The following is a 47,708-nucleotide window of genomic DNA, read 5'->3' as shown; positions in this document are numbered from 1 at the left end:
CGACCTGATGTGGTGGCGCCGGCTGTTTCGCGCCATCGACAAATGGGCACCGCCCGGTCAGCGCCTGCTGCTGGTGACCAGCGAAGGACGGGTGATCGGTGCGCAGCACAATGAAATGCAGGTGATCCGCAACTTTATCGGCCAGTCTGATAATGCCGATCATCCGCAGAAGAAAAAGTATGGCCGCGTCGAGATGGTCGGTCCCTTCGCGGTGCGCGACGGCGAAGACAATTACCAGCTGTATCTGATCCGTCCCGCCACCAGTTCCCAGCTCGATTTCGTCAACCTGCTGTTTGACCGTCCTCTGCTGCTGCTCATCGTCACGATGTTAATCAGCTCACCGCTGCTGCTGTGGCTGGCGTGGAGCCTGGCGCGTCCGGCACGCAAACTAAAACATGCCGCGGATGAAGTGGCTAGCGGAAATTTGCGTCAGCATCCGGAACTGGAATCGGGCCCGCAGGAATTTCTCGCTGCCGGCTCCAGTTTCAACCAGATGGTGAGCGCGCTCGAACGCATGATGACGGCACAGCAGCGTCTGCTGTCGGATATCAGCCATGAATTACGCACGCCGCTGACGCGTCTGCAGCTGGCGACGGCGCTACTGCGCCGGCGTCATGGCGAAGGCAAAGAGCTGGAGCGCATTGAGACCGAAGCGCAGCGTCTGGACGGCATGATCAACGACTTGCTGGTACTGTCGCGCACCCAGCACAAGAACGCGCTGGTGAGCGAAGCGATGAAGGCCAACCAGCTGTGGAATGGCGTGCTGGAAGATGCCAAATTCGAAGCGGAGCAGATGGGTAAAACCATGGACGTGCCCTATCCGCCCGGTCCATGGCCGCTGTACGGCAACCCGCATGCGCTGGAAAGCGCGCTGGAGAACATTGTGCGTAACGCGCTGCGCTATTCACACACGCACATCAGCGTTAGCTTTGCGGTGGATATTCAGGGCATTACCGTGCACGTGGACGACGACGGTCCCGGCGTCAGCCCGGAAGATCGCGAGCAGATTTTCCGTCCGTTCTACCGCACCGATGAAGCGCGTGACCGTGAATCCGGCGGCACCGGGCTCGGGCTGGCGATTGTCGAAACCGCCGTGCAACAGCACCGCGGCTGGGTGAAAGCCGATGACAGCCCGTTAGGCGGTCTGCGCCTGACGCTGTGGCTGCCGCTGTACTCCGCCCGGCAATAATTTGCTATGCTGCGGCCCTCGTTTCCGGGGGCCTTATGCTAAACATCGTCTTATTTGAACCTGAAATCCCGCCAAATACCGGCAACATCATCCGCCTGTGCGCCAATACCGGCTTTCAGCTGCACCTGATTGAGCCGTTAGGCTTCGCCTGGGATGATAAACGCCTGCGCCGCGCCGGACTGGATTACCATGAATATACCGCGCTGAAAAAGCACGCCAGCTACGCTGCTTTTCTGGCGGCGGAAGCGCCACAGCGCTTATTCGCGCTGACCACCAAAGGCACACCGGCGCACAGCGCCGTCAGCTATCAGCCGGGCGACTATCTGCTGTTTGGCCCGGAGAGCCGTGGCTTACCGCCAGAAATTCTTAATGCGTTGCCGGCAGAACAAAAGATCCGCATTCCGATGCGCGCGGAGAGCCGCAGCATGAACCTGTCGAATGCGGTTTCAGTGGTGGTGTATGAGGCGTGGCGCCAGCTGGATTATGCGGGCGCGTTGATCAAAGGCTAGATGCCGTCGCCGTACTCAAACCCGGCGCCGGTGAAGTGCTGATCCATATCCATCGACGGTTTGTCGCTGGCTGGTTTACCGACAATGCGCGCCGGCACGCCGGCCGCCGTGGTATGGGGTGGTACCGGCTGCAAGACCACCGAACCGGCACCGATTTTAGCACCGCGCCCGACTTCAATATTGCCAAGGATTTTGGCCCCCGCGCCAATCATCACCCCTTCACGGATCTTCGGATGGCGATCGCCGCTGGTTTTACCGGTACCACCCAGCGTGACCGACTGCAGAATGGAGACGTCATTTTCCACCACAGCCGTTTCACCAATCACGATGCCGGTGGCGTGATCCAGCATGATGCCACGCCCGATGCGCGCCGCCGGATGAATATCCACGGCGAATGAGACCGAGATTTCGTTTTGCAGATACACCGCCAGCGCGCGCCGTCCCTCTTTCCACAGCCAGTGGCCAATACGGTACGCCTGCAGCGCGTGGAAACCTTTCAGATAGAGTAACGGCGTGGAATATTTGTCGACCGCCGGATCGCGCTGACGCACCGCCTGAATATCGTACGCGGCCGAGACAATCATCTCAGGATCCTGACGATAGGCTTCTTCAACAATTTCGCGGATGGCGATAGCGGGCATGATCGGGTTAGCGAGCTTGTTAGCCAGCATGTAGCTGAGCGCGCTGCCGAGATTTTCGTGCTTGAGCAAGGTCGCATGGTAAAAACTGGCCAGCATCGGTTCACAATCGGCCAGCGCTCTGGCTTCGGCTTTGATATGGTTCCAGACCAGTTCTAACTCTTCAGACGACATTGCTGTTTGCTCCCGATAAAAAAGCGCCCGATTAGGCGCTACAGGTGATAATGCTTAAGCGTCCTGCTTTAGCTTTGGCTGTTCTCGTCCTTCCTTGTACGACCAAGCAGGCTCAATGCTGCCTCTCGCGCCGATTTTTCGCAATATAATACCTGATAAATTTGCTCGGTTATTGGCATTTCCACGCCCACACGCGCAGCTAATGCTTTGACTTCTTTGGTATTTCTGTAGCCTTCTACAACTTGTCCGATAATGCGTTGCGCCTCATCCACGCTTTCGCCCTGCCCCAGCATCATGCCGAAACGGCGGTTGCGCGACTGATTATCGGTACAGGTCAGCACCAGATCGCCAAGACCCGCCATACCCATAAAGGTCGTCGGATCGGCACCCAGCGCAGCACCAAGACGGCTCATCTCCGCCAGACCGCGGGTGATGAGTGCCGTACGCGCGTTGGCGCCAAAGCCAATGCCGTCGGAGATTCCAGCACCAATCGCAATGACGTTTTTCACTGCGCCGCCCAGCTGCACGCCGATAAAGTCCGGATTGTTGTAAACGCGGAAGCTTTTGCCGCAGTGCAGCTTTTGCTGCAGATCGTCGGCAAACTGCGCGTCAGTGGCCGCCAGCGCAATCGCCGTCGGCAAACCGGCCGCCAGCTCTTTGGCAAAGGTCGGGCCGGAAATCACCGCCAGCGGAATGCTGTCGCCGAGGATTTCGCGCGCCACATCCTGCAGCAGCCGTCCGGTCTCTTTTTCCAGTCCTTTGGTCGCCCAGACAATGCGTGAGTCGGCACGCAGCAGCGGTTTGAGCTGCATCAGCACGTCGCCGAACACATGGCTTGGCACCACCACCAGCAGATCGCGGCTGGCGCTGACGACGCGGGCCAGATCGGCTTCAGGAACGAGATTATCGGGGAAAGGAACATCGGGCAGGAAAGCGCTATTGCATCGGTCAGCCTGCAGCTGCGCCACGCTTTGCGGATTGTGGCCCCACAGCAGCACCGGGTGGCCATTACGGGCCAGCGTAATGGCCAGTGCGGTGCCGTACGAGCCGGCACCGATGACGCTAATCGAAGCGTTGAGTGTAGTCATCAGGCATCCTGACGTGGCGCTTCGCCTTCACCCTGCTGCTGCAGATAATTCATGAACAGCGCATCAAAGTTGACCGGCGCCAGATTGAGCTGAGGGAAGGTACCGCGTGACACCAGGCTGGTGACACATTCACGCGCATACGGGAACAGAATGTTCGGGCAGTATGCGCCGAGGCAATGTGCCATCTGCGTGCCTTCGATACCGCTGATGGTGAAGATACCGGCCTGCTGAACTTCGCACAGGAACGCGGTGTCTTCGCCCACGGTGGCGGTGACAGTAACGCGCAGCACGACTTCATACACTTCATCCGCCAGCTGAGAAGAGGCGGTGTCCAGATCCAGCTTCACTTCCGGTTCCCACTCTTTCTGGAAAACCTGAGGTGCGTTTGGCGCTTCAAATGAGACGTCTTTGGTGTAAACGCGTTGAATCTGGAACTGCATTTCGTTGCTGCTATGCTCTGACATGTTACTGAATCCTTTAAGTGAAAATTGTCGGTCGAAAATATTATGCGCGGAGCAAGGGATCGAGTCCCTGACGCCCGTCCAGCGCGTAGAGATCGTCACAGCCGCCAATGTGCTGCGCGTCAATAAAGATCTGTGGCACCGTGGTGCGGCCGCTGCGTTTGATCATCTCTTCACGCTTTACCGCGTCCCCATCAATGGGAATCTCCTGGTATGACACGCCTTTTTGATCCAGCAACGCCTTCGCCCGGTGGCAATAAGGACAGGTCACTTTGGTGTAAATCTCAACATTAGCCATGCGGTGATACCTCAGGAAGTTATTTACCGCGAACCAGCGGCAGGTTTTCGCCACTCCAGCCGCTCACACCATCTTTCAGCACGGTCACTTTGTCAAAACCCGCTGCGCTAAGGGTGGCTGCCGGTTCTGCGGCGCTCTGGCCGGTGGCACATACCACAATTATGGGCTGCGACTTGTGCTTTTCCAGCTCGCCGAAGCTGCCTTTTTTGATATCGACTGCGGCGATGTTAATAGCCCCTGAAATGTGTCCTTTGCGATAGTCGTCGCGTGAACGAACGTCTACCACCACCGCGTCCTCTTTGTTGATCAGGTGGGTTGCTTCACCACGGCTGATGGTTTTTACCTTAGAGAACATTCCTTTAACGGTGGTTACAATCACCAGAATAAGTAAAGCGACCCATGCCAGACTAAGGATGGGGTGATTGCTTGCAAACTGCATAATTTCTTGCATGAGGGGTAACGACTCCAGACCGGGGCTAATAAGCTAAAACAAGGGTTCTGAGTATACCTGCGCCACTTCGCATGTACAGTCGCGAAGCGGGCAGAGTTACGATTTGTGCGTCATTTTCCAAAAAAAGTGTTCTAATCGCAAAATTGAGACAATCTTTATCCCGGTAAGCTGTGGCCGACATCTTTCGTAAAGCAAAACCCGGCCGGGATAACTGGTAAGCGGCTGTTCATCGTGGAATAATTATCGACTATGAAGGGAAAAGCGACCGTTACACACACAAGGACCCGTTACAACGACCCGGCATCTCCGTTGTCATTTCGCTGGTCCGATATCTCCCTTAGCCTGCTTTGTGCGGGTGCGTTGCTGTTGCCCGTCGCCGCGCATAGCGCCGATGACAGCAAAACGCAGCTAAAGTCCATTCAGCAGGACATCGCCGAAAAAGAGAAAAGCGTTAAAGCGCAGAAGCTGCAGCGCAGTAAGCTGCTCGATCAGCTGCAGAGTCAGGAAAAAGTGATTGCCCAGGCCAGTCGCCAGCTGCGTGAAACCCGCAACAGCCTGAGCGCGCTGAACGGCGAAATCGCCCAAACCACCGCCGCGATTGCCCGGCTGGAAAAGCAGCAGGCGCAGCAGGAAAAACTGCTGGCGCAGCAGCTGGATGCCGCGTTTCGTCAGGGCCAGCACAACGGCGTACAGCTGCTGCTCGGCGGTGAAGAAGCACAGCGCAGCGAACGCATTCTGGCCTATTTTGGCTACCTCAATGCCGCCCGGCAGAAAAACATCGACGAGCTTAAGCAGACTCAGCAGGAACTGGCGCAGCAGCGTCAGGCGCTGCAGGGCAAGCAGGAGCAGCAAAAGTCGCTGTTAGCGCAGCAGCAGACGCAACAGAACAAGCTGGAAACCGCCAGCGCCGCGCGTAAGAAAACGTTGTCCGCACTGGAGAGCGCGCTGGAGAAAGACCAGGCCGATCTGGTCGAGATGCGCCAGAACGAAAGCCGCCTGCAGGACAAAATTGCCAAAGCCGAACGTGAGGCGCGCGAACGGGCGCAACGCGAAGCGCGCGAGGCGGAAAAAGTGCGCCAGCGTCAGGCCCAGGCAAAAGCCAAAGGCTCCAGCTATTCCCCTACGCAAAGCGAGCGCGAGCTGATGGCGCGCACCGGCGGCCTTGGCCGGCCGGGCGGACAGGCCACCTGGCCAGTGCGCGGTCGCATTGAACATCGCTTTGGTGAAGCAATGCAGGGCGAACTGCGCTGGAAAGGTCTGGTGATTGATGCCCCGGAAGGCACTGAAGTCAAAGCCATTGCTGATGGTCGCGTGCTGATGGCCGACTGGCTGCAAGGCTACGGCCTGGTTGTGGTCGTCGAACACGGTAAAGGCGATATGAGCCTTTATGGCTACAATCAGAGCGCGTTGGTGAGCGTCGGTGCGCAGGTGAAGGCAGGACAGCCTATCGCCCTCGTGGGCACCAGCGGCGGCCGCGGCACGCCCTCGCTCTACTTTGAAATTCGTCGTCAGGGACAGGCCGTCAATCCACTGCCGTGGTTAGGAAGATAAGTGTTGTTTCAGTCCCAAAAGCTTAGCGCCGCCCTGTGCGGGCTGTTTTTCACCTTTGCCGCCCATGCGGGAAAACTGGCTATCGTCATTGACGACTTCGGCTACCGCCCGGCTGAAGAGAATAAAGTGCTGCAGATGCCCGCCGCGATTTCTGTGGCGGTGCTGCCCAATGCGCCTCATGCGCGGGATATGGCAACCAAAGCGCATCAGGGCGGTCACGAGGTGCTGATTCACCTGCCGATGGCGCCGCTGAGCAAGCAGCCGCTGGAAAAGGATACGCTGACGCCGGAGATGAGCAGCGAAGAGATCGCGCGCATCGTGCGTGACGCCAGCAACAAAGTGCCGTATGCGGTTGGCCTGAACAACCATATGGGCAGCAAAATGACCTCCAGCCTGCCCGGCATGCAGAAAGTGATGCAGGTGCTCAATCACTACAACTACTACTTCCTCGATAGCATGACCATTGGCAACAGCCAGTCGGTCCCGGCCGCACAGGACACGCAGGTTAAGGTGCTGAAGCGGCGCGTATTCCTCGACGACAGCCAGAATGAAGCGGCGATTCGCACCCAGTTCACTCGCGCAGTGAAGCTGGCACAGCGTGATGGCTACGCTATCGCCATTGGCCATCCGCATCCCACCACGGTACGGGTGTTGCAGCAGATGTTGCCGACGCTACCGGGCGATATCACCCTCGTCCGCCCCAGCCAGTTGCTCAACGAACCGCTGCGCCAGGGCGCTACGCCGCCGGCCAGCACGCCGGTGCAACCGCGTACCCCGGTATTCCGCGCGCCTGGCGTGTGTAAGCCGGGCCAGCCGCTGCCTGCCGTACCGCAGAGTCGTGCGGTGGAGGTGGTGACAGAGAGCATTACCGGCAGTTCACTCGTGCAGTCGCTTAAACAGCTATTCTGATTATCAGGCGCAGCGGGCTGCGCCTTATTTAACGCCACACCTTTTCCGCGCAAGGATATCGGAACAGATGACGTCAACCAGAAAGAAAATTCTGCTGCTGGATACCGGGCGCGAATGGGGCGGCGGCACCAACAGCATGCTGGAATTACTCAAGCGCATCGATCGCCAGCGTTTCGCTATCACCTGCTGTTTTTATCAGAATTATGCGCGTGGCAATCAGGAGACCATTGCCTCGGTATTAGACGCGATCGGCATTCCGGTGCTATTTATTGCGCAGCGCCGCCAGCCGCTCTGGGCAAAAATCACCAAAGAGTTGCTGCGCACCCTGCTGTTTTTTAACCGCGCGGTGAAAAAAAGCGCCATCGACCACATCGATCGCCAGTGGCGCATGCAGCCTAACGCCCGCCAAATCGCGACGATTTTACGCGACGGTGGCTATGATGCGCTGTACATGAATAATCAGCCCAGCACCAACGTTGAAGGCTATCTCGCCGCTGAACAGACTCACGTGGCGTTAATTCAGCACTGCCGCATTGACCCGTTACTCAATAATGCGCTGGTCAACATGATTAATCGGCATTGTGATGCGGTGATTGCCGTGTCACAGGGCGTACACCGCACCTTAAGCGAAAGCGGTGTTGATGCGCAGCGCTGCTTTACCGTATCCAACGCTATCGATATTCATCAGCCGCTGCCGGTGCGTGAGGCGGTGCGTCAGCGCTTTGATTATCCCGCGGATACCTTTATTTTCGGCTCCATCGGTTCCCTGATTGCGCGTAAATCCAACCATCATATTTTGCAGGCGCTAGGTGCATTCAGCCGCGCGCATCCTGCCGCTAAATGGAAAATGGTGATCGTCGGTGCCGGCCCGGAGCAGCAGCACTTACAGCAGCTGGCACAAAAAGAGGGGATTGCCGCGCAGGTTATTTTTACCGGCTTTCAAAATAACGCGCTGGATTATCTGGCGGCATTCGATACGTTTATTCTCGCCTCAGCCAGTGAAGGGCTGCCGCGCGTGGTGCTGGAAGCGATGCTGGTGAATACGGCGGTGATAGGTTCGAATGTCGTCGGTACGTCGGAATTAATTCAACACAGCGAGACCGGTTTACTGTTTGACTATGGCAATACGCAACAGCTTAGCCAGCATCTTAGCGCGCTGTGGCAGGATACTGCACTGCGCCAGCGTTTAATCGCCGCCGCCGCCGCCCGGGTGCGCGAGCGCTATAGCATTGAACATTACGTGTCGGGCGTGGAAAACATTCTGGAAAACGTCATGGAGAGAAAAAAGCATGTTTGATTTTTTAAATAAACACCGTCGCTATATTCTCTCGCGCCACAACATTCCCGCCACGCAGGCGGATGCGCAGGGCACAATTGCCGTCAGTTCTGTGGTCATTCCCTGTACCGGCGCTGATTACATTGAAGAAGCGGTGCTCAGCGCTTATTTTGCCAGCCGCTGCGCCGACACCATCAGCGAAATTGTCATCGTCAGCGATCAGCCTTCCAGCGCTTTTCCGCCGCTGCCGGCACGCGTGCGCGTGGTGACGCTGGAAGTGCCGTTTCGAGAAGAAAACTACCGTTATAAACAGATCTACCGCAGCCGCCTGATAAAACTTCAGGCCCCCTTGCAGGCGACCGGTGAAGGTATATTGATGATCGATTCCGATCTCAATTTATTAAAAACGCCGGATATTGCGATGCGTGAGCATCATCTGTATAGCAGCTTCCGTCAGGGCAAGATGATCGCCAAACTGGCCGGCGCGCCAGAAGAACATATTCCGGCCTATTACCACCACACCGTTCGCCCTTATTTGCAGGATCACGTGAATGGCGCCTATCTGGCGGCCTCCCGTCGCACATGGCAGCGTATTTGTCCGCTGTGGCTGACGTTATTTAATGATACCTGGGAATTGATGAACGACGACCAGCCGCCAACCGATCAGCTACCGCTCGCTGCCCTGCTCGACCTGCTGGATATCCGCACGGTCAATCTGGGCGAGTGGGCTAACTGGCCGGTGTCGAAACGCATTGGCGGTCAGTCGGCCGTGATTCCACCGCAGGTGATTGGCGCGCATGGCGGCTTCCCCTTAAGTGAATGGCAAAAATATTTGCAGGATCCGCACCAGCCGCTGAGCTTCAAAGGCCAGGACTACACGCGTAAGGTGCGTTACCTGACCGATGCGGAAAAACAGCAATCCTGAGCATCACCGGCCCGCAGGCCGGTATGTCGTTTAATCCCAGCTCAGTACCACTTTGCCTGAACGCCCGGAGCGCATCTCGTCGAAGCCCTGCTGGAAGTCGTCGATGTGATAGCGATGCGTGATGATCGGCGTCAGATCGAGGCCGGACTGAATCAGCGCGGCCATTTTGTACCAGGTTTCAAACATCTCACGGCCGTAAATCCCCTTGATAAACAGCCCCTTGAAGATAACCTGATTCCAGTCAATCGACATCTCACCCGGCGGAATGCCCAGCAGCGCAATGCGTCCGCCGTGATTCATGGTCTCCAGCAGGGTACGAAACGCCGGCGGCGCGCCGGACATCTCCAGTCCGACATCAAAGCCTTCGGTCATCCCCAGTTCCGTCATCACCTCGCGCAGATTCTGCTGCGCCACGTTGACCGCACGCGTCACGCCCATTTCACGCGCCAGCCCGAGGCGATATTCATTGATATCAGTGATCACCACGTTTCGTGCGCCGACGTGCTTACACACCGCTGCCGCCATAATGCCAATCGGTCCGGCACCGGAAATCAGCACATCTTCTCCCACCAGATCAAACGAGAGCGCGGTATGCACCGCGTTACCGAATGGATCGAAAATCGCCGCCAGCTCGTCGGAAATATTGTCGGGAATTTTGAACGCGTTAAACGCCGGGATCACCAGATATTCAGCGAAGCAGCCCTGACGATTAACCCCGACACCCACGGTATTACGGCATAAATGGGTACGGCCGGCGCGACAGTTGCGGCAGTGGCCACAGGTGATGTGACCTTCGCCCGATACGCGATCGCCAATGGCGAACCCCTTCACTTCCTGACCGATACCGACCACTTCGCCCACGTATTCGTGGCCGGTGATCATCGGCACCGGAATGGTTTTGCGCGACCAGTCGTCCCAGTTATAGATGTGCACATCGGTGCCACAAATGGCGGTTTTGCGGATTTTAATCAGCAGATCGTTATGACCGGGCTCCGGCACCGGTGCGTCGTGCACCATCCAGATCCCCTCTTCCGCTTTCAGTTTAGCCAGTGCTTTCATCCGTTGGCTCCTGCAGTGATAACCCCTAACTGTTGTCCGATGCGCGTGAAGGCCGCCACCGCGTGCTCCAGTTGCGCCTGAGTGTGGCCGGCAGAAATCTGCGTGCGAATGCGCGCCTGGCCCTGCGGCACCACCGGATAGAAGAAGCCGGTAACGTAGATGCCTTCCTGCTGGAGCAGACTGGCAAACTGCTGCGCCACTTTGGCATCGCCCAGCATTACCGGAATGATGGCGTGATCGGCACCGGCCAGCGTAAAGCCCGCGGCGGTCATTTTTTCCCGGAAGAAGCGGGCGTTTTCCCACAGCCGCTGCCGCAGCCCATCGCCTTCGTTCAGCAGATCCAGCACGCGCAGCGATGCGGCCACAATCGCCGGTGCCAGCGAGTTAGAGAACAGATAAGGGCGCGAGCGCTGACGCAGCCATTCAACCACCTCGCGTTTTGCCGCCACGTAACCGCCGGACGCGCCACCCAGCGCTTTACCCAGCGTGCCGGTCAGAATATCCACGCGATCCATCACGCCGCAGTATTCATGCGTGCCGCGTCCGCTTGCGCCGACAAAGCCCACCGCGTGCGAGTCATCCACCATCACCAGCGCATTAAACTCATCGGCCAGGTCGCAAATGCCCTGCAGGTTAGCGATCACGCCATCCATGGAGAACACGCCGTCGGTGGCAATCAGCAGATGGCGCGCCCCCTTGTCGCGGGCCTCCTGCAGGCGCGCGCGCAGCTCAGCCATATCATTGTTGGCGTAACGATAGCGCTGGGCTTTGCACAGGCGGATGCCGTCGATGATCGACGCATGGTTGAGCGCATCCGAGATAATCGCGTCTTCCGCGCCCAGCAGGGTCTCAAACAGCCCGCCGTTGGCGTCGAAGCATGAGGAGAACAGGATGGCCTCTTCCATGCCGAGGAACTCCGCCAGCCGGCGCTCCAGCAGCTGATGGCTGTCCTGCGTGCCGCAGATAAAACGCACCGACGCCATGCCAAAACCATGCGTATCCATACCGTCTTTGGCGGCCTGAATCAGCGCCGGATGGTTCGCAAGGCCGAGATAGTTATTGGCGCAGAAGTTAATCACCGGCGGGCTATTGGCGACGTTGATTTCCGCCTGCTGCGCCGAGGTCAGGGTGCGCTCCTGTTTGAACAATCCGTCCTGCCGCGTTGTCTCAAGCTGTTGCCGGATTTGTGAATAGAACTGATCGGACATGATTCTGCTCCTCAGATAGCAAAATTTTGGCACATATTACTGATCGAAAAGCGAATGGACGACAATTCAGCCAGGGAAATCTCCGTTTTGCAGCATAGTTCACGCGGCGCGCAGGATTTGTGCAGCGCGATCGGCGTCATCTGGCTGTCCGCATCGGGCTGAAATGTTATGATGTTAGGTATTCGTGCGTGAAACCTCCTGTTTCACCCCAACTGTTTAAAGGCAAAGCATATGATTATCGTAACCGGCGGCGCGGGCATGATTGGCAGCAACATTGTGAAAGCGCTCAACGATCGCGGTCATACCGATATCCTGGTGGTGGATAATCTGAAAGATGGCACCAAATTCGTGAATCTCGCGGATCTGGACATCGCGGATTACATGGATAAAGAGGAGTTCCTCACCTACATCATGTCGGGTGAAGATCTGGGTCCGATTGAAGCGGTGTTCCATGAAGGTGCCTGTTCAGCCACCACCGAGTGGGACGGTAAGTACATGATGGATAACAACTATCAGTACTCGAAAGATCTGCTGCACTTCTGCCTCGAACGTGAAATTCCGTTCCTGTATGCCTCCTCGGCCGCCACCTACGGCGGGCGTAACGAGAACTTCATTGAAGAGCGCCAGTACGAGCAGCCGCTCAACGTGTACGGCTACTCAAAAATGCTGTTCGACCACTATGTCCGCCAGATTCTGCCGGAAGCAGATTCGCCGGTGTGCGGCTTCCGCTATTTCAACGTGTACGGGCCGCGTGAAGGCCATAAAGGCAGCATGGCGAGCGTCGCGTTCCACCTCAATACGCAAATCAGCAACGGTGAAAATCCTAAGCTGTTCGAGGGCAGCGACAGCTTCCGTCGTGACTTCATCCACGTTGATGATGTGGTGGCGGTCAATCTGTGGTGCTGGGAAAACGGCGTTTCCGGCATCTATAACTGTGGTACCGGCCGCGCCGAATCTTTCCAGGAAGTGGCGGATGCGGTGCTGAAGTTCCACCAGCAAGGCCAGATCGAATACATCCCGTTCCCGGACAAACTGAAAGGGCGCTACCAGGCCTTTACGCAGGCGGATCTCAGCAAACTGCGCGCCGCGGGCTATGACAAACCGTTTAAAACCGTTGCGCAGGGCGTGGGCGAATACATGGCCTGGCTGAACCGTCACGCATAAGGAAACCGGCACCGGCGATGAAAATTCTGGTTATTGGCCCCTCCTGGGTCGGCGATATGATGATGTCGCAAAGTCTCTATCGCACGCTGAAACAGGCGCACCCTGAGGCGGTAATTGATGTGATGGCGCCGGCCTGGTGCCGGCCGCTGCTGTCACGCATGCCGGAAGTGAATCAGGCGCTGGCGATGCCGCTTGGCCACGGTGCGCTGGCGCTGGGTGAGCGCCGTCGCCTGGGCAAAGCGCTGCGGGCCAGCGGTTACGATCGCGCCTATGTGCTGCCAAACTCTTTTAAATCGGCGCTGGTGCCGTTTTTTGCCGGCATCAAACGCCGCATCGGCTGGCGCGGCGAAATGCGCTATGGCGTGCTGAATGACGTGCGGGTGCTGGACAAAGCCGCGTTTCCCTTAATGGTGGAGCGCTATGTGGCGCTGGGCTATGACCAGCCGGTTGCGGCGGCAGCACAGTTGCCTCAGCCGCTGTTGTGGCCGCAGCTGCGCGTCGACGACGATGAAAAACGCATGACCGCGGCGCAGTTTGCGCTGTCGGCCGATCGCCCGGCCATCGGCTTCTGCCCCGGCGCTGAGTTTGGTCCCGCGAAGCGCTGGCCACACTATCACTACGCCGCGCTGGCGGCACAGCTGATTGCTGAAGGCTATCAGGTGCTGCTGTTCGGCTCGGCTAAAGATCGGGAAACCGGCGAGGCGATCCTGCAGGCGCTGCCGGACACGGCACGCGCGCACTGCCGCAATCTGGCGGGCGAAACGCAGCTGGAGCAGGCGGTGATTCTGATCGCCCACTGTGCTGCGGTCGTCAGCAATGATTCCGGACTGATGCACATTGCCGCCGCGCTCAACCGGCCGCTGGTGGCGCTGTATGGCCCGAGCAGCCCGGATTTCACGCCGCCGCTATCCCATCAGGCGCGCATCATTCGCCTGATTACCGGCTACCACAAAGTGCGCAAAGGCGATGCCGCAGAGGGCTATCACCAGAGCCTGATTGATATTCAACCGGCACGCGTGCATCAGGAACTCAATGAGTTACTGCATCCGGTGCAGGAGTAACCATGCACGTTTTGATTGTTAAAACCTCGTCGATGGGTGATGTGCTGCACACGTTGCCGGCACTGACCGACGCGATGCAGGCGATTCCCGGCATTCGCTTCGACTGGGTGGTGGAAGAGAATTTTGCGCAAATTCCTGGCTGGCATCCGGCCGTTGACAAAGTCCTGCCGGTGGCGATTCGTCGCTGGCGCAAACACTGGTTTGGCAGCCAGCAGCGCGAGGAGCGCGTGCAATTCAAACGCGAGCTGCAGTCACGTCAGTACGACGTGGTGATTGATGCCCAGGGGCTGATTAAAAGCGCCGCGCTGGTGACGCGCCTCGCCAAAGGCATTAAACATGGCCAGGACAGCCGCAGCGCACGCGAACCGTTCGCCAGCTGGTGGTATGACAAGCGTCATGAGATTGGCAAGCAGCAGCACGCCGTGGAACGCACGCGCGAACTGTTCGCGAAAAGTCTGGGCTATGAAAAACCGGCCACGCAGGGCGACTATGCCATTGCCGGTCATTTTCTCGCGGCGCAACCGCAGGATAGCCAACCGTACCTGGTGTTTCTGCACGCCACAACGCGCGACAACAAACACTGGCCGGAAGATCACTGGCGCCAGCTCATCGCGCGGGTTCAGCCCACTGGCCTGCGCGTCAGGCTGCCGTGGGGCGCCGAACACGAGCACCAGCGCGCGCAGCGGCTGGCAGCAGGGTTTGATCACGCAGAGGTGTTGCCGAAGCTAACGCTGGAGCAGGTGGCGCAGCAGCTGGCGGGCACCCGTGCGGTGGTCTCGGTGGATACCGGTTTGAGCCATCTGACCGCCGCGCTGGATCGCCCCAACATCACCCTGTTCGGCCCGACTGACCCGGGTCTGATTGGTGGCTACGGCAGGAATCAGCATGCGTTACGGCCCGCTCAGGGCAGCAGCATGGCAGACATTCAGCCTGACGACGTGATGGCCATGCTGGCTGAGATCGCGCTATAACGCGATTGGGCGGCTTAGCGCTGCTGTTGCTTCAGCAGGGCAAACTCCGTGAGCGTCATCCCCTGCGTCCGGGTCGCCAGCCAGCTGAACAGGCCTTCCAGATCGTCATACAGGCGTTCAATATCAGCCTCCGTTTTAAACGTGGGGCTGCCATCTGGCATAAACTCGGATGAATGCAGCATGAACTCCACATAGTCGTTGCCCTGTGCGAGCGTCTGTTCTGCCACCTGTTTCATCTGGGCCAGATTCCCCCCCACCGGACGCAGCCAGTTCACTGAAGGTCCACGCTGCCTGCCGCGGATGCCATTCCACACTTGTTTGAGCTGATTGGTGAACGCGCCATAGCGATACTGAATGCTCATCGGCAGTTCCAGCAGCGGGCTGTCGCCCGGCCTGGAAATATCCTGTTCATCGAGGAAATAAGCGCGATCGGGGAAATGGCTGTAATCCGTTCCGCCCTGTCCCTGCGGTGCACCCTGCGCATTACGCCAGCTCACGCGCGGCGTAACCGAGCAGTCAACCAGATAGCCCTGGTCGATCAGGGCGCGGGCGTACACTTCATTAAATGCCCAGCGGCCGGCGCGGTGGCTGGTCATTTTACGCTGAAAAGCGTTCTCCAGCAGATCGGTCATAAAGGCGACTTTATCGCGCAGGACGTTTTCCGGATATTCGATCAGATAAGGTTGGTAACGCCACTCATCGTCGGTCAGCGCATATTCAGGTGGACTGTACCAGGCATGTAAATGCATACCGATTTCGCCCTGACCGCGCGCCAGCAGATCGCGCCCGAACTCGACATAAGCCGGGTCACTGGCCATCTCATAGTTGGTCAGCCAGGTCGGTTTAAAACCGTATTTCTCACACAGCGCCTGGAAGCGCGGTAAAAACCGGACGTTATGGGTAGTGACCTTGCCGCTGCGATTGCGCCACAGGTTATCCCCTTCGGTATCAAGGGTAATTAAAAAGGCAGGTTTTTCCATAACTTATCCGGTGAATTACAGTGTTATAATCGCTATGGTACGCAACGCTCCTGACGGGCGCAAACTTTTCCCATGCGGGTTCAGGGGGAAGTCGATAGCGGTATAAGATTAGTTAAACTAGAATAATTTAAACTCTTCACTGGCCTGAATTTTAGCAATTAACCGAGCGCACGTTCGTGTAAAATTACCTGGCCATAAAAATAATTAATTGAATTTTCTTATATTAAGTCCTGATAGCACCGGGAATGATAGCAGCTAAGTCTTTACAGCAGACTGGCATGTAGGGGTAAAAAATTTTGTCGAAACGCATTTTAATGGTGATTGATGGCCTGCCGGGCGGCGGCGCCGAAAAAGTCGTACTGACTCTGGCGGGGGGCTTCCTCAGTCAGGGACACCAGGTTTCGATCTTCTCATTGCGGAAGGTATGTGATTACCCTATTCCGGCTGGCGTGGATTACCAGGTGATTCTTGATCGCTGTAACCACCCGTGGCGCAAGCTGACAGAAACATGGCGCCGCGCGCGCCTGCTGGATCGTGCGGTGCGCGACAGTGAAGCGCGGCACGGCAAATTTGATCTGATCCTCTCTCATCTGCATAAAACTGACCGCATTGTCAGGCAAACGCCTGCGCTCGATGGAGACAGGACCTGGTTCTGTCTGCACGGCGTGTTTTCTGCTTCGTATCTGGCACGTAAAACCGGCTTCTCGCTATGGCTGAAGCGGCTGAAAATCCGTCACGTTTATCAGGATCGCCAAATCGTCGGGGTTTCGCAGTACGTCATCGACGATATGGTGCAAAACATTGGCGTACAGCCCCGCCAGGCCAAAGTGATCGCCAATCCTTTCGATTTTGACAGCCTCGCCCGACTGGCGGCTGAACCCTGCCCGTTAGCCGGCACCGATTTCCTGGTGCATGTGGGACGCTTCCATGAAACCAAACGCCATGACCGCCTGCTCGAAGCCTATGCCCTGAGTGGCATCACCGCGCCGCTGGTTTTGCTGGGACAGGGAAGCGAAAAAATAACGCAAAAATTGCGTGAGCAGGCGCAGAATTCTGCCATTGCGGAGCGCGTACGCTTCGAGGGTTTTCAGCGCAATCCTTATCCCTGGATACGGCACGCGCGCCTGCTGGTGGTCAGCTCCGACAGTGAAGGTTTTGGTAATGTGCTGGTCGAAGCCCTGAGCTGCGGCACCCCGGTGGTCAGTACGCGCTGTCCGGGCGGTCCTGTTTCAATCCTCACCGGCGAACTGTCACGCGGTCTGGCAGAGATGAATGCAACATCGCTGGCAGAAAAAATGCGAGAAATTTATACAACTCCCCCCAGGTTGCAACATCTGGACTTAAGCATTTATAGTTTGAGCGTTGTTTGCCAGCAATACCTGCAGCTTATTCAGGTGGCGGAGACGTCATTTTCAACCACGCAGCACGTTTCAGGTTAACAGGTCCCCCATGACGGTGTGACCGAATCATGGGGATGACTACTTGACGTACGTACTACTGTTTATTCTTTTTTCGCCGGTCAAATGGGTGATGAAGTTTGTCCATGGCCGCACCGGTAAAAACCTGGTGATACAAACCGCTAAAATCGGCGACTATATTAATATCACGCCGTTATTATCCCACCTGGGAAAAAGCGATGCCCTGCTGAGCTATAGTGTCGCCCCGCTGGCTGAACGTGACGCCACGCTGGAGCACATCTGGTATATCGAAGATCATCGCTCCGGTTTGATGAAAAAAATAAAACTGGTGTGGCAGCTGCTCAATCGCTACGACAATATTTATTTGCTGCATCCCACCAATCTCAATTTATTTATTGCCGCCTGCTGCAATGCCAGCAACAAACAGTTTCTTTCCAGCTATCGGCGCAAAGGCTATCAGGGCCTGTTTTATTTAACGGCCAGCGGCGTGGTTTATCACGAGAAAAATACCTTAACGCTGGAAAATTACCTGAAACTGGCCGATCGCTCTTTTACCAAAGAGAGTTATCCCAAACATGCCACCCTGCCACTATGGCAACCGGAAACGCTGCCCGCGGAAATTACGCAGGCGCCGGGCATCCGTATTGGTATTAGCGTAACGGCAGGAAATCAGGCCAAAACCATTCCGCCGTTAATCTGGTGTCGGCTTTTCGACCACCTGAGCGATCTCCCCTGCACTTTTTTTGCATTCGGCGCACCGAATGAACAATCACGCGTTCAGGAGTTGTTTAAAGTTGCCGGTCAGCGAAACAATCTGGTGAGTCTGGTAGGTAAAATTCCGCTCGAGGCGCTGCCTGCCGCCATTAACGAGATGGATTTCTATATCGCCTCGGATTCCGGCAATGTGTATATTGCCGACGCGCAACAGGTACCGGTGATTTTAATTTATGGTCCCTGCTGCGTAGAGGAGCAAAGGCCGCTGGGTGACGTGCTCTTAATTGGCCCGAACCACATCGCGCCCTCTTCGTTTGTGTTCGCTGCGCAATACAAATTTGCCCATCCGGTTGAACAGCTGTTCGAGCTGGATGAACGCAAGCTAAATGATATCCATGATTTTATCCGCACCCGGCAGCAGCAGCGCCTGGCGCGACGGAACAACGAAGAACATGACAGCGCAGCCCGATAGCTCATCCCCGCTACTCAGTCTCATTATCCCGATGTTTAACGCTGGTGCTGACTTTACCGGCTGTATCAATGCATTGCTGGCGCAAACCCTGACGTCGCTGGAGATCATCATTGTTGACGATGGCTCCACCGACGGCTCCGGCGAGCGCGCCGACGCGCTGGCGCAGCAGTACCCACATATCCAGGTGGTTCATCAGCCGAACGGTGGCGTGTCGCGTGCGCGCAATGCCGGGCTGGCTGTGGCGCGGGGTAAATATGTCAGCTTTCCCGACGCCGACGACACCATGGACCCGGCGATGTACCAGACGCTGGTCGACATGGCGGAGCGCGATCGGCTGGACGCTGCGCAGTGCAACGCCGAGTGGTTTTTCAAGGCCAGCCAGACAACTAAGCCGATGATTCCGCGGGATCGCCTCACCAGCACCGGCGTATTAAGCGGGCCGGAGTGGCTCAACAAGGCGCTGAAAACCCGGCGTTACCTGCACGTCGTGTGGCTCGGTATCTACCGCCGTGAGCTGATCGAACAGCTTAATCTGCAGTTTGAACCCGGTCTGCATCATCAGGACATCCCGTGGACCACTGAGTTCATGCTCAACGTTAAGCGCGTGCGCTACACCGATCGGGTGCTGTATCGCTACTACATGCACGATGCGTCGATCAGCAACCGCAAGCGCACCGGCCAGCACAACGTCGACTATCAGCGTCACTACCTGAAAATCGCGCGCATGCTGGAAGAGATCAATACGCGCTATCGTCACAAGGTGAAGATTTATCCGAGCTTCCACGCGCAGATTACCCGCGAAGCGCTCAGCGTGTGCCACGCTATCCGGCGCGAACCAGACGCCGCAGCGCGCCAGGCGATGATCGCCGATCTGTTTAGCAGCCAGACGCACAAACGCATGCTGCGCAATGCGCGCGGCGCGCGTCAGTGGTATCAGCTGCTGCTGTGGCTGAGCCGCATTTATCGCTGGCGCAATAAATAAGCGCCCGCCGCGGCTTTAACCCCTCCAGGGTTTGCCCTACAATCAGCTCACTGAATTTTGAGATGATTTGAGTATGGCAAGCCCGATTCCAGCCCACTTTGCACCGCAAAATATTTTGCTGATAAAGCTGCGTCATCATGGCGATATGCTGCTGACCACGCCTGCCATCAATGCGCTGCGCCAGCGCTATCCGCAGGCCAACATTGATGTGCTGCTGTATAAAGAGACGCGCCCGATGCTGGAAGCGCATCCGGCGATCCGTCAGCTGCATATCATCGATCGCAACTGGAAAAAGGAAGGCGGCTGGCAGAAGTTTCGCCATGAGGTCGCGCTGGTGCGGGCGGTGCGCGCCTGCCATTACGATGTGGTGATTAATCTGGCCGACCAGTGGCGCAGTGCCATTATTACCGGCCTGTCCGGTGCGCCGGTGCGCATTGGCTTTGCGTACCGCAAGCGCGACAACGCGTTCTGGCGCTGGTGCCATAACCAGCTGGTTTCCACCGACCGTCACCATCAGCTGCACACCGTGGAACAAAACATGACGGCGCTGCAGCCGCTCGGCATTCCCACCGCCGGGGCGACAGCCTCCATGCATTTCAGCACGGCCGACCAGCAAAAAGTGCAGGACGTCCTCGCTCAGCAGCCGATTACCGGACCGTTTGTGGTGCTGCAGCCCACCTCGCGCTGGGTTTTTAAGTGCTGGGAAGATGAAAAGGTGGCGCAACTGATTGATGCGCTGGCCGCTGATGGTCGCAGCGTGGTACTGACCGCCGCGCCCGATCAGAAAGAGCTGGCGATGATCGCCCATATCCAGTCGCTGTGCCGCACGCCGAACGTGGTGTCGCTGGCGGGCCAGCTCTCGCTGCCGCAGCTGGCGGCGCTGATCGACGCGGCACAGCTATTTATTGGCGTCGATTCCGCACCGATGCACATGGCCGCGGCGCTGCAGACGCCGTGCCTGGCGCTGTTCGGCCCGACCAAGCTGCAGCACTGGCGCCCGTGGGGCGACAATAACCGCGTTATCTGGGCGGGCGACTATGCGCCGCTGCCGTCACCGGATTCGATCAATACCAATACCGAGCAGCGCTATCTGTCTGCCATCCCGGTTGAGGATGTGCTTGCCGCCGCCAGGAGCCTTTTGCATGACTAAGTTACGGCTGGCGATTGTCCGGCAGAAATATCGGCCGGACGGCGGTGCCGAGCGCTTTATCTCACGCGCGCTGGAAGCCCTGGACGGCGAGCAGCTCGATCTCAACATCATTACCCGCAGCTGGCAGGGCACGCCGAACCCGGCCTGGCATCTGCACATCTGCAATCCGGCAAAGTTTGGCCGCATCTCGCGTGAACGCGGCTTTGCCCGCGCGGCGCGCGCCTGCTGGGAGCGGGAAAAGTTCGATATCGTACAGAGCCACGAGCGCATCGCCGGCTGCGATATTTTCCGCGCCGGCGACGGTGTGCATCGCGTATGGCTGGAGCAGCGCGCGCGCATTGTTTCGCCGTGGCAGCGGCTGAGCGCCAGCCTGAGCCCGTACCATCGCTATGTGCTGCAGGCGGAAGCGGAGATGTTCAATGCGCCCTCGCTGAAAGCGGTGATCTGTAATTCGCACATGGTGAAGCAGGATATTTTGCGCCACTTCGCGCTGGATGCCAGCAAAATCCACGTGATTCACAACGCCATTGATAGCCAGCGTTTTCAGCCTGCCAGCGATACGCTGCGTCACGCCGCGCGTCAGCGACTCAACCTGCCGCAGGACGCCACGGTGATGATCTACGTTGGCTCCGGCTTCGAACGCAAAGGGCTAAAGGCCGCTATCGAAGCGGTCGCTAATAGCGATCGCTACCTGGTGGTGGTCGGCCAGGACAAACAGCTGGCGCGCTATCAGCAGCTGGCGAACCAGCTTAACTGTCTCGGCCGCCTGCGCTTTGCGGGCGTGCAGCAGGACGTTCAGCCGTTTTATCACGCTGCCGATGCGCTGCTGTTGCCAACGCTGTACGATCCGTTCCCCAATGTGGTGCTGGAGGCGATGGCCTGCGGGCTGGCAATCATTACCAGCACCGGCTGCGGCGGCGCAGAATTTATCACCAACGGTGAGGAAGGTTTTGTCTGCGATGCGTTGGATATCAAAGCGTTAAACGAAGCGGTAATGGCAACGCCTGCACTTTCGCACAATCCGGCGCTGGGCGAAGCCGCACGTTGCAAAATTGAACCTTATGGTCCGCAAAGACTGGCGCAGGCGCTGACTTCGCTTTATCAGCACGTTCTGCAAACCCGTTGACGAAGTGGTATGAGCAGGCGGTCAGTTTCTGTTAACATGCCGCCTTTCCTGTGTTTTTTGACGCGAACTGGTCGTAACCTTAACTATGACGACTCTCTATACAGCCCTGCTTTATCTGATTCAGCCACTGATCTGGCTGCGCCTGTGGCTGCGCGGTCGAAAAGCACCGGCCTATCGTAAACGCTGGGCGGAACGCTACGGCTACTGCAGCGGTAAAGTAGCGCCGCACGGCATCGTGCTGCACTCGGTTTCGGTCGGTGAAACGCTTGCCGCCGTGCCGCTGGTGCGCGCGTTGCGTCATCGCTATCCGACGCTGCCCATTACCGTGACCACCATGACGCCCACCGGCTCCGAGCGCGCCCAGTCGGCGTTCGGCAAAGACGTGCATCACGTCTATCTGCCGTACGATTTGCCCGGTTCAATCAACCGTTTCCTCGATACCGTCGACCCGCGGCTGGTGATTATCATGGAAACCGAACTGTGGCCGAACATCATTCGCATTCTGCATCAGCGCCAGATTCCGCTGGTGATTGCCAATGCGCGCCTGTCTGAACGCTCCGCCAGAGGTTATAAAAAGCTCGGCGGTTTCATGCGTGACCTGCTGCAGCGCATTACGCTGATCGCCGCGCAGAACGTTGAGGACGGCGATCGTTTCCTCAGCCTTGGCCTGAAGCGCTCGCACCTGGCCGTGACCGGCAGTCTGAAGTTTGATATCTCCGTTACGCCTGAGCTGGCAGCACGCGCGGTGACGCTGCGCCGCCAGTGGGCGTCGCGCCGCCCGGTGTGGATCGCCACCAGCACGCACGAAGGCGAAGAGGCCATCGTGCTTGACGCCCATCGCCGCCTGCTGCAACAGTTCCCGGACCTGCTGCTGATTCTGGTGCCGCGCCATCCGGAACGTTTTAAAGATGCCTGCAACCTGACGCAAAAACGCGGCTTCAGCTTTACCCTGCGCAGCAGCGGCGAGATCCCCTCCAGCGCCACGCAGGTGGTGATTGGCGATACCATGGGCGAACTGATGCTGCTGTACGGCATCGCCGATCTGGCCTTTGTTGGCGGCAGCCTGGTGGAGCGCGGCGGCCACAATCCGCTCGAGCCCGCTGCGCATGCCATTCCGGTGCTGATGGGCCCGCACATCTGGAACTTCAAAGATATCTGCGCCCGTCTGCAACAGGCGGAAGGGCTGATTACCGTTACTGATGTGGTGTCGCTGGAAAAAGAAGTGGCGAACCTGCTGCAGGATGACGATTATCGCCGCTACTACGGCCGCCACGCGGTAGACGTGCTGCACCAGAATCAGGGCGCACTGCAGCGTCTGCTACAGTTACTCGAACCGCATCTGCCTCCACGAGCTCATTAACGCATGTCGCAACGCCAACGTCTCTCCGTGGTGATGATCGCCAAAAACGAAGCTGAACTCCTTCCGGAGGCGCTGGCTTCCGTCAGCTGGGCAGATGAAATCATTCTGCTGGATTCGGGCAGCAGCGATGCGACCATCGAGGTGGCACGCGCGCACGGTGCGCAGGTCTATCAGGCAGACGGCTGGGCCGGCTTTGGTAAGCAGCGTCAGCGCGCACAGGCCTTTGCCAGCGGCGATATGATTCTGATGCTGGATGCCGATGAACGGGTTACGCCAGAACTGCGCCGCGCCATTGAGCAGGTGCTGACACAGCCACCCAGCGATAAGGTTTATAGCCTCGGCCGCAGTAATCTGTTTCTCGGCCGCTTTATGCGCCACAGCGGCTGGTATCCCGACCGCGTGCTGCGCCTCTATCCGCGCCATCTGCGCTATAACGACAATCTGGTGCACGAATCGCTGGAGACGCAGGGCACGCCGGTGGTGGCGCTGCCGGGTGATTTGCAGCACCTGACCTGCCGCGACCTGATCGCCTTCCAGCGCAAGCAGATGAACTATGCCGAAGCCTGGGCGCAGGAGCGCTTTCAGCGCGGTAAGCGCTGCAGTATTCTCTCTGTTTTCAGCCACACCGCAGGCGCGTTTATTAAGACACTGCTGCTGCGCGCCGGTTTTCTCGATGGTAAACAGGGCTGGATTCTGGCGGTGGTCAACGCACAATACACCTTTAATAAATACTCGGCGCTCTGGGCGCTGCATCACACCTCAACACAGGGCCGCGTATGAGCACTAAAGCGATTTATCCCGGCACGTTTGACCCGATGACGCTGGGCCATCTGGATATCGTCACGCGCGCAGCGCAGATGTTTGATCGCATCGTGCTGGCAATTGCCGCCAGCCCGAGTAAGAAGCCGCTGTTTAGCCTTGATGAACGTGTCGATCTGGCGCGCCAGGTTACGGCCCATCTGCCAAATGTTGAGGTGGTTGGCTTTAGCGATTTGATGGCGAATTTTGCCCAGGCGCAGAACGCGAACGTGCTGGTGCGCGGTCTGCGTGCGGTATCGGACTTTGAGTATGAGCTGCAGCTGGCGCACATGAACCGTCATCTGCTGCCCACGCTGGAGAGCGTGTTTCTGATGCCGTCCGAAGGCTTCTCGTTTGTCTCGTCGTCGCTGGTCAAGGAAGTGGCGCGCCATCAGGGTGACGTGCAGGCATTTCTGCCTGCCGTGGTGCATCAGGCGCTGCTGGCGAAGCTGGCGCAGCCGTAATCAGTGCTGGCAGCGTGGACACCAGAAGGTGCTGCGCTGACCGTGTTTACCGCTGAGGATCGGCGTACCGCAGGCGCGACAGGGCTCGCCAGTGCGTCCATACACCTGCAACTGCTGCGCAAAATAGCCTGGCTTACCGTCGGTCTGCAGGAAATCACGCAGCGTGGTGCCGCCCTGCTCAATTGAACGCAGCAGTACGGCTTTGATGGTGTTCGCCAGCAGTTCCGCTTCCGCTTCACTCAGGCTCATCGCCGGACGATCGGGTAAGATCCCGGCGGTAAATAGCGATTCGCTGGCATAGATGTTCCCCACGCCCACCACCACTTTGTTATCCATCAGCCACTGCTTGATCACCGTGCGTTTGCCGCGCGACTTTTCATACAGATACCCGCCGCTGAAGACATCACTCAGCGGTTCCGGCCCGAGGTGCGCCAGCACGCTGCTGCCTTCCGGATCGGTAGTCCACAGCCAGGCGCCAAAACGCCGCGGATCGGTATAGCGCAGCACTTTGCCATTGCTCATCACCAAATCGACGTGGTCGTGCTTCGCAGCCGGCAGTTCGCCGGGCAGAACGCGCAGGCTGCCGGACATGCCAAGATGAATGATGATCCAACCGTGCGGCAGCTCCAGCAGCAGATACTTGGCGCGGCGCTGTACGCTGAGCACCGGCTGGTCGCTCAGCGCATGGATTTCATGGGAAACCGGCCAGCGCAGACGCGGATTGCGCACAATGGCATGCAGAATGGTTTCTCCCACCAGGTGAGGTTCTATACCGCGTCGGCTGGTTTCTACCTCAGGTAATTCAGGCATCTCATCTCCTCAACGTAGCGCAGAAACAAAAAACCCGGCCGGAGCCGGGTTTTTCGCAAGAACACCAAAATTACTTAATTTTGGCTTCTTTGTAGATCACGTGCTGACGTACAACCGGATCGAACTTTTTCAGTTCCAGTTTCTCAGGTTTAGTACGTTTGTTCTTCGTGGTGGTATAGAAGTGACCTGTACCAGCAGAGGAAACCAGCTTGATCTTCTCACGAATACCTTTAGCCATGATTCAGTTCCTTAGTACTTCTCACCACGGGCGCGGATTTCGGCCAGAACCGTATCGATGCCCTTTTTATCAATAACACGCATACCTTTAGCAGATACACGCAGAGTAACGAAGCGCTTCTCGCTCTCAACCCAGAAACGGTGAGAGTGCAGGTTCGGCAGGAAACGGCGTTTCGTCGCGTTCATTGCGTGGGAACGGTTGTTACCGGTCACCGGACGCTTTCCAGTTACCTGGCAGACTCGTGACATTTCTATTCTCCAAAAATCAAATCAGCTCGAGCTTTAAAAACTAGGTTTTGGCCGCCTCGTCAGGCCTTAGCCCGCCCAGGCGAGTTCCATGTGAACCCGCTAAGCTGGCCCAAACGCCAAACCCGAGATTCTCAAAGGTGGCGTAGTATACGCCGCTAAGCCGAAGTGCTCAAGTCCCGAACAGATAAAGATCCCTCCGGATCGCGCAAAAACGCCGGATTTCTGCCCAGTTGACGCCGCGAATTACAGCCAGCCGCGCTCGGCGAAAGAGGTAAACTCGCCGTGACCAATCACCAGATGATCTAATAAGCGGATATTCAGCAGCGCGCAGGCCTGCGCCACCTTGCTGGTAATCTCGCGATCGGCACGGCTCGGTTCCGCCATGCCGGACGGATGATTATGCGCCAGTATCACCGCCGCCGCGTTGAGCTTTAGCGCCTCACGCACGATTTCACGCGGATGCACTTCCACGCTGGCAATGGAGCCGGAAAACATCTTCTGCGCCTGCAAAACGCGGTGCTGGTTATCCAGAAACAGCGCCATAAAGATTTCACGCTCCTGATGTGCCAGCACGCTTTGCAGGTAGTGGCGCGTGACCTGCGGATTCTCCATCACATTTTCGCGCGCCAGCTGGCTGGCAAAAAAGCGCCGCCCCAGTTCCGCAATGGCATGCAGTTGCGTCATTTTGGCGCTGCCGACGCCCTTTATCTGCCCCAGCTCCTCTTTACTGGCGGTCATGATGCGATACAGCGAACCGAACTCGTTCAGCATCAGCCGCGCCAGCCCCATGACGCTGTTGCCGCGCGTACCGGTACGTAAAAAGATCGCCAGCAGTTCGGCATCGCTTAGCGCCTCGGCGCCCAGCAGCGTCAGTTTTTCCCGTGGTGCCAGTTCCGTCATCGTTCCGCCCTCCCTGCAATGCCGCCATTCTGCGCCGGTGCATTGCAGGCCACCAGCGGCGCATGACAAATTCCAGAGCCGGCTCGCAAAGGGCGCAGGCAGTGAAAAGGCGGGTCGCCGATTTTGTGATAAAGTTGCCTGCATCTGTCGCGCCAGGCGCGGCACTCTGCGTTGAAGTGAGGCAAACAACATGATGGGATTAGCCGGAAAAAAAATTCTGCTGGGCGTCAGCGGCGGCATCGCGGCCTATAAAGCACCGGAACTGGTGCGCCGTCTGCGCGATCGCGGCGCGGATGTCCGCGTGATGATGACCGATGCGGCCAAAGCCTTTATTACGCCACTCAGCCTGCAGGCGGTTTCCGGCTATCCAGTGTTTGATGACCTGCTCGACCCGGCGGCCGAAGCGGCAATGGGCCATATCGAACTGGCAAAATGGGCCGATTTGATTGTGCTCGCGCCCGCAACCGCCGATCTGATTGCACGCATTACCGCCGGCATGGCAAACGACCTGGTCACCACCGCCTGCCTGGCCAGTGCGGCACCGGTCGCCATCGTGCCGGCCATGAACCAGCAGATGTACCGCGCGGCAGTCACGCAGGAGAATCTGCAGCGTCTGGCGCAGCGCGGCGTGCTGATCTGGGGACCGGACAGCGGCAGCCAGGCGTGCGGTGATATCGGCCCGGGCCGCATGCTGGACCCGCTGGCCATCGTTGCGCATGCGCTGGAGTGGGCCGCGCCCGTCAACGATCTGCAACATCTCAACATTATGATCACCGCCGGTCCGACCCGAGAAGCGCTGGATCCGGTGCGCTATATCAGTAATCACAGCTCCGGCAAGATGGGCTATGCGGTTGCCGCGGCTGCGGCGAAGCGCGGCGCAAACGTGACGCTGGTTTCTGGTCCGGTGAACTTAGCCACGCCCGCCGGCGTGACGCGTATTGATGTCAACAGCGCACTGGAGATGGAAGCGGCGGTGATGGCGCAAATCAGCCAACAAGATATTTTCATTGCCAGCGCAGCCGTGGCAGACTACCGGGCGGCAAACATTGCCGCAGAGAAAATTAAAAAACAGGGTGGCGATGATAACGTCACGCTGCAGCTGGTGAAGAACCCGGATATTGTCGCAGGCGTCGCGGCGCTCAAAGTGCAGCGCCCTTTCGTGGTGGGATTTGCTGCCGAAACCCAGAATGTGGAAGAATACGCGCGGCAAAAACGGGTGCGGAAAAACCTGGACCTGATTTGCGCCAATGATGTGGCGCAGGCCGGGCAGGGCTTCAATAGCGACACCAATGCTCTTCACCTTTTTTGGCAGGAGGGAGAGAAAGTCTTACCGCTCAGTGATAAGACGCTCCTTGGCCAACAATTAATAGACGAGATTGTCAGCCGTTATGATGAAAAAAATCGACGTAAAAATACTTGATGCGCGCGTAGGCAAGGAATTCCCACTACCCACCTATGCGACCTCTGGCTCCGCGGGTCTCGATCTGCGCGCCTGCCTTGATGACGCACTGGAAATCGCACCGGGCATGACCACGCTGGTTCCGACCGGCCTGGCGATTCACATTGCCGATCCGTCACTGGCTGCCGTCATCCTGCCGCGCTCCGGTCTCGGTCACAAACACGGCATCGTACTGGGTAACCTGGTAGGGCTGATTGACTCCGACTATCAGGGCCAGCTGATGGTTTCAGTGTGGAACCGTGGCCAGGATAGCTTCACGCTGCAGCCTGGCGATCGCCTGGCCCAGCTGGTGTTTGTACCGGTGGTGCAGGCCGAATTTAACCTGGTGGTAGATTTTGACGCCAGCGATCGCGGCGCAGGCGGTTTCGGTCACTCTGGCCGTCAGTAATACGCTCACTTTTCGCATAGCCATCTTTTTATTTCTTGTCGCCACAGGCCGCTTTATCTGTGGCAGATAAGGCAGTATTGCCTGTTTTTGGTGAATTTCAGGGGTGTTGAAGGTCATGGCAGAAAAAAAAGTCGCGAAACGGAATCGTCGCGAAGAGATTTTGCAGGCGCTGGCGCAAATGCTGGAGTCGGGCGATGGCAGTCAGCGTATCACCACCGCCAAGCTGGCCGCCAATGTTGGCGTTTCGGAAGCGGCGTTATATCGCCACTTTCCCAGCAAAACGCGCATGTTTGATAGCCTGATTGAGTTTATTGAAGACAGTCTGATTACCCGCATCAATCTGATCCTGAAAGATGAAAAAGAGACGATGGCGCGCCTGCGCCTGATCGTGCAATTGCTGCTGGGATTTGGTGAGCGTAATCCAGGACTGACGCGCATCCTGACCGGCCACGCGCTGATGTTTGAACAGGATCGCCTGCAGGGGCGCATTAATCAGCTGTTTGAGCGTATCGAAGTTCAGCTGCGCCAGGTGATGAAAGAGAAGAAGATGCGCGACGGCGAAGGTTTCCAGACCGATGAGACGCTGCTCGCCAGCCAGCTGCTGGCGTTCTGCGAAGGTTTGCTGTCACGCTATGTGCGCTCGGAGTTCCGTTATCGCCCGACCGCCGATTTCGACAGCCGCTGGCCGTTGATTGCCGCACAGCTGGTTTAATACGCACAGCGGATTTGTAGCGGCGCGATTCATCGCGCAATAAATTGCGCCGCTACGCTATCGTGCGGCGCTGGCGACCGCGCTAAACCTTAAATACCGTACTCTTTGCGATACGCCCCGACCTTCGCCACCAGGTGCGCATCAATGCGCACCCTACGCTCAAACATCCTGCTACTGTAGGGTCGCCATTCATGGCGACCGCAGCAAACCTTAAATGCCGTACTCTTTGCGATACGCCCCGACCTTCGCCACCAGGTGCGCATCAATGCGCACCCTACGCCCAGGCATCCTGTGACTGTAGGGGCGCCATTCATGGCGACCGCGCTAAACCTTAAATACCGTACTCTTTGCGATCGCCCCGACCTTCGCCACCTGGTGCGCATGAAGGTACAAACCGGCCACATGGGTAACACTTTAGACCGGGCACATGGGTAACAGTTATAAACGGCATAGCAGAGGAGACTCACTATGCCCTGGACTGAGACTGTTACCATGCAACGCCTTGAATTCATCCTCGCCTGCCAGGCAGGCGGGGAATCCATGACGCAGCTGTGTCACCGCCACGGCATCAGCCGCAAAACCGGCTACAAGTGGCTCAGCCGCTTTAACCCCGGCGAGCTCTCCTCGCTTGAAAATCTCTCCCGCGCCCGCCATCTCCAGCCCGATAAAATCCCCCCCGACATCGCCGCGCGCCTTGTTCAGTTCCGCCAGCAGCACCCCGACTGGGGGCCCAAAAAAATCCGCCACTGGTTCCTCAGCAACGGCGCTGACTTCATCGTGCCCGCCGCCAGCACCATCGGCGACCTGCTGAAGGCGGCGGGAATGGTTCAGCCGCGGACGCCACGCAAGCGAACGCCGGGCAACCTGCGCAGTCTCACGACGCCCGTGAGGAATAACCACGTCTGGAGCGCTGATTTTAAAGGGCGCTTCCGCCTGAAAGACGGCAGCTGGTGCCGCCCCTTCACGCTCACCGATAACCACAGCCGCTACCTGCTGTCCTGCGAGCCGGGCACGTCGGAGACCACGGTGTTCGTGCGCGGCTGCATGGAAAAGGCCTTCCTGGAAGGCGGGCTGCCCGACGTTATCCGCACCGACAACGGCTCGCCCTTCGTTGCGCCGGGCATCCTCGCGCTGACGCAGCTGAGCGTGTGGCTGATAAAACTGGGGATACAGCCGGAAAGAACCGCGCCGGGCTGTCCGGGGCAGAACGCCCGCCACGAGCGGATGCACCGGTCGCTGAAGGTCGCCATGAGCCATCACGACGTCTTTGGCTCGCTGCCAGAGCAGCAGGCATGGTGCAGTGGATGGCGGAACGAGTTCAATCAGGAAAAGCCGCATGAGGCACACGGGCAGCAGCCGCCCGCAAAAATATGGACGCCTTCACCGCGGAAATGGAACGGAAAAGTGCCGGAGGTGGGCTATCCGGAGGGGGCGAAGCTGTACAAAGTCGGTGAAAAAGGCGACCTGAGGCTGAACGGGCGGACCTTCCTGAGCGCGGCGTTACGGGGCGAGTACGTGCGGTTCCTGGAAGTGGACGACGGCATTGACGTCATCCTCTTCGACAGGCTCATCCTTGCGTATTATGACCGGGCAGAAAAGCGTATTATCCGGATCGACTGACCACAAAAAGTGTTACCTGTGTGCCCGGTCTGATCTGTTACCCATGTGCCCGGTCGTACCTTAATGCGCACCCTACGCTCAAACATCCTGCGACTGTAGGGGCGCCATTCATGGCGACCGCAGCAAACCTTAAATGCCGTACTCTTTGCAATCGCCCCGACCTTCGCCACCAGGGCGCATCAATGCGCACCCTGTGACCTGGCATCCTGCGACTGTAGGGGCGCCATTAATGGCGACCGCGGCAAACCTTAAATACCGTACTCTTTGCGATACGCCTTCACCTTCGCCAGATGGTCGGCCATCTCTGGCTTCTCCGCCAGGTAATCAATCAGCTCGCTCAGCGTAATGATCGCCGTGACCTTGCACTGATAATCGCGCTCCACTTCCTGAATCGCGGAAATCTCGCCACGGCCGCGCTCCTGGCGGTCGAGTGAGATCAGCACGCCGGCCAGCGTGGCGTTGTGGGCGTTGATGATGTCCATCGATTCACGAATTGCCGTGCCGGCGGTAATCACATCATCGACCAGCATCACTTTGCCCTGCAGCGGACTGCCCACCAGTAAACCGCCTTCGCCGTGATCTTTGGCCTCTTTACGGTTAAAACAGTACGGCACATCGCGGTCATGATGATCGGCCAGCGCCACGGCGGTAGTGGTCGCAATCGGAATGCCTTTGTAGGCCGGGCCAAACAGCAGGTCGAAATCGACGCCGCCATCCACCAGCGCCTGCGCATAGAAACGGCCCAGCAGCGCTAAATCGCGCCCGGTATTGAACAGACCGGCATTAAAGAAATAGGGACTTTTACGGCCGGACTTCAGGGTAAACTCACCAAACTTCAGCACCCCTTTGTTCAGGGCGAACTCAATAAACTGACGCTGCCAGGCTTTCATTTCTCACTCCTCAAATAAAGAAAAGGCGACTCTGTGGTCGCCTGTTACATCAATCAATTAACGCCGCTTTCTGCGCCTGAATCAGCTGCTCAATGCCGCCGCGCGCCAGCGCCAGCAGCTGCAACAATTCGTCATGGCTGAACGGCTCGCCTTCTGCGGTGCCCTGCACCTCAATCATGCGGCCATCTTCGGTCATCACCACATTCATATCCGTTTCAGCGGCAGAGTCTTCGACATACTCTAAATCACACACCGCTTCACCGGCCACGATGCCGACCGAGATCGCCGCCACCATGCCTTTCAGCGGGCTGGCTTTCAGCTTACCGGCCGCCACCAGCGCGTTCAGCGCATCCGCCAGCGCCACGCAGGCACCGGTGATTGCCGCGGTGCGCGTGCCGCCGTCGGCCTGAATCACGTCGCAGTCCAGCGTGATGGTGAATTCACCCAGCGCCTGCAGATCAACCGCCGCACGCAGCGAGCGGGCGATAAGGCGCTGGATTTCCAGCGTACGTCCGCCCTGCTTGCCTTTGGCGGCTTCACGCGCCATACGGCTGTGCGTCGAACGCGGCAGCATGCCATATTCTGCGGTTACCCAGCCCTGACCTTTGCCTTTGAGAAAACGCGGCACGCCCTCTTCAACGGTCGCGGTGCACAGGACTTTGGTTTCGCCGAACTCGACAAGAACCGAGCCTTCCGCATGTTTGGTAAAGTGACGAGTGAGGGTGACGGGACGCACTTCAGAAGTGCTACGGCCTGCTGGACGCATGGTTTCTCTCCGGCTTGCTTGGGTTTGGCTGCGCATTATACGGACTTCACAGGCGGCTGTCCTGCCCGCGTGCAGCCAGCGCGTGTTACAGCGCCGCGCACACCAGCGAGTCGATACGCGTCACCGGTTGTGTCGCAAAACGATGTTTAAACTTGTCGCGCAGCGCGTTAATGCTTTCGGAGCTGGCCCGATCCGCCGGATGAAGCAATACCAGTACCTTGCGATTGCCCTGCGGGCCGCGGGCATCGTAAATCGTCAGCGGCGAGGGAAAGTGCGGCGTGATGTCGCGTTCAGCAAACTGCGACCAGCCCGCTGCGCCAGCGGGGGACGGCAGATCAAACCACAGCGTGGTTTGCATCATCATCTCGCCGGCCCCGCACACGGCCACGGGCGCGGTATGCGGCGGAATAACCTGCGGGGTGGGCGGAGAAGTCTGACATCCACTTAACATCATGGCGAAGCCCAGCGGCCCCATCCATTTATTCAACATCTTAGCCTCAGAAGTTGCCTGTCTCATCTGTCACAGCATAGGCCGCCGATGACCATTCCGTCATCATTTTTGCTTTCAGCTGCAGCAGGCTTTCATCTGTCGGATAGAGAGTCAGCGCCTGACGCAGCAGCCTGCGCGATCGCTGATAGTGACGCAGATGCCACTCAATCATCACCGCATTACGGAACACGTTGAGATCGTTATGGCGCTCCAGCCACAGCGACGACTGCTGCACAAAGCGCGCCAGCAGGCGCTCATCCCGCGTCTGGTTGTAGCGCATCAGGCAATGCACCATTTCGCCAAACTCATAGCGCTCGCCCTGAATCCACGGATTCCACAGCTGATCGCGTGAAGGATACGAGAGGAACTGACCGCGCTCCGCCTGGGTGAGCAGCGCGTTGGTCTGCAGGCCGCTGAAGAAAAACAGCATCAGCGCAATCGCGCCGCCGGCCATGTTCAGGCGCAGCATACGCGACGGCAGACCCGGCGTCGCAGGTTCAATCATTGACCGATCTTCGGGCTGACGTAACGCCAGATGGGTAAGTAGCATCAGCAGCCACAGATGCGGCAGCGATTGATAGAGCGGAAATTCGACCATGGTGTGCAGCATGACGGGCAGCGTCAGACTCCACAGCATCAGGCGCTGCGGCTGACTGCGCCAGCGCCACAGCGGCGTCAGCCATGCCAGCAACACGGCGGTGAAGCCTACCATCGGCAAAACACCGCCTTCCACCCAGCTATACAGCCACTCGTTATGGGGATGGGTGGCGTTGAAATCTTTCAGGTGGATCGCGTCCACCATGCGTATCCGCGAAAAATGATACTCAAACTGACCAAAGCCCCAGCCGCTGAACGGTTTTTCCATGATCATGCGCAGCGTGTATTCCAGCAGCTGCTGGCGCGCCAGGTCGGACGCCGCAAATTCACGCATGCCAGGCGCTAATTCATTGCGCAGCAGCAGGGCGCACAGCACGGCCAGCGCCATCACCATGACAATCCTGATGATTACCGCGCGCTGGCGACGATCGCACACCAGCAGCATCACCAGCAGCGCCAGCGCAAAACCAAACGCACCGGTACGCGACTGCGTCAGAAGCAGCGCCAGGCTGTTGATCAGCACTGCCGGCAGCAGTAAGAAACGGTGCCTGATGTCAGATTGCAGACAGAGCCAGACCGTTGCCGCCAGACCGGTCGCCAGAAAGCTGGCCAGCAAATTGAACTGCTGAAAAATACCGTAAGGGCGAATCTGGCCGGCGTGATAGCGAAACTCCATCAGCGTTTGCAGCTGGGCCGGAAAACAGGTTTGCGCAATCGCCAGCAGCGCCTGCAAGGTGCTGAGCAGCACAATACCGGCAATGATCCGCTGACGCTGCTGCCAGAGCTGCGGCATCAGGCCCAGCAGCAGCCACAGAATGAGTATGGCACTGAGCCCCAGTAGCCGGATAACGCCGGTCAGCAGTCCGTTATCGTTCTCCTGCAGGATCACCGCCAGCGCAAAGCAAAACAGCATCAGCAACAGCGCATGCGTCATGACGTTGTCATCAATTAAATCGCGCGGCTGGCGCCAGTTCCTCAACAGCAGCGTGGCCGCCAGCAGCGCGAGGCAGCCTGCAGTGAGCAAATTCAGCGGCAGATCAAAGCCATTGCCACCACTGTTGGGCAGATAAATCAGCGTGGGGAGGAAACAGATAAGACAGGCCAGCGAAGCGAAAGGGAAAGAGGCGACTTTCTCACCGCACTGTCCCCGACGCCGCCGCTGCAGAAATTGCTGCATCAGCAAAGGTGGCGTGACGCGCGGGTCTCGTCCGGACAGATACCACGACATAAAACAGAGAAAGAGCATAGCAAACCCAATTGCCGAAACAGGCCAAAAACTGTCTCGTTGAATAATGGTTGATAGACTTTGGCTACAGAAAATGTACGGCCAAAAAGCTGTGAATGGTGTGAAAACCCCCGTGAATCATGGTGATTCACAGAGCTGTGATGATGAAAAATATTTTCAAACACCGTTAATCTGTATCGCTGCAGGTTAAGCCGATCTCCCTCTGATAAGTGTTTAACTTTAACCATCATAAAAAGATTAATTAACATTAATATCAATAACGCGGATTAAAGCATCATCAAGGCATGCTGATCAGCAATGTTGCTGAAGCATTGAATTCACCACCGCTCAGCGGTTGTCCTTTCTTTTTCACCGGGAACACGGTGATAACTTCTGACGCCATGCCGTTGATTAACCGGACAGCAGAAGTGCCCATCGGTTTGAGCAATTGTCCTTTATGTTTAACTGCAATGCCCAGATCAGGATAGTTGGTGGCGATGAGTTCATCCGAGAAAGAGGTGGTGCCGGCGACTAAGCGTAAATTGACTTCCTGATTTAATGCGGAACTGCATTTGACTTCTAACGGCACATCTTTGTAGTTGGCGGTATTGGACACTGATTCAGAAACGGAGCTTACCGCGATGCGGTCAAATTCAACGTTAATATCCGTGCCGTTATTGATATCGCAGACAATGGGTACCGGGATGATAATGCCGTGAGGTCCGATAACGATTTTTAGCAAGGGTTTTTCGGGTCTCGGAGGATAAGGCCGCGTTACATATCCAATAGTATAAATGGTGGCAATCTCTACATTGGGTGGAACAAAAATTGCTCCACCCACAATATCTTTAGTTATAATAAAATCAGTCAGGTTATATCCAGCAGTTGAAAAAACATCATGAACCCTACCTAAACCTGGCTTTATTACCCCACGACCAGGACCTTTATATCTACCATCTTCGAAGCGCACTGGATAAGGATACCAGTCTGGCGCATATACTTGCACCTTCACGTCTACTTCATCGGTGAGCCTGTAATATCCGCTATTTTTAACTGATGGGATGAAATAGGCGCCAAGGTCAGCCTCGATACGCACACTATTCCATTCATATTTTCCAGGGTTGTTACATATGCCAGAAAAATACCCTAATGATTCATCAAAGAATATCCTGCCACTCGCTCCTTCTTTAGGAGGCGTGTAGCTAGCCAAACGGCCTGATGTCAACACCATTACCGCTAAGGGGTCAGTCCAGCAGGCATAATCAAGACCAGCATGAGCCTGATGAGAAAAGGTGCTCATGAAAAAAGCCTTAGCAATAAATAATATATATTTCCTTCGCAACAAAATAATCATCATAGTCTATTCACGCACAAATATTTTAAAACAATCAAATTAGACCGTTGTTATTTTGCAAAGAATCGCAAAAGATACCTGCCTCCTGAGAAATCAGAATCGAGCCAGACTTACAATGTGCAATACAACAACCATCATGCTTTATTTAAACAGAGCTCAGTCTGGTGTCACAATTAAGATCGCAGAAGCAGTAAATTCACCTGATTCTAACTTGGACATTTTATTTTTTACAGGAAATATACTAAAGGCAGCATGACCTAACCCATCATATATATCCATTGGAAAAGAGTCGTACGGCTTTATTATTACCCCATTATGAAGCATGGCAAGACCTAAACTTTGATTACTTGTTGCCACCAGATTACTCGAAAATGGAGAGAACTCTGAAACCAGCTTTATTCCAACCTTTTTTGTGATACTCTCACTACACGACACGTCAATAGGAATGTCTTTGATGAAGGACGGATTTGATTCAGAATCAGAAACAGCTGCAATACTTAAATTACCAAACTCTACCTGAATTAGATTATCCTGATTAATTTTACAGACAACAGGAACTGGGATTATAACTCCTCCGCCCATAATAACACCTTGAAGAAGTGGATCTTCAGGTTTAGGTGGGTATGGAGATATAGTTAAAACTCTATACATATCGTAGAGCTTTACACCAGCCGGTATAATTATAGCCCCACCAATGATATCCCGCCTAAGTACTAAATCTATAAAACCCTCACCTGCGGCTGAAAAATTATTAACGTATATTCTTTCACCCACACCATTTGGCTTGACAGCTCCGCTTACAGAATTCGGAGGAATCATAGGAAACTTATAACTTTTATAAATTGTCCCAAGAGATATTCTGATATCAACATCTTCACTTAATTTATAGTACCCTTGATTTAACTCAGAAAGAGAAAATAATGGATTCATATCCCCATAATAATGCATGCCATTCGGTGTTCCCGCAAAACTTTTATTACAATAACCAGGAAATGTTGTTGGCTCTGTCTTAAAGAAAATTCTTTTCTCTGTACCTTTTCTATTAGAAGGGAAAGAGCCAATTGAAGTTGCTGAAATTGCCGTGATATTTACGGGTTCTCCCCAGCATGCGTTTTCATTCCTTGCATAAGCGACTACCGAATTAATCATCGTGAAAGAAATGAAGATAATAATTAATTTTCCCATTTGTAGCGCCCTTAATTTTAAAGCTTAAAAATAATGTTATTTCTTACAAATCACAGACGGATTCGCATTATTGCCAATCACATAACGCACATTCTGCAGACGATAAATCCAGCCGTAATTGACATGGCCGGGCGCCAGTCCGGCGGAGATATAGCGCTCAATATTCTGTGGTGAGGCGCGATTGGCGAGATTGTAGGAGATAGCAGTGGTTTCGCTGCGCAGCGCGGCGCCGGAGAAGCTGTGGCGCAGTTCAAAAGAGACATCAACCGGTTCGCGGCGCTGCAGTTGCTGTTGTGGCGAGTAATAACTGATCATGCCGCTGTAATTGCCGGTGGCCTGAAATAGACTGTTTTGCACTTTCCACTGCCCGTGCGACACCACCAGCTGTCCCGCCTCTCTGGAAATCAGAATCGAATCCGCTTCACAATGGGGAATGCGACGTGACAGCTGATAAATCAGGATGGCCGCCAGTACCAGCGCCAGCATCAGTAATCCCCCCTGCAACACCCAGGTTACTCGGCGACGAAATATATGGCTGACCGACATAACGCATCCTTCTGCTCGATAGGGTTTTGACAGATAAACCAGCTGTAACGGTCAGCCAGCTTGGTGCGGTTGATATAAATGTGGCGTTCCTCTTCGGCCAGCTGGATAAAGCGCGCCATGCTGTCACTCACCAGCTGCAGATTTTGATCGATCTCTTCACGCTCGGTGGCGCTGAAGTCGTCCTGGATATACCACTGCCGGCCCTGCACGTGGCGATAGGGTGCATAGGTCACAGTCACCACGTCGCGAATCTCCAGCACCTTAATGCCGAGTAAGGCCAGCACCAGTAACAGCACTGCGCTGATCAACATGCCGATTAACACCAGCCCGGAACGGCTGCGTGGCGCCGCAGCGGGTATTTCCTCCGCCACAGTGGCGGTGATCGGCGGCGCTATCACCGGCAGCGGCGCCGTGTGCACATGGGTGGTCACCAGCGGCTGAATACGTGCTTCCGACGCAATGCGCGCTTCTTCTACGGCTTCAGCCAGCGGTAAACAGGCTTCCACCCGCACCGACTCATGCAGCCGGTAGCCCTGACGATGAACGGTGACAAAGGTTTCTCCTTCAACCCGCAGTTGCAGAAATTGCTTGCGCAGCATCGATAGCATCTGGCGCAGCGAGTTTTCCGTCACGTGCACCCCCTGGCTGCGCCAGCCTTCATCCAGCAGCGTTTCGTGGCTAATGACCTCACCCGGCTTTTGCAGAAACAGCGCCAGGCAGCGTGCGCTGCTCTGGTTGAGCAGCAGCTCGTTATCATGCCGATCGCGCAACAGGCGCCGATCCGGGTCAAACGTGATATGTTGATTTATCAACCACATAACAGGCACTCAGGGATAGTTCAGATAAAAAGTAGCAATCGCCGATACGTTGCCAGGCTCAATGGTGCGCTCGGCAATCGCGCTCGCCGAAGCCTGCAGCCAGGCACTGAACTGCAGCTGGTTGTCGCCCTGCTGCAGCGGAAAATGCATCACGCCCCGGTTAATGGGCACCAGCTTTCCGTCCGCATCACTCAGGCCAATGGCCACGCCTTTGGCACCGGCATCACCGGCCAGCGCCAGCAGATCGGGCTGCTCGGCATCGGCAATACCGTTGAACACCAGCTCGACGTCTTTACCCAGTTCGGTATCACAACCGCTCAGACGCATCACCAGCGGACGCGACGGCGTGCGTGGATTCTGATACAGCGATTTCGCAACGATATCGCCAAAGTTGAGCTCCAGCTGCTGCTGATCCGGCTCCAGCGAACAGGGTTCCGCCACCAGCGTGCCGTGCAGCTGCATCTCTATCGCCTGTGCCTGTGACACCAGCAGCCATCCCAGTACCAGCATTACGCCCGCTCTCATCGCCTCTCCTTACTGATATTCCAGCAGCAGCGCCGCGCTGGCGGTGAACTCCCCACCCTCCAGCGTCACGCCCGGCTGCTGTACCGGCACCGCGCCGAGATCGAGTGTGCCGGGGAAAACAATCGGCAACGTGCTGTTGACCGCCAGCGGCTTGCTGGCCAGATAAAAGCGAATACCCAGCGCACTCACACTGCTGAGCAGCGCGCTGCTGTCGAAACCGGAAGCGGTACCGGTCAGACGCACCTGCAATGCCGCACCCGGATCCTCGGTGCACTTGACCGGTATCGCCTTACGCTGCAGATAGTTGACGCCATCGATCTTTTTCACGCTCAGCGCATCGCCAAACTCAATCATCAGGCTCTGGTTGTCATTCAGCGTGCAGGGCGGATTCTCAATCAGCGTACCGTGCAGGCGCAGCTCCACCGCATGCAGCGGCCAGCAGATGCACAGCAGCAGGCTACCGATTAGCAGCCTGCTGTAATACTTCATCAACGGAACAAGTCGATGCTTAGTCATAGTTCACCTGTAACTGGCCGCTGGCTGACCAGGCACCCGGCTGCAGCGGTAGCGCGGTGCGTTCCTCAACCGTCAGCCAGCTCAGCACATTGCTGCCGGCGCTGAGCGGCACGCGCAGATTGCGGAAGGTGGGCGGCAGCGGCTGATGGTTCTCATCAAACAATTGCAGGCCCACGCCGTCAGAGCCCTGTACGCGAATCAGCTGCGGGTCGGCCAGACTTTGCGGGGCAAAAAAGTCGATGCTGATGGACGGCACATGTTGCAGCCATAGCGGATCGGCGACATTGCGGATACTGTACGGACAGTCCTGCAAATGCAGCGTTAACGCCTGCTTCATCACCTGCTCGCCGACCTGTTGCAGCGCGGCGGTCGGCGTGGTATCGAGGCCAGCCGCCTGATCATTGTTACCGACGTCAAGCCAGCATGGACTCTCCTGCAGCGCGCCATACACATGCACCACGCCGTTGGTTGCCGCCTGCAGAGTCAGGCTCAACAGCGTCAGCACCAGCAACAGCACACGCATCGCTTACTGCTCCACCTTGTTACTGACGACGCTGCAGCTGTCGCCGGCACACTTCAGCGCCAGCGTTGGACGGCCGCCGTAGTCGTTGATGTAGGTTAATAGCGGCGCGCTGCCCAGTTCTGCTGCGTTCACGCCCAGATCGATACTGGTTTTTGGCGCGACCATGACCGGTTCAAAGCTCTTCTTCAGCGACTGGCCTTTCGCTGGCTGTGCATCCACCAGCGTAATGAAGTAAGGCGTGGGATTATTCAGCTGGTAGCGTGCACCCTTGCGCGTCAGCGTCAGTTTTTCCTGCCATGGCGTCACCACTGACGGATTGCTCACCACGATCGCTTCCGGGCGATAGAACAGCTTGATACGCGTCTGCAACGCGATTTGCAGCACGTTGCTCTTCTCGCTGCGCGGCGGGATTTCACGCATGCTGAAATAGAACACCGATTCACGATCCTGTGGCAGCGCCTTGATGGCTGGCAGCGCCTGCACTTTCACCACGCTGCGTTCGCCCGGTTCGACGCGCTGCACCGGCGGCAGCAGCACCAGCGGTGACGTTATTTTTTTACCGCTGCTGTCTTCAATCCAGCCCTGCGCCAGATAAGGCAGCTGCTTGTTTTCATTGCTGATATTCAGTGAGACGTTTTTTTCGTTACCGTTAAAAATGACCCGGGTGCGATCAAGCGCAATCGCCGCGTGAGCCTGCAGCGATAGCGTCAGCGTGGAGAGCAGCAAGGCGCCGCTCAGCGTTTTTACCAGCATGATTAACTCTTTCCTTACGTTGAAGAAGCAGGCGCGGCGCGGCGCGTGCAAAGTAATAACAAGTTCTGTCCTTCGTCGAGCAACTGCTGCGGCAGAGGATCGGGCAATGCCAGCTGACACTGAGTTTCGCCGTTCCAGCGCACATCCATGCTGGCACCGGCCTCAATGCCACTCAGCCATACCAGGCCGTCATCATCCAGAATGCCCACTTCGCGTCCGTTACTCTGGACGCTGGCACCAAAGGGCGGCCAGCTACCATCTTCCAGCCGGATGGCGGCCATGGCTTTGATACCTTTAATCACACCAAAACGCCGGTAACCGATGGCGCCTTCGGTCAGGGTGATCTGGGTTACCGGGCGCGACGCTTCCACGTTGTCAGCCAGTCCGGTGACATCGATACTGGCGGTGTTGCGGTAATAGCTGTTCACATCCGAAATCACCGCTTTGCCAAAGAAATTGGTATACGTGTTACTGCCACCACCGTTGACCGGTACGCCGGAGACGCCATCGGTATCGACCATCAGACGCGTGCTGCCGGGCATGCCCAGTCGGTGCAGCGCCGCGCCCTGCGGCGTGAGCGTTAAACCGCCCTGCAGTGACAGGCTGGCGCTGCGGTACTGACCCTGCTGCGCGCTGGCGCTGGCCGTCATGCTGGTCAGACTGCCCTGATGACTGTAAAACCCGCTGAACGACTGACGGCGATCGTTATTGAGGCCGGCGCTCAGGCTGTAGCTGTTGTTACTGTCCAGCCGGTCATAAAAACTGGCCGAGTGGGTAGTCTGCTTACCGCTGGTTTGCTGGCTGTAGCTCAGGCTGCTGTCACCGCCAATCGGCATACTGAAGTTGAGATAAACGCTGTCATCGTTTTTGCCGTTATATTGCGTCCGGTTGAGCGACAGACTTAAACTCAGATTCTTAAACCGACCGACATCAAAGTAGCGCGAGGTGGAAAAGCTCCAGCGATCCAGCGGGGCACGATCCCAATAGGTCTGATGGCTGTAGCTGAGGTAACTACTCAGGTTCAGGCTGCGAAAATGCTTGTTGAGCGTAATGGTGTAGAGCTCTTTGCTGTTAGAAACCTGCTGGTTGCGATAACGCGCGTCGAGATACTGCGGCAGACTCATAAAGTTGCGCTGCGAAAAACGGTAGCCGGCAAACGTCACCTGACCATCAAGTTCCTCGAAGCGTTTGGAATAGCTCAGGCGATAAGAGCCGCCGCTTTTGTTGCCCTGCTGCGGCAAGCCAGCCTGAGACTGGGTGGCATCAAACGAAATGGCGCCCAGCAACAGCAGATCGCGTCCCAGACCCATCGATAATGCTTTGTAATTGCCGGCGGCCAGCCCGCCGCCGTACATCGACCAGCCGTTACTGATCCCCCAGGAGAATTCGCCGGTGGCAAACGTAGGCCCCTGCGTTTTGTGCTCTTCGCTGCCCGGTTTGCCGCTGGCGAATTTGTAACGCACGCGGCCCGGACGGGTCAGATACGGGATGGTGGCGGTATCGACGCTAAAGGTCTGCACGCTGCCGTCCTGCTCCTCGACGCGCACGTCAAGCTGGCCGGAGACGGCATCATTGAGATCCTGAATACGAAATGGACCGGCAGCCACCTGCGATTCATAAATCACCCGTCCCTGCTGGCTAATGGTGACTTTGGCGTTGGTTTTGGCGATACCGGTTACTTCCGGCGCATAGCCACGCAGGTTGGGCGGCAGCATGTTGTCATCGCTGGTGATCGCCGCACCAAGATAGCGAAAGCTGTCAAACATGCCGGAATCGAGATAGTTCTCGCCCAGCGTGGCTTTCGCCTGGAGAGAAGGCAGCGGCCGATAGGCGTAAAAGCGTGTCCAGGTTAATTCCTGGCGATGGCTGCCCGTGCCACGATTTTGCTGCATCTGCCAGTCCGCACGCAGGCGCCAGGCACCGGCGTTAACGCCACCGGTGCCGTTGCCGCTCACACTCTGGCTTTTAGCGCCGTATTGCGCACGCGTAGTGGAGGCAAACAGGTTGTAATCCATTAACAGGCCCGGGACGCCGTTATCCCAGCGCGACGGCGGTTCCCAGTTGGCGGCGCTGTACTCCAGCCAGGCCTGTGGAATGGTGATGCTGAGGCGAGATTCACCCAGATTGCCGCGCACCTGCATACCGGAGATGGAATCCACCGCCAGACACTGGCCATCCTGCAGCCACGACGCGTTTTTCAGCACTTCCGGTTTCAGCGCCAGTTTATCCACCATTTCGGGTGTCAGGCAGGGCAGACTTTCATTCGGCGCGTTTTCGGGCGCGTAGTAGCGCACCAGCATTTCCGGAATCTGTGTCTGGTTGACGCGCAGCTCCATCATGTATTCGCCCGGCATGATGTAGCCAGCCTGAGCAAACTGCGACAGATCGATGTTTTGCCGATCGTTGAGATCAAGGATATCGGTGTTGAATGAGACCGCACTGGCAGCGAAGAGCGGAGCACTGTAGCCGAGGGCTAACATTAACGCCACGCTGAGCGGCGTCAGCCTGATACGCTGCCTGCGCGCACATGAGGCTGGCGCAGTTAATGAAGCCTTTTTCATGGCAAGCGGTGTCCGTAAACCGTGAAAGATCAGTTGTAATTAATGTGAAACCGAATCGCGGCGGCGTAACTCCCGCAGTGCAGTTGCTGCTGGTTGCTGACCAGCGTGAGCCGATAACGCAGGTCGTGCTGCTGCGTCAGATGCTGATCGATCGGCTGCGCCTCACCGGGAGCAATGGTGTTGCCCTGCGTATCCGTAATCATCAGCTCTACCCCTTTGGCATCGCCATACACAGCAAAACGCTGCTGACCCGGCGGGCCATCGTGGTCAAAAGTGATAGAAAAGGTGCGTGCCACGCCTCCCGACGCGCTGTACTCCACCGGACAATTGACCAGCTGGATAGAGAAGGGAAAACCCGGCCCTTTACCGTCACGCTGCAGGCGCGCCAGCGGCAGCACCCCCATCGCGATGGTTTGTTCAGCATCATCGACCTTAATGGCGCAGGCACCCTGATGAATGGCGCCGCGTAACGCAACGCGGCCGCGGTCGATCAACTGTTCGGCGCGGCAGTCATTGATGAAAAGCACCGATGCCGAAACTATCGCCGCAGGCATAAAACGACTCATCGCCGCAGTTCCTTAAGCGAAAAGATAGAGTGGCGGGCAAGGAAGCCCGCCAGTCTCTGACCATTACTGATAGTTCAGTGCGAAGTCAGCCACGCTCTGGAATTCGCCCGGGACGATAGTCTCAGAAGCGCCGCCACCCTGCAGGAAGGCTGCGAAGGAGAGCTGGTTGTTGCCGTCCATCAGTTTTTGCGCTGGTGTTGCGGTACCCAGTTCAATTTCGGTATCGCCGAAGTTGATGCCGATCGCCGCGCCTGATGCAGTACCGGTGATAGCCAGTTTGCCCGGGATAACCTGAGAGCCAGTACCGGCAAAGGTCACGGTCACTTCTTTCTTCGTTGCGGTGTCGCAGTTTTCCAGTTTGATCTGGAATGGACGCGGTGTAGAACGGCCACCGTCTTTCAGCGCCAGGTTGGAAATCTGACCCAGCTCAACCGTCTGATCGACTGAACCTGGTTCGATGGAGCATGGCGCATCAACAATCGCACCTTTAAACGTCACAGTACCGTTACCTTCACCTGCTGCCATCGCAGAACCCGCCACCAGAGACATAGACAGACCTAAAGCCACAACGATTTTGTTCATGTTCATTTGCTGATTTCCATTTAGGTGAATAAAACAAGGAGCGCGTTCTGCGTCGGTCTTATTCAATTTGCTGTGTATAGAAAAATTTAATTACTTATATTTTTCCTGATGGCCGTCCACATCATTTTTGTGGTTGTCGTCCTCAAGTGGTGCCAACGATAGAGATCAATTTTGCCCTGCGCAACGGTATTTTCGTTATATATGATCAAAAACAACACTCACAAATCCATTATGTTTTAACGGTTATTAAATCCATTAAAATCAATGGATTGACACAATTCACAGCTTTGCATCAGTGTTTTAATGATTTTAATCAAGGGAAAAACCCTGCCCGTTCACAAGCTGGCGATAATTACCGCAGGTCAATTCACGCAGTAGCTATTTTTTCGCCAGATTAAAACGTTATTTATCTCTGCATTCACAACCTTGATATTTTTATCGCCTGAAAACATCGGTAAATAACAATAAACGCGGTTGTCAAAGGCCTGGCACCCTGCTGTGCGTTTACGCCTATCATGCCGGGAGCACCCTCGCTATAATTCGAAGAACATTTCCTGAATGAGTAGAAGCTTATGATCCGCAGTATGACCGCATACGCCCGCCGTGAAGCCAAAGGCAGCTGGGGCAGCGCCGCCTGGGAACTGCGTTCCGTCAACCAGCGTTACCTCGAAACCTATATCCGCCTGCCGGAGCAGTTTCGCAGCCTGGAGCCGGTGATTCGCGAACGCATCCGCAACCGCCTGACGCGCGGCAAAATCGAGTGCAACCTGCGCTTCGACGCCGATGCCAGCGCTCAGGGTGAGCTGCAGCTGAATGAGTCGCTGGCTAAACAGCTGGTACAGGCGGCGAACTGGGTGAAGATGCAGAGTGATGAAGGCGCAATTAACCCGCTGGATATTCTGCGCTGGCCGGGCGTGATGACCGCGCAGGAGCAGGATCTGGATGCCATCAACGCGGAACTGCTGGCAGCACTGGATGGCGCGCTGGACGATTTCATCATTGCGCGTGAAAGTGAAGGCAACGCGCTGAAAGCGCTCATCGAACAGCGACTGCAGGGCGTGACCGAGCAGGTCAGTAAAGTGCGTGCACAGATGCCAGAAGTGCTGAAATGGCAGCGCGAGCGTCTGGTGAGCAAGCTGGAAGAAGCTGAGGTTCAGCTGGAGAACAATCGCCTTGAGCAGGAACTGGTGATGATGGCCCAGCGTATTGATGTAGCCGAAGAGCTGGATCGCCTCGATGCGCACGTAAAAGAGACTTACAACATTCTGAAGAAGAAAGAAGCCGTCGGCCGCCGCCTCGACTTTATGATGCAGGAGTTCAACCGCGAGTCGAACACGCTGGCGTCGAAATCGATCAATGCGGACATCACCGCCTCGGCAATTGAGCTCAAGGTGCTGATCGAGCAGATGCGCGAGCAGATTCAGAACATCGAGTAACGTTTCACGCGATCTCGCGTAGTCTCACTAAGTCTCGTCAGAATAAAAAGGCCATTGTAAATCATGTTTTTTTTTGTTTTATAAAGTCTCATGATGTATCACAAGAGTGCGTGTTTCGTATGTACATAGACGTGTACATACTGGCATTTATGATACGCAGTTTATGTACATAGCAATGAGACAAGATAAGCATGGCAAAACTGACATACTTACAAATCAGAGCATGGATAAAATCGGGTGAGCATTTTGCTGGTCGCTCTGATGGTGGTGGGCTGTATTTATGCTTCCCAGAAAGTTACTCGGTACCCTTTTGGCGTTTGCGTTATCGTTTTGCAGGCAAACAGCGATCGCTGGTCATAGGCACATACACCGAGTTGTCACCCGCTAAAGCACGAGCAAAAACTAAAGAACAGTCAGCACGGGTTGTGACCTGCTCCCCGTTGATAAACACACCGCGATGTTAGTAATGTCTTCAGAAGCCACATGAGGACTCCCCCATGAAGAAGCGATTCTCTGACGAACAGATCATCAGTATTCCCCGCGAGGCAGAAGCCGGGGTTTCGGCCCGGGAACTCTGCCGCAAGCATGCCATTTCAGACGCCACCTTTTACACCTGGCGTAAGAAGTATGGCGGTATGGAGGTGCCCGAGGTTAAGCGCCTGAAGTCGCTTGAGGAAGAGCAGCTGGCTCTGGGGCGAAAGTACTGACGACAGACCAGAAGCGGGAAGCCGTTGAGTTTATGTGTGAAGCGGCCGGTCTGTCGCAACGTCGTACCTGCAGGCTAACAGGTTTGTCCCTGTCGACCTGCCGCTATGAGGCTCAGCGTCCGGCGGCTGATGCACATTTATCAAGCCGTATCACAGAACTGGCGCTCGAACGAAGGCGTTTTGGGTACCGGCGCATCCGGCAGTTATTACGTCGGGAGGTTCTTCACGTCAACCACAAGCGGGTATACCGCATTTACCACATTTACCACCTTAACGGCCTGAGTGTGAAGCGCAGACGACGTCGTAAGGGGCTAGCGACTGAGCGGCTTCCGCTTCTTCGCCCGGATGCGCCGAACCTGACATGGTCGATGGATTTTGTCATAGATGCACTTGCCAGCGGACGTCGGATTAAGTGCCTGACTTGTGTGGATGATTTCACGAAGGAGTGTCTGACGATCACCGTTGCTTTCGGTATTTCAGGGGTTCAGGTCACGCGTATTCTGGACAGCATCGCACTCTTTCGAGGCTATCCGGCGACAATAAGAACTGATAAGGGCCCGGAGTTTACCTGCCGCACACTCGATCAATGGGCCTTTGAGCATGGTGTGGAGTTGCGACTTATTCAGCCAGGTAAGCCAACGCAGAACGGATTTGTTGAGAGTTTCAACGGTCGCTTTCGGGATGAATGCATGAATGAACACTGGTTCAGCGATATTCTTCATGCCCGGAAAATCATTAATGGCTGGCGGCAGGATTATAACGAGTCCAGACCTCATTCATCGCTGAAATACCAGGCGCCGGCTGAATTTGCAGCAAGCTGGAGAAATGGAAAATTAGAAGGTAAACAAACCGACATTACTAACTGAGCGTTGTATCTAATACTGGGGGCAGGTCAGA

General features: G+C 56.6%; 50 protein-coding genes and 1 pseudogene. 24 read left to right on the top strand and 27 right to left on the bottom strand.

Translation table 11 applies throughout. The features are described from left to right. Both cpxA and trmL read left to right on the top strand, forming a co-directional pair. Window positions 1-1,189 (top strand): envelope stress sensor histidine kinase CpxA (cpxA, locus tag FT726_RS14460; protein ID WP_346302955.1); only part of this gene is annotated, 1,189 nt, incomplete at its 5' end. 35 nt (window positions 1,190-1,224) lie between these two features. Continuing rightward, window positions 1,225-1,698, top strand: a complete 474-nt coding sequence (trmL, locus tag FT726_RS14455; protein ID WP_021507051.1) for a tRNA (uridine(34)/cytosine(34)/5-carboxymethylaminomethyluridine(34)-2'-O)-methyltransferase TrmL — start codon at window positions 1,225-1,227, stop codon at window positions 1,696-1,698. On the opposite strand, the gene cysE is transcribed toward trmL, so the two are convergent. The 5 genes from cysE to FT726_RS14430 all read right to left on the bottom strand — a co-directional run bounded on the left by cysE (window position 1,695) and on the right by FT726_RS14430 (window position 4,808). Continuing rightward, window positions 1,695-2,510: a serine O-acetyltransferase gene (cysE, locus tag FT726_RS14450; protein WP_021507052.1), complete on the bottom strand. Its 816-nt coding sequence runs from the start codon at window positions 2,508-2,510 to the stop codon at window positions 1,695-1,697. The genes trmL and cysE overlap by 4 nt on opposite strands. 68 nt (window positions 2,511-2,578) lie before the next feature. Then, entirely contained in the window at window positions 2,579-3,598 is a 1,020-nt protein-coding gene (gene gpsA / locus FT726_RS14445; RefSeq protein ID WP_136546186.1) for an NAD(P)H-dependent glycerol-3-phosphate dehydrogenase, read from the bottom strand. After that, window positions 3,598-4,062 (bottom strand): protein-export chaperone SecB, encoded by a 465-nt coding sequence (gene secB, locus FT726_RS14440; RefSeq protein ID WP_021507054.1) that lies wholly within the window; start codon window positions 4,060-4,062, stop codon window positions 3,598-3,600. The genes gpsA and secB overlap by 1 nt, the downstream gene beginning before the upstream one ends. 40 nt (window positions 4,063-4,102) lie before the next feature. Continuing rightward, a complete protein-coding gene (gene grxC, locus FT726_RS14435) occupies window positions 4,103-4,357 on the bottom strand; it encodes a glutaredoxin 3 (protein ID WP_010616518.1) in 255 nt (84 codons plus the stop codon). Between the two features lie 19 nt (window positions 4,358-4,376). Continuing rightward, on the bottom strand, window positions 4,377-4,808 hold the full coding sequence (locus FT726_RS14430; protein ID WP_222985947.1) for a rhodanese-like domain-containing protein: 432 nt from the start codon (window positions 4,806-4,808) through the stop codon (window positions 4,377-4,379). A gap of 249 nt (window positions 4,809-5,057) precedes the next feature. Between FT726_RS14430 and envC the strand changes: the two genes are divergently transcribed. From envC to FT726_RS14410, 4 genes are all read left to right on the top strand, one after another. Further along, on the top strand, window positions 5,058-6,359 hold the full coding sequence (envC, locus tag FT726_RS14425) for a murein hydrolase activator EnvC (protein WP_288421221.1): 1,302 nt from the start codon (window positions 5,058-5,060) through the stop codon (window positions 6,357-6,359). A gap of 3 nt (window positions 6,360-6,362) precedes the next feature. Next, on the top strand, window positions 6,363-7,268 hold the full coding sequence (locus tag FT726_RS14420) for a divergent polysaccharide deacetylase family protein (RefSeq protein ID WP_346302956.1): 906 nt from the start codon (window positions 6,363-6,365) through the stop codon (window positions 7,266-7,268). Window positions 7,269-7,335: 67 nt separating this feature from the next. Next, complete coding sequence (locus FT726_RS14415; RefSeq protein ID WP_346302954.1) at window positions 7,336-8,565, top strand: glycosyltransferase; 1,230 nt, start codon at window positions 7,336-7,338, stop codon at window positions 8,563-8,565. Beyond that, the gene (locus tag FT726_RS14410) at window positions 8,558-9,469 is read left to right on the top strand and encodes a hypothetical protein (protein ID WP_088516666.1); all 912 of its coding nucleotides are present in this window, start codon (window positions 8,558-8,560) and stop codon (window positions 9,467-9,469) included. The genes FT726_RS14415 and FT726_RS14410 overlap by 8 nt, the downstream gene beginning before the upstream one ends. A gap of 30 nt (window positions 9,470-9,499) precedes the next feature. On the opposite strand, the gene tdh is transcribed toward FT726_RS14410, so the two are convergent. Continuing rightward, the gene (gene tdh / locus FT726_RS14405) at window positions 9,500-10,528 is read right to left on the bottom strand and encodes an L-threonine 3-dehydrogenase (RefSeq protein ID WP_058759416.1); all 1,029 of its coding nucleotides are present in this window, start codon (window positions 10,526-10,528) and stop codon (window positions 9,500-9,502) included. Continuing rightward, complete coding sequence (locus tag FT726_RS14400; protein ID WP_058771026.1) at window positions 10,525-11,736, bottom strand: glycine C-acetyltransferase; 1,212 nt, start codon at window positions 11,734-11,736, stop codon at window positions 10,525-10,527. Before FT726_RS14400 ends, tdh begins: the two co-directional genes overlap by 4 nt. Before the next feature lie 231 nt (window positions 11,737-11,967). On the opposite strand from FT726_RS14400, the gene rfaD reads away from it, so the two are divergent. The 3 genes from rfaD to rfaC are packed head-to-tail and all read left to right on the top strand — an operon-like array spanning window position 11,968 to window position 14,932. Beyond that, complete coding sequence (gene rfaD / locus FT726_RS14395) at window positions 11,968-12,900, top strand: ADP-glyceromanno-heptose 6-epimerase (protein WP_021507062.1); 933 nt, start codon at window positions 11,968-11,970, stop codon at window positions 12,898-12,900. 17 nt (window positions 12,901-12,917) lie between these two features. Continuing rightward, window positions 12,918-13,961, top strand: coding sequence for an ADP-heptose--LPS heptosyltransferase RfaF (rfaF, locus tag FT726_RS14390; protein ID WP_058759419.1), 1,044 nt, complete (start codon window positions 12,918-12,920; stop codon window positions 13,959-13,961). Window positions 13,962-13,963: 2 nt separating this feature from the next. Beyond that, window positions 13,964-14,932 (top strand): lipopolysaccharide heptosyltransferase RfaC, encoded by a 969-nt coding sequence (rfaC, locus tag FT726_RS14385; RefSeq protein ID WP_346302953.1) that lies wholly within the window; start codon window positions 13,964-13,966, stop codon window positions 14,930-14,932. 14 nt (window positions 14,933-14,946) lie between these two features. Here the strand turns inward: rfaC and FT726_RS14380 are convergent, their stop codons facing one another. Then, entirely contained in the window at window positions 14,947-15,912 is a 966-nt protein-coding gene (locus FT726_RS14380) for a polysaccharide deacetylase family protein (RefSeq protein WP_288421228.1), read from the bottom strand. A 314-nt stretch (window positions 15,913-16,226) separates the two neighbouring features. Between FT726_RS14380 and FT726_RS14375 the strand changes: the two genes are divergently transcribed. From FT726_RS14375 to coaD, 8 genes are all read left to right on the top strand, one after another. After that, window positions 16,227-17,351: a glycosyltransferase gene (locus FT726_RS14375; RefSeq protein ID WP_288421309.1), complete on the top strand. Its 1,125-nt coding sequence runs from the start codon at window positions 16,227-16,229 to the stop codon at window positions 17,349-17,351. Window positions 17,352-17,394: 43 nt separating this feature from the next. Beyond that, on the top strand, window positions 17,395-18,516 hold the full coding sequence (locus FT726_RS14370; protein WP_058759423.1) for a glycosyltransferase family 9 protein: 1,122 nt from the start codon (window positions 17,395-17,397) through the stop codon (window positions 18,514-18,516). Beyond that, the gene (locus FT726_RS14365) at window positions 18,497-19,498 is read left to right on the top strand and encodes a glycosyltransferase (RefSeq protein WP_288421230.1); all 1,002 of its coding nucleotides are present in this window, start codon (window positions 18,497-18,499) and stop codon (window positions 19,496-19,498) included. Before FT726_RS14370 ends, FT726_RS14365 begins: the two co-directional genes overlap by 20 nt. 73 nt (window positions 19,499-19,571) lie before the next feature. Beyond that, window positions 19,572-20,648, top strand: coding sequence for a putative lipopolysaccharide heptosyltransferase III (rfaQ, locus tag FT726_RS14360; RefSeq protein WP_104094251.1), 1,077 nt, complete (start codon window positions 19,572-19,574; stop codon window positions 20,646-20,648). Next, on the top strand, window positions 20,641-21,774 hold the full coding sequence (locus tag FT726_RS14355) for a glycosyltransferase family 4 protein (RefSeq protein ID WP_346302952.1): 1,134 nt from the start codon (window positions 20,641-20,643) through the stop codon (window positions 21,772-21,774). The genes rfaQ and FT726_RS14355 overlap by 8 nt, the downstream gene beginning before the upstream one ends. Before the next feature lie 85 nt (window positions 21,775-21,859). Next, a complete protein-coding gene (gene waaA / locus FT726_RS14350; protein ID WP_021507071.1) occupies window positions 21,860-23,134 on the top strand; it encodes a lipid IV(A) 3-deoxy-D-manno-octulosonic acid transferase in 1,275 nt (424 codons plus the stop codon). A gap of 3 nt (window positions 23,135-23,137) precedes the next feature. After that, window positions 23,138-23,914 carry a glycosyltransferase family 2 protein gene (locus tag FT726_RS14345; protein WP_010616498.1) on the top strand — a complete coding sequence of 259 codons (777 nt, stop codon included), beginning with the start codon at window positions 23,138-23,140 and terminating at the stop codon, window positions 23,912-23,914. Beyond that, on the top strand, window positions 23,911-24,396 hold the full coding sequence (gene coaD, locus FT726_RS14340) for a pantetheine-phosphate adenylyltransferase (protein ID WP_021507073.1): 486 nt from the start codon (window positions 23,911-23,913) through the stop codon (window positions 24,394-24,396). The genes FT726_RS14345 and coaD overlap by 4 nt, the downstream gene beginning before the upstream one ends. Here the strand turns inward: coaD and mutM are convergent, their stop codons facing one another. The 4 genes from mutM to radC form a co-directional block, all read right to left on the bottom strand. Next, window positions 24,397-25,206, bottom strand: coding sequence for a bifunctional DNA-formamidopyrimidine glycosylase/DNA-(apurinic or apyrimidinic site) lyase (gene mutM / locus FT726_RS14335; RefSeq protein WP_150361005.1), 810 nt, complete (start codon window positions 25,204-25,206; stop codon window positions 24,397-24,399). Between the two features lie 70 nt (window positions 25,207-25,276). Further along, window positions 25,277-25,444, bottom strand: a complete 168-nt coding sequence (gene rpmG / locus FT726_RS14330) for a 50S ribosomal protein L33 (RefSeq protein WP_001051798.1) — start codon at window positions 25,442-25,444, stop codon at window positions 25,277-25,279. 11 nt (window positions 25,445-25,455) lie between these two features. After that, a complete protein-coding gene (rpmB, locus tag FT726_RS14325) occupies window positions 25,456-25,692 on the bottom strand; it encodes a 50S ribosomal protein L28 (RefSeq protein ID WP_010616494.1) in 237 nt (78 codons plus the stop codon). A gap of 243 nt (window positions 25,693-25,935) precedes the next feature. Beyond that, window positions 25,936-26,592 (bottom strand): DNA repair protein RadC, encoded by a 657-nt coding sequence (gene radC, locus FT726_RS14320; RefSeq protein WP_021507076.1) that lies wholly within the window; start codon window positions 26,590-26,592, stop codon window positions 25,936-25,938. A gap of 190 nt (window positions 26,593-26,782) precedes the next feature. Between radC and coaBC the strand changes: the two genes are divergently transcribed. The 4 genes from coaBC to FT726_RS14300 all read left to right on the top strand — a co-directional run bounded on the left by coaBC (window position 26,783) and on the right by FT726_RS14300 (window position 30,771). Further along, window positions 26,783-28,012: a bifunctional phosphopantothenoylcysteine decarboxylase/phosphopantothenate--cysteine ligase CoaBC gene (coaBC, locus tag FT726_RS14315; RefSeq protein ID WP_104094253.1), complete on the top strand. Its 1,230-nt coding sequence runs from the start codon at window positions 26,783-26,785 to the stop codon at window positions 28,010-28,012. Further along, entirely contained in the window at window positions 27,981-28,439 is a 459-nt protein-coding gene (gene dut / locus FT726_RS14310; RefSeq protein WP_288421242.1) for a dUTP diphosphatase, read from the top strand. Before coaBC ends, dut begins: the two co-directional genes overlap by 32 nt. 115 nt (window positions 28,440-28,554) lie before the next feature. After that, on the top strand, window positions 28,555-29,151 hold the full coding sequence (gene slmA, locus FT726_RS14305; RefSeq protein ID WP_021507079.1) for a nucleoid occlusion factor SlmA: 597 nt from the start codon (window positions 28,555-28,557) through the stop codon (window positions 29,149-29,151). Between the two features lie 492 nt (window positions 29,152-29,643). Then, on the top strand, window positions 29,644-30,771 hold the full coding sequence (locus tag FT726_RS14300; RefSeq protein ID WP_288421092.1) for a DDE-type integrase/transposase/recombinase: 1,128 nt from the start codon (window positions 29,644-29,646) through the stop codon (window positions 30,769-30,771). A gap of 248 nt (window positions 30,772-31,019) precedes the next feature. Here the strand turns inward: FT726_RS14300 and pyrE are convergent, their stop codons facing one another. From pyrE to FT726_RS14225, 15 genes are all read right to left on the bottom strand, one after another. After that, window positions 31,020-31,661, bottom strand: a complete 642-nt coding sequence (gene pyrE, locus FT726_RS14295; protein ID WP_021507081.1) for an orotate phosphoribosyltransferase — start codon at window positions 31,659-31,661, stop codon at window positions 31,020-31,022. Window positions 31,662-31,710: 49 nt separating this feature from the next. Beyond that, window positions 31,711-32,427 carry a ribonuclease PH gene (rph, locus tag FT726_RS14290; RefSeq protein ID WP_021507082.1) on the bottom strand — a complete coding sequence of 239 codons (717 nt, stop codon included), beginning with the start codon at window positions 32,425-32,427 and terminating at the stop codon, window positions 31,711-31,713. 85 nt (window positions 32,428-32,512) lie between these two features. Then, window positions 32,513-32,917, bottom strand: coding sequence for a DUF3574 domain-containing protein (locus FT726_RS14285; protein ID WP_136546208.1), 405 nt, complete (start codon window positions 32,915-32,917; stop codon window positions 32,513-32,515). 7 nt (window positions 32,918-32,924) lie between these two features. Beyond that, window positions 32,925-34,760 (bottom strand): PglL family O-oligosaccharyltransferase, encoded by a 1,836-nt coding sequence (locus FT726_RS14280; RefSeq protein WP_241798856.1) that lies wholly within the window; start codon window positions 34,758-34,760, stop codon window positions 32,925-32,927. A 277-nt stretch (window positions 34,761-35,037) separates the two neighbouring features. After that, on the bottom strand, window positions 35,038-36,096 hold the full coding sequence (locus FT726_RS14275) for a fimbrial protein (RefSeq protein WP_215480745.1): 1,059 nt from the start codon (window positions 36,094-36,096) through the stop codon (window positions 35,038-35,040). Between the two features lie 153 nt (window positions 36,097-36,249). Next, window positions 36,250-37,278 carry a fimbrial protein gene (locus tag FT726_RS14270; RefSeq protein ID WP_215480744.1) on the bottom strand — a complete coding sequence of 343 codons (1,029 nt, stop codon included), beginning with the start codon at window positions 37,276-37,278 and terminating at the stop codon, window positions 36,250-36,252. A gap of 36 nt (window positions 37,279-37,314) precedes the next feature. Next, a complete protein-coding gene (locus tag FT726_RS14265) occupies window positions 37,315-37,824 on the bottom strand; it encodes a hypothetical protein (protein ID WP_127833493.1) in 510 nt (169 codons plus the stop codon). Continuing rightward, complete coding sequence (locus FT726_RS14260) at window positions 37,791-38,642, bottom strand: winged helix-turn-helix domain-containing protein (protein ID WP_241798854.1); 852 nt, start codon at window positions 38,640-38,642, stop codon at window positions 37,791-37,793. The genes FT726_RS14265 and FT726_RS14260 overlap by 34 nt, the downstream gene beginning before the upstream one ends. Window positions 38,643-38,651: 9 nt before the next feature. Further along, entirely contained in the window at window positions 38,652-39,167 is a 516-nt protein-coding gene (locus FT726_RS14255) for a fimbrial protein (RefSeq protein WP_241798853.1), read from the bottom strand. Between the two features lie 9 nt (window positions 39,168-39,176). Beyond that, window positions 39,177-39,683, bottom strand: coding sequence for a fimbrial protein (locus FT726_RS14250; RefSeq protein WP_081035969.1), 507 nt, complete (start codon window positions 39,681-39,683; stop codon window positions 39,177-39,179). Further along, the gene (locus FT726_RS14245) at window positions 39,676-40,206 is read right to left on the bottom strand and encodes a fimbrial protein (RefSeq protein WP_132466155.1); all 531 of its coding nucleotides are present in this window, start codon (window positions 40,204-40,206) and stop codon (window positions 39,676-39,678) included. The genes FT726_RS14250 and FT726_RS14245 overlap by 8 nt, the downstream gene beginning before the upstream one ends. Before the next feature lie 3 nt (window positions 40,207-40,209). Beyond that, window positions 40,210-40,959, bottom strand: coding sequence for a fimbria/pilus periplasmic chaperone (locus FT726_RS14240; protein ID WP_104094259.1), 750 nt, complete (start codon window positions 40,957-40,959; stop codon window positions 40,210-40,212). Window positions 40,960-40,973: 14 nt separating this feature from the next. Beyond that, entirely contained in the window at window positions 40,974-43,520 is a 2,547-nt protein-coding gene (locus FT726_RS14235; protein ID WP_346302951.1) for an outer membrane usher protein, read from the bottom strand. Window positions 43,521-43,549: 29 nt separating this feature from the next. Continuing rightward, window positions 43,550-44,086 (bottom strand): fimbrial protein, encoded by a 537-nt coding sequence (locus FT726_RS14230; protein WP_346302950.1) that lies wholly within the window; start codon window positions 44,084-44,086, stop codon window positions 43,550-43,552. A gap of 63 nt (window positions 44,087-44,149) precedes the next feature. Beyond that, window positions 44,150-44,674: a fimbrial protein gene (locus FT726_RS14225; RefSeq protein ID WP_021507095.1), complete on the bottom strand. Its 525-nt coding sequence runs from the start codon at window positions 44,672-44,674 to the stop codon at window positions 44,150-44,152. A gap of 566 nt (window positions 44,675-45,240) precedes the next feature. Between FT726_RS14225 and FT726_RS14220 the strand changes: the two genes are divergently transcribed. From FT726_RS14220 to FT726_RS14210, 3 genes and pseudogenes are all read left to right on the top strand, one after another. Next, window positions 45,241-46,104 (top strand): YicC/YloC family endoribonuclease, encoded by an 864-nt coding sequence (locus FT726_RS14220; RefSeq protein WP_021507096.1) that lies wholly within the window; start codon window positions 45,241-45,243, stop codon window positions 46,102-46,104. Between the two features lie 191 nt (window positions 46,105-46,295). Further along, window positions 46,296-46,529, top strand: a pseudogene (locus FT726_RS14215) (Arm DNA-binding domain-containing protein); the annotation flags it as partial. A gap of 72 nt (window positions 46,530-46,601) precedes the next feature. Next, a protein-coding gene (locus tag FT726_RS14210) for an IS3 family transposase (protein WP_346302949.1) occupies window positions 46,602-47,677 on the top strand; the annotation gives its coding sequence in 2 pieces (ribosomal slippage) (window positions 46,602-46,806 and window positions 46,806-47,677; 1,077 coding nt in all). Window positions 47,678-47,708: the final 31 nt, after the last annotated feature.

Origin of the sequence: Pantoea sp. Morm (genome assembly GCF_016643525.1) — a bacterium.
In the GTDB taxonomy this organism is placed as follows: domain Bacteria; phylum Pseudomonadota; class Gammaproteobacteria; order Enterobacterales; family Enterobacteriaceae; genus Pantoea; species Pantoea dispersa.
This window is presented reverse-complemented; position numbering and strand designations above follow the sequence as displayed.

Bases quoted from the DNA above. Each gene is read 5' to 3' on its own strand.
- trmL (WP_021507051.1), top strand. From the start codon at position 1,225: ATGCTAAACATCGTCTTATTTGAACCTGAAATCCCGCCAAATACCGGC.
- cysE (WP_021507052.1), bottom strand. From the start codon at position 2,510: ATGTCGTCTGAAGAGTTAGAACTGGTCTGGAACCATATCAAAGCCGAA.
- gpsA (WP_136546186.1), bottom strand. From the start codon at position 3,598: ATGACTACACTCAACGCTTCGATTAGCGTCATCGGTGCCGGCTCGTAC.
- secB (WP_021507054.1), bottom strand. From the start codon at position 4,062: ATGTCAGAGCATAGCAGCAACGAAATGCAGTTCCAGATTCAACGCGTT.
- grxC (WP_010616518.1), bottom strand. From the start codon at position 4,357: ATGGCTAATGTTGAGATTTACACCAAAGTGACCTGTCCTTATTGCCAC.
- FT726_RS14430 (WP_222985947.1), bottom strand. From the start codon at position 4,808: ATGCAAGAAATTATGCAGTTTGCAAGCAATCACCCCATCCTTAGTCTG.
- envC (WP_288421221.1), top strand. From the start codon at position 5,058: ATGAAGGGAAAAGCGACCGTTACACACACAAGGACCCGTTACAACGAC.
- FT726_RS14415 (WP_346302954.1), top strand. From the start codon at position 7,336: ATGACGTCAACCAGAAAGAAAATTCTGCTGCTGGATACCGGGCGCGAA.
- FT726_RS14410 (WP_088516666.1), top strand. From the start codon at position 8,558: ATGTTTGATTTTTTAAATAAACACCGTCGCTATATTCTCTCGCGCCAC.
- tdh (WP_058759416.1), bottom strand. From the start codon at position 10,528: ATGAAAGCACTGGCTAAACTGAAAGCGGAAGAGGGGATCTGGATGGTG.
- FT726_RS14400 (WP_058771026.1), bottom strand. From the start codon at position 11,736: ATGTCCGATCAGTTCTATTCACAAATCCGGCAACAGCTTGAGACAACG.
- rfaD (WP_021507062.1), top strand. From the start codon at position 11,968: ATGATTATCGTAACCGGCGGCGCGGGCATGATTGGCAGCAACATTGTG.
- rfaF (WP_058759419.1), top strand. From the start codon at position 12,918: ATGAAAATTCTGGTTATTGGCCCCTCCTGGGTCGGCGATATGATGATG.
- rfaC (WP_346302953.1), top strand. From the start codon at position 13,964: ATGCACGTTTTGATTGTTAAAACCTCGTCGATGGGTGATGTGCTGCAC.
- FT726_RS14380 (WP_288421228.1), bottom strand. From the start codon at position 15,912: ATGGAAAAACCTGCCTTTTTAATTACCCTTGATACCGAAGGGGATAAC.
- FT726_RS14375 (WP_288421309.1), top strand. From the start codon at position 16,227: ATGGTGATTGATGGCCTGCCGGGCGGCGGCGCCGAAAAAGTCGTACTG.
- FT726_RS14365 (WP_288421230.1), top strand. From the start codon at position 18,497: ATGACAGCGCAGCCCGATAGCTCATCCCCGCTACTCAGTCTCATTATC.
- rfaQ (WP_104094251.1), top strand. From the start codon at position 19,572: ATGGCAAGCCCGATTCCAGCCCACTTTGCACCGCAAAATATTTTGCTG.
- FT726_RS14355 (WP_346302952.1), top strand. From the start codon at position 20,641: ATGACTAAGTTACGGCTGGCGATTGTCCGGCAGAAATATCGGCCGGAC.
- waaA (WP_021507071.1), top strand. From the start codon at position 21,860: ATGACGACTCTCTATACAGCCCTGCTTTATCTGATTCAGCCACTGATC.
- FT726_RS14345 (WP_010616498.1), top strand. From the start codon at position 23,138: ATGTCGCAACGCCAACGTCTCTCCGTGGTGATGATCGCCAAAAACGAA.
- coaD (WP_021507073.1), top strand. From the start codon at position 23,911: ATGAGCACTAAAGCGATTTATCCCGGCACGTTTGACCCGATGACGCTG.
- mutM (WP_150361005.1), bottom strand. From the start codon at position 25,206: ATGCCTGAATTACCTGAGGTAGAAACCAGCCGACGCGGTATAGAACCT.
- rpmG (WP_001051798.1), bottom strand. From the start codon at position 25,444: ATGGCTAAAGGTATTCGTGAGAAGATCAAGCTGGTTTCCTCTGCTGGT.
- rpmB (WP_010616494.1), bottom strand. From the start codon at position 25,692: ATGTCACGAGTCTGCCAGGTAACTGGAAAGCGTCCGGTGACCGGTAAC.
- radC (WP_021507076.1), bottom strand. From the start codon at position 26,592: ATGACGGAACTGGCACCACGGGAAAAACTGACGCTGCTGGGCGCCGAG.
- coaBC (WP_104094253.1), top strand. From the start codon at position 26,783: ATGATGGGATTAGCCGGAAAAAAAATTCTGCTGGGCGTCAGCGGCGGC.
- dut (WP_288421242.1), top strand. From the start codon at position 27,981: ATGATGAAAAAAATCGACGTAAAAATACTTGATGCGCGCGTAGGCAAG.
- slmA (WP_021507079.1), top strand. From the start codon at position 28,555: ATGGCAGAAAAAAAAGTCGCGAAACGGAATCGTCGCGAAGAGATTTTG.
- FT726_RS14300 (WP_288421092.1), top strand. From the start codon at position 29,644: ATGCAACGCCTTGAATTCATCCTCGCCTGCCAGGCAGGCGGGGAATCC.
- pyrE (WP_021507081.1), bottom strand. From the start codon at position 31,661: ATGAAAGCCTGGCAGCGTCAGTTTATTGAGTTCGCCCTGAACAAAGGG.
- rph (WP_021507082.1), bottom strand. From the start codon at position 32,427: ATGCGTCCAGCAGGCCGTAGCACTTCTGAAGTGCGTCCCGTCACCCTC.
- FT726_RS14285 (WP_136546208.1), bottom strand. From the start codon at position 32,917: ATGTTGAATAAATGGATGGGGCCGCTGGGCTTCGCCATGATGTTAAGT.
- FT726_RS14280 (WP_241798856.1), bottom strand. From the start codon at position 34,760: ATGCTCTTTCTCTGTTTTATGTCGTGGTATCTGTCCGGACGAGACCCG.
- FT726_RS14275 (WP_215480745.1), bottom strand. From the start codon at position 36,096: ATGATGATTATTTTGTTGCGAAGGAAATATATATTATTTATTGCTAAG.
- FT726_RS14270 (WP_215480744.1), bottom strand. From the start codon at position 37,278: ATGGGAAAATTAATTATTATCTTCATTTCTTTCACGATGATTAATTCG.
- FT726_RS14265 (WP_127833493.1), bottom strand. From the start codon at position 37,824: ATGTCGGTCAGCCATATATTTCGTCGCCGAGTAACCTGGGTGTTGCAG.
- FT726_RS14260 (WP_241798854.1), bottom strand. From the start codon at position 38,642: ATGTGGTTGATAAATCAACATATCACGTTTGACCCGGATCGGCGCCTG.
- FT726_RS14255 (WP_241798853.1), bottom strand. From the start codon at position 39,167: ATGAGAGCGGGCGTAATGCTGGTACTGGGATGGCTGCTGGTGTCACAG.
- FT726_RS14250 (WP_081035969.1), bottom strand. From the start codon at position 39,683: ATGACTAAGCATCGACTTGTTCCGTTGATGAAGTATTACAGCAGGCTG.
- FT726_RS14245 (WP_132466155.1), bottom strand. From the start codon at position 40,206: ATGCGTGTGCTGTTGCTGGTGCTGACGCTGTTGAGCCTGACTCTGCAG.
- FT726_RS14240 (WP_104094259.1), bottom strand. From the start codon at position 40,959: ATGCTGGTAAAAACGCTGAGCGGCGCCTTGCTGCTCTCCACGCTGACG.
- FT726_RS14235 (WP_346302951.1), bottom strand. From the start codon at position 43,520: ATGAAAAAGGCTTCATTAACTGCGCCAGCCTCATGTGCGCGCAGGCAG.
- FT726_RS14230 (WP_346302950.1), bottom strand. From the start codon at position 44,086: ATGAGTCGTTTTATGCCTGCGGCGATAGTTTCGGCATCGGTGCTTTTC.
- FT726_RS14225 (WP_021507095.1), bottom strand. From the start codon at position 44,674: ATGAACATGAACAAAATCGTTGTGGCTTTAGGTCTGTCTATGTCTCTG.
- FT726_RS14220 (WP_021507096.1), top strand. From the start codon at position 45,241: ATGATCCGCAGTATGACCGCATACGCCCGCCGTGAAGCCAAAGGCAGC.